Consider the following 57,671-nt stretch of genomic DNA (forward strand, 5'->3'; position numbering starts at 1 on the left):
CATTCGTATAGGATTTGGTAATGTAAAAGGATTCTGAGTTTTTTGATCTGGATGTAGTAACCCGCATAAATAATCACCTCAACACCATTATAGCATATATCACTAAATATTACTATATTTTAAAGCAAAAAAGTTGACAAAAAAATAAGCCTGCAATAAGGCTTTGCAGCACTTTTTGATTGATTGATGTGTCAAACGCCCGAGTATATATGTAGTATGCTGAATCTATCGTTTCGCACGGACATTCTGTCCGCGAAAATCTGATAATCTATGTTTTAACAAGTCAAAAAATTATCCAAATGCAGTGAAAAAATTGAATAGAGGCGGGTGATGCGGTTTGGTGAATTAAGATGGATACACTTGAATCTGTTGTCATATTAAAATATAATAAAAGGAGAACGGTATGAGTGAAATCGCATATCAGAATAAGGACGTTACAGCGAAAGTGATGGCCGAAACCCTGAAAGGAAAAAGCCTGGCGGCGTTCGGACTTCCGCACTTGAAGATCATGGATATTCTGCCGACGAATCTGCCTGCCATTGAGAGCAATGAATTAAGGCTGGATAATTTATTTTTGCTCAGTGATGGGTCACTGGCGATTATCGATTATGAGTCGTCATTTGACAGAGAAAATTTCGTCAAGTACTTAAATTATATTGCCCGGGTGATTAAAAGGTTTGCAGTCCGCGGAGAACTTAATCAATTAAAACGGGTGAAGATGGTGGTTATCTACACTGCAGATGTGGAATGTGCAGAAGAAATATATGATCTGGAGGGGCTGATTCTGCTGGTAGAGTCGGCGTATCTTGTGAATCGAGACAGTGATGAGATATACAGGCGGCTGAAAGGAAAAATAGAATGGGGACAGCGTCTGACTGAAGAAGAAATGATGGAACTGATGATTTTGCCTTTGACAGTAAAAGGGAGGACTGGTAAGCAGGAGGCTATTGAAAAGGCAGTGGGGCTGGCGAGAAATTTGCCGGAGAAGGAGGAGCAGTTAAAGGTTCTGGCAGGAATTTTAACGTTTACAGATAAAGTGATTGATAAAATGTATGCCAAACGGCTGAAGGAGGAGATGCAGATGACACTGGTTGGACAAATGCTTATGGATGAGGGAATTCAGAAGGGCAGAGAGGAAGGCCTCCGGGCTTTGATTCAGGATAATATTGAGACCGGGATTTCCAGAGAGCAGATCCTTGAGAAACTGCAGAAAAGGTTTCAATTGAGTGAAGCTCAGGCAGAAGAGTATTACAACCGATTTTCAGAAGAGTCATGAATGGAAGGGACTTCCATGATAGAAAGTAAATAGAAGGAAGGCGGTATTTTTGGCGTTTGTTGAACTTAAGGATGTGAGAAAAAGCTATCATATGGGCGAGATCACCATCCACGCGGTGGACGGAATCAGCTTTACCATAGAGAAGGGGGAATTCGTGGTAATCGTGGGTCCCAGTGGTGCGGGAAAGACCACAGTGTTAAATATTCTCGGAGGGATGGACACCGCCACCTCGGGGGAAATCCGGGTGGACGGCGTCAACATTGCATCATACTCGGAGAAGAAGCTGACGGGTTACCGGAGGAATGATATCGGCTTTGTATTTCAGTTTTATAATCTGCTTCAGAATCTGACAGCTCTGGAAAATGTGGAGCTGGCGCTTCAGATCTGCAAAAATCCCCTCGACGCGGAGCGGGTTCTGGTCGATGTGGGACTGGGAGAACGGCTTAATAACTTCCCGGCACAGCTTTCCGGAGGGGAGCAGCAGCGGGTGTCCATTGCCAGGGCGCTGGCGAAGAATCCCAAGCTTCTGCTCTGTGATGAGCCAACGGGGGCGCTGGATTATCAGACTGGAAAGGCTATCTTGAAGCTGCTTCAGGATACCTGCAGGGAGAAAAAGATGACGGTGATTGTCATCACCCATAATTCGGCGCTGGCGCCGATGGCTGACAGGGTAATACAGATAAAGAACGGGAAGACGGGGAGTATTGTGCTGAACGAAAGGCCGCTTTCTGTGGAAAAGATCGAGTGGTAGGGGAATATACGTGTAAGACCGGCTGGTACGGACTGCTGGAAGAGACTGCTGGAATGGACTGATGGATCGAGGGCGGATGGTATTTGAATGAAGAACGCAAAACGCAAGGACTTCATGGTGGAAATAGGGCGCAGCATGAACCGGTTTTTATCGATTCTTTTTATTGTTGCGCTCGGAGTTGCGTTTTTTGCGGGAATCCGCTCCACAAGACCAGACATGGAGCTGTCAGCCGATGCCTATTATGATGAAACGAATTTGATGGATATCCGCATAGTCGGCACCCTGGGCCTGACGGAGGATGACGTGGAGGCGGTGCGCCAGCTCCCGGAGACGGAGTACGCGGAAGGCGCCTATACCACAGATGTGCTCTGCGAAGGCGCGGACCGGGAGAAGACTGTGCGGATTTTTTCGATGAGCAGATCGATCAACCAGTTTACACTGCTGGAGGGCCGGATGCCGGAGCGGGCCGGCGAATGCATGATGGACAGGGGAAAGGCGTATCAGGGACAGTTCGCACTGGGGGACACGGTAAAAGTCTATTCCGGCACGGATGATGCGCTTTCCGACACGCTGAAATACGATACGTTTACAATCGTGGGTATCGGCATGTCTTCCCGGTACCTGTCTCTGGAACGGGGGACGACGACCATCGGAAATGGAAGTCTCGATACTTTTATGGCTGTAACACCTGATAATTTCAGCATGGAGGTATTTACCGACATTTATGTCCAGACGAAGGAGGGAAAAGCTTTTCTGTCCTATTCGGATGAGTACCAGGACTATATGGACCGCGTAACGAAAGAGATTGAGGATACGCTCTCAGAACCGCGTTCTGCCGTACGGTACCGCGAGGTGACAGACGAGGCGAACCGAAAGCTGAATGACGCCAGAAGAGAGCTGACGGAAAAGACGGCGGAGACGGACCGGAAGCTCGACGACGCGGCCCGGCAGATCGCAGACGCGCAGAAGAAGATCGACGAGGGAAAGACAGACATTTTAAAAGGCCGGGCGGATCTGGAAAAGGGGAAAAATGATTTAGAAAATGCAAAAAACGATCTGGAAGACGGAAAGCGGACGCTGGCGGAAAAGGAGCAGGAGTTAGAGGACGCCAAAGTGACACTGGCAGAGAAAGAACAGGAACTGGAAGACGGGAAAGTGACGCTGGCGGAAAAGGAACAGGAGCTGGAGGATGCCAGGAAGGAAGTTGCCGACAAGGAACAGGAGTTGGAGGACGCCCGAAGGAAATTCGACGAGGAGCTTCCGGGAGCCCGTATGGAACTGGATGATGGATGGCTGGATTATGAGATCGGGCTGGAAGAATACGAAGAGGGAAAGGAAGAGCTGGAGGAACAGCAGGAAACCCTGAAGGAGGGCTGGAAAGAGTACCGGAAGAACGCGCCGGAGGTGGAACGGAATTTAAAGAAAGCCTTAAATGGGCTTCTGTCCATGGGCATTCCCCTGGATATAACGCCTTCTGAGATCGGCCGCATCCAGGTGGAGGACTTTTTAATTGATGCATATGCGCCTTATCTGGAGATGATACCAGGCGGTGAGGGGGCGCTTCTGGTGGAAGGTGTACATACGATACAGGCCTCCTACCAGGAACTGACTTACGGTGACACGGCCGTGAAAGAAGGAAAAAAGGAGCTGGCGAAGGCGAAGAGGGAGCTGGCAAAGGGGAAAAAGAAGCTGGATCAGGGCGAGATGAAGCTGAAAAACGCCCGGCGCAAGCTGGATGAGGGAGAAGAACAGCTGGCGGATGCCCGACAGAAGATCATAGACGGCGAGCAGAAGGTGACGGATGCAAAACAGGATATTGCCGATGGCGAGGGAAAGATTGCGGATGCCCACCGGGACATTGCCGATGGAGAAGTGAAAATCGCGGATGCCCACCGGGACATAGCAGACGGAGAGGCGAAGATTCCGAAGGCGGAGAAGGATATCGCAAAGGGTGAGGCGGATATTGAGGAGGCGCAGAAGAAGCTGGATGACGGCGAGGCGGATTTGGCTGAGGCGAAGGTCAAGTATGAGGATTCCAGGCAGGAGGCGGAGGAAAAGATCGCGGATGCTGGTAAGAAGATTGACGACGCCCAGAAGGACATTGACGATATCAAGGAACCGGAGTGGTACGTGCTGGACAGAAACGCGATCCAGACGTATGTGGAGTTCGGCAGCGACGCGGAACGGATCGGGGCAATCGGGAAGGTATTCCCCTTCATCTTCTTCCTGGTGGCGGCTCTCGTCAGCCTGACCACTATGACCCGTATGGTGGAGGAACAGCGGCTGCAGATCGGAACGCTAAAAGCGCTGGGATACGGGAAATGGAGCATTGCCTCCAAGTATATCGGCTACGCCCTGGCGGCCACGCTGGCCGGAAGCATTCTGGGTGCGGCGGCGGGAGAGAAGCTGCTTCCCTACGTCATTATGACGGCGTATTTTATCCTGTATGAGAATCTTCCGGTTATGCTGACTCCGTTTAACCTTTATTATGCGTTTCTGGCCTCCGGTCTGGCTCTGGCGTGTACGGTTCTGGCAACCGTATTTTCCAGTTACAAGGAACTGCTGTCGTCGCCGGCGTCGCTGATGCGGCCGGTACCGCCGAAGCAGGGAAAACGGGTGCTGCTGGAATACGTGACACCGCTGTGGAAACGGCTTAAGTTCATACAAAAGGCCACAGTGCGCAATTTGTTCCGCTATAAAAAACGGTGCCTGATGACAATCTTCGGTACCGGCGGATGCATGGCGCTGCTCCTGGTGGGGTTTGGTTTAAATGACTCCATTTCCACACTGGGCGAGAAGCAGTATAACGATATCTGGACGTACGATGTGCTGGTACAGACAGACAACGAGGCGGATGAAGCGGAGCAGAAGGCGCTCCGGTCCTTTGTCTCCCAGGGAGATGTAGACGCGTGGCTCCGGGTGGAGGAAACCATCCTCGATGTCTCGGCAGGCGATGTCACGAAGGAAGCCTATTTATTTGTTCCGGAGGACTTGGAGGAGGTGGACCGGTTCGTCCACCTGCGCAGCAGGGAGAGCCGGGAGGCGTATGTTCTGGATGACGACCACGTGCTGATTACGGAGAAAATGGCGGGGCTGTTGAATGTAAAGGAAGGCGATACCATTTATCTGAAGGAGGATGAGGGGGTGCTTTATCCTGTGGTGGTAGGAGGAATTACAGAAAATTATCTTCATCATTACGTGTATATGACACCGGCTCTGTATGAAAAGGTCTATGGAAAGGCGCCTGAGTATAACACCATGTTTCTCGATATAAAGGATTTGAATGAGGAGACGCAGAACCGGCTGGGGACGGAGCTTCTGTCTTTCGATTCCGTGATGATGGTGACCTTTATCGGCACGATGCGAGGGCAGATCAGCGATATGCTGGACAGTCTGAATGTGGTAATCTGGGTACTCATTATATCGGCGGGGCTTCTGGCCTTTGTAGTGCTCTATAACCTGAATAATATCAATATCAACGAGCGCCAGCGGGAACTTGCGACAATGAAGGTGCTGGGATTTTACAATCCGGAGCTGGCGGCCTACGTATACCGGGAAAATATTATGCTTACCATACTCGGGAGCATGGTTGGCATCGTGATGGGATATTTCCTGCACCGCTACGTGATGACCACGGTGGAGGTGGATATGCTGATGTTTGGGAGGCAGATCAGACCTATAAGCTACGCTTATAGTGTTTTGATGACTTATGCGTTTTCCGCGTTCGTAAATCTCGTCATGTATTATAAGCTGAAGGGAATTGATATGGTGGAATCGCTCAAGAGTGTGGAATAATCACGTTTTTTGTGTTATACTAAGGGCACTTAATAAAAAACAGACCGGAACACCCCGGCAGGATGCGTCCGGCCCGAGGTGTTCCGGTCTGCGAAAGAACAAAAACAGAGGAGAAGCATTATGAAAAATACGGCATTAGTGATTATGGCGGCAGGCATCGGAAGCCGGTTCGGCGGCGGAATCAAGCAGTTGGAGCCGGTAGGACCCAGTGGTGAGATTATCATGGACTATTCGATTCATGACGCGCTGGAAGCCGGATTTAACAAGATCGTGTTCATCATCCGGAAGGACCTGGAGGAGGACTTTAAGGAGATCATAGGGAGACGGATCGAGAAGATTGCCCCTGTAGAGTACGCGTATCAGGAACTTACCGATCTTCCGGCTGGATATGAGAAGCCCGCAGACAGGACGAAACCATGGGGAACGGGCCAGGCGATTCTGTGCGCGAAGCAGGTGATCCATGAGCCGTTTATCGTCATCAATGCGGACGATTATTATGGAAAAGAGGGATTTAAGAAGATCCACGAGTACATGGTGAATCAGATGGATACGGAATCAGAGGTATTCGATATCTGCATGGGCGGATTTATCCTGGGAAACACATTGAGTGAGAACGGCGGAGTTACCCGCGGAGTATGCCAGGTGGACGATAACGGCGTGCTGATCGACGTAACCGAGACGTATGAGCTTCAGAAGGACGGGGATGTGGCGAGAGGCCGTGACGACGACGGCAATCCGGTGGAAGTGCCGATCGGCCAGCATGTGTCCATGAACATGTGGGGACTCGCCCCGGCATTTTTAGAGGAACTGGAGCGCGGATTCCCTGTGTTTTTAGACGGCCTGAAGGAGGGCGACATCAAGACGGAATATCTGCTTCCGAGGATTATCGACCGTCTTGTACGTGCGGGACGTGCCCGTGTGACTGTTCTGGAGACACCGGATAAGTGGTTTGGAGTTACTTACCGGGAAGACAAGCCAACGGTAGCGGCGGCGATTCAGGAACTGGTAGCAGACGGCGTTTATCCGGAGAAGCTGTTTGCTCGTTAGGTATGGGGATTCTTTTTTGGGGGGAGTTACGCCGAAAAATCGGGGAGCGGTCAGGGGCGGGGGAACCATGTTTGTTTCGTGTCCGTCTTGCTTCCTACTCGCCATAAGAAAGTCCGAGCCTGGCGTACACACCAAAGGAAGGTGTGTTCGCCAGGCTCGGACTTTCTTATGACTCGTATCCAGATGCCGGCACACTGAAACAAACATGGTTCCCCCGCCCCTGACCGCTCCCCGATTTTTCGGCTGTGTACTGGCTTCGCTGCAGAAAAGAATATATCTAAACTCGCTGTTTGGGAGATTGGCGATTACTGTATGGTGGCTCTGTAAGTGAAGGCGGCGATGGGATTAACGATTCAGTTCCGTATTGTTCAGAATACTTCCCAGCAGCTTTCGGTCGGATTCTGTGGTGATGATTTCCGAGATTTTCTTCTTGTTGAACTTCTTTAAGATGCTGTGTACCTGGGACTTCACCGTGCTCATCTCCACGCAGCGCATCTCGCAGATCTGGCGTTTGTTATAGCCAGTGGAGAGCAGATATAAGGTATCCAGCTCCTTTGGCGTCAGGGTGGAGAGGATGTTGAGCATGAAGAGAAAGCTGCTTTCATAAGTCTTGACCCGGCGGAATTCGCTGCGTATTTTGTCTGCGATCTCCGGGCGGATGGGGGACTGGCCTCTGTAGGCGGACGTGACCGCGTTTACGATCTCCTCGTTTGAGGCATTTTTTAAGACGTAGTCGCAGGCGCCTAAACGGAAGGCGGAAAAGACCAGCTCATCCTCCTCGTAAACCGTTAGGATAATGATCTTGATATCCGGCATCTCAGCCAGGATTTCTCCTGTGGCGCGGATTCCTGCGTCTTTGGCTTCCATCTCGATGTCCATGAGAATGACGTCGGGATTTAGTTTTCTGGCGGCTTTGCACGCCTCCTCTCCCGTTCCCACGTCGGCCACGACCTCGATCGCGGGACACTTCTTTAAGACTGCCGCATACCGTTTGCGGATGGGGGCCACATCTTCTGCAATAAGTACTTTTATCTTTTCTTCCATGAATGAAACCTCTTTTCCTGTTTGAGACGGATATGTCCGCAGATTGTCAGTGAATTTCAGACGCGCTCCGGTGTGATGTTCGGAAGCAGGACCTCCACGGTAGTGCCGGCGCCCAGGGTGCTGTTTACGACGATCTTTCCCTCGTGTGCGTGAATGACCTTATAGGTCAGAGTCAGTCCGATTCCCCAGTGTTTGGAATAGGGATGGGAGGAGTAGAAGGGAAGAAAGATGCTTTCTAAATTCTCCTTCGATATGCCCTTTCCCGTGTCCCTGATATCAATCGCAATCCATTGTCTGGAGCTGCCGAGCGTAACGGCCAGCTCCTTTTTTTCGTTTGGTGTGTCCTCCATGGCATCGATGGAGTTCTTGATGATGTTGTGAAGCGCCTGTTCCATGTAGACCGGATCCACCATGGCCAGAATCGGCTGGGGCGGAAGGTTCAGCTGGACATTTATGGACTCCAGCTCATGGGAAAAGATGGCGAGCGTCTCCCGGATCAGAGTCTGGAGGGAGTACTGCTTTAAGCTCAGCTCGCTGGTCTTGGTGCTCCGATGAATTTCGTCGATCCTTCCATAGAGCGTTTGACAGCGCTTCAGGATGCTGTCCGTCGTCTCCTTTACCTCATTCCCATCCTCTGCGTTTAAGGCCAGCGTCTCCACCTCGGACTGGATAGCCAGAATCTCATTTTTAATGTAGTGGCAGAAGATCTTCGATGTCGTCTCGGAGGAGCTGATTTCCTTGGAGATACTTAGCTCCTTGAGACTGGCCTGTCCGGAAAGCCGGGTCAGCATGTAGGCGCAGTAGGTGATGACGGCCGCGGCCGGAACCAGAATATAGGGCAGCGCCCGGTAAATGAAGGCATTGCTTCCGAGCTGCAGGGAACGGTAGGAATAAGTTCCTGCGATTCTGGAAACCTTTAAATAAAAGTCCGGTGAGGAAGAGATAAAGTAAATGTATACAAACGCCAGGGTGGCGTAGCTGATGGCCAGAAACAGGTGGTTATAGCGGAACAGCTTTAGCTTCGGTGCTTTGATAAACGCAGCCAGGAGCCCCAGAAAGCACAGGAGAATGACCGCAGTATTGATGGTGTGGGTGACCGCATATATTCTGTCCTCTAAATAAAGGTACTGCTGCACCGTCAGACGGGCCGGGTATAAGAAGTAGTAGGCCTTTAAATTCGTATAGGGATCATAGAGAATGAACTGCAGGAGGCAGTAGACCCATACGGCCCGTTTAACCGCCTTTTGAACCCGTAGGGAAAAGGGCTCGTAAAAATGGAAGACGAGATAAACGCTGATGATTAAGATACTTAAGCTGGAGGCATTCATGATCCGTATGATGTTGCTTTTTCCAATATCGATGAAAAACAGCCATCTCCACAGGAAGTCGGGAAGGTAAAAATAATCCTTAATGAGATTATAATAGTAGGTATCCTTTGAAACGTAGAGAATGATGCTGCAGAGCGCTGCGAAGTACGGCAGAATCAGAATCATGAGAAAATCATGATTTCCTTTCAGCCTCTGAACCAGTGTAAACAGGATCAGAATGAACAGTAATAACAGCAGATAGAACATAGTTTACCCCTCCCTTCCATGGCTAAATAGTAACACAAATCATTCCCGGTGAAAAGGAGGATAAAATTTCAACCTGTCCGGGGGTGAGAATACGTGATATCGTAAGGGTATCAGAAAACAGGAGGGGATTTGAAATGAAGTTAAGAAAATTGAGCGCGGTACTACTGGCAGCGGCACTGGCAGCGGGAACACTGGCCGGATGCAGCGGGGGAAAAGAAGCGGCCACAGAGGCGGCTTCCGGTGAGAAAGTGAATTTAAAGTTCTATATCTGGAGCGATGGCGAAAACTACACGAAAGAGATTGTAGACAACTACAACAAGAGCCAGGACAGTGTCAATGTGGAAGTGATCAGCATGCCGAACGAGACGTACGATGACAAGCTGAAGGTCATGCTGTCCGCGGGAAGCGACGCGGATTTAGTCAATGTCCGTTCTTTGGACCAGGTTATGCAGTTTAAGGAAGCGGGCGCCATGATGGATATCACGGATCTGGTGAAGAACAGTGACCTGGATATCAGCAAGTTTGGTTCCATGTGGGATACCTGCTATCCGGATGGTGTGATCACCGCACTTCCCATGAGATCCAGCTGCTGGATGCTGTTCTACAACGCAGATATTATGAAAGAAGCCGGCATTGACATGTCGAAGCAGATGACGTGGTCCCAGTATGGGGATATCGCAAAACAGCTGACAAGCGGAGACGGTACGAAGTACGGCGGCTGCTGGGTGGACTGGAATATCTACCAGTGTATCGGAACCCAGAAGAGCGTTTACTTAAATGACGACGATATCTCTGCGGTAAAAGACGGACTGGCTACCCTGGGCAGATTTTTCCTGGAAGATAAGTCTCACGTGCCGTTAGCAGAGGTAAAGGCCAACGACAGCCAGTATTTATCCGATTTTGAAAACGGCAGAGTGGCCATGCTTCCCAATGGCGAGTGGCTGATCAACATGCTGATGACAGACGAAAAAGACGGCAAGACGGATGTCAACTGGGAAGTTGCACCGCTTCCGATTCCGGAGGGCGCGGACCCCGGCGCAACCTGGGGTGCATTCCAGTTCGCTGCGATTCCGAAGGATGCCAAACACCCGCAGGAGAGCTATGATTTCTTAAAATATTTATGCGGTGAGGGCGGTTCCGAGGTCCTTCCGAAATACGGCATGCTTCCGGCGTACGGCGGCGATGCGGCCAAGGATGCATTTGACGAGGTGGTCGGCAAGGAAAGCGTATCTTCTGTAGCTTTTAATTCCAAGAAGATTCCGGAGGCGCCTTCTTATGAGAAATACAACGATTTAAAGGTTGCATTTGCAGAGAATGCGGAATTGTATCTGTACGGGGAAAAGACGCTGGAAGAGACCATGGATAAATTTGAGCAGCAGAGACAGGACATCATGAGTAAATAATCTGTTGGGGAAGCAATCGCAGATCTGATTGTTTCCCCATATGTGTTCATACGACACGCTCTAGAGAGGATATGGATATGGAAAAGAATAATAAGATTAGGAAATACATAAAAGGATATCTCTTCATCCTTCCGAATTTCATCGGCTTTTTCGTCTTTATGGCACTCCCCATCATCATGGGGCTGGTGATTTCCTTTACGGATTACAACGGATTCAGCCAGTTTAATTTTGTGGGGCTGAAAAACTATATCGACATGTTCCACGATGAATATTTCACGGTATCGCTGAAGAACAATCTGGTCTACACTCTGGTGACGGTGCCGGGAACCATCGTGTTCGCGCTGCTTTTGGCCGTGGGTGTCAATAAGGGGATTAAGGGAAGCAGTCTCTTTAAGACCATGTTCTTCCTCCCCAACATCAGCTCTATGGTTGCGGTCGGTATAGTCTGGGCCATGATCTTCAACCCGACCCAGGGACCCTTAAACCAGGTGCTGATGGCCCTCGGCGTGGCAAATCCGCCGCAGTGGCTGTCCGCGACGAAGACGGCGCTGGGCTCTGTCATGGTGGTGGCCATCTGGAAACAGGCGGGGTACTACATGATCATCATATTGGCCGGTCTGCAGTCCATACCGAGCCAGCTCTATGAGGCAGCCTCCATCGACGGTGCAAACAGCGTGGAAAAGTTCTTCAAAATCACACTGCCCATGCTGTCCCCGACCATGTTTATGGTCACCATTTTAAGCATCATCAACTCCTTCCAGGTATTCGATCTGGTCAATATCATGACGCAGGGAGGACCGGGGCGCTCCACCAATGTTCTGGTTTACCGCATCTATCAGGAGGGCTTCCAGAAGCTGCAGTTCGGATATGCGTCCGCAATGGCATATTTCCTGTTCATCATCATCATGGTTATAACCCTGATTCAGTTCCGAGGACAGAAGAAATGGGTTAATTACATGTAAACCGGGGAGGGAAAAGAAATGATGACAAAATCGTATAAAACAAAGACGAAGGTATCAAACGGCATTCTGTTTGCGGTCATGCTGCTGTTGGGAATCTGCATGATTATCCCGTTTGTATGGACCCTGTCGTCTTCCTTTAAAAATAACAATGAAATTTTCGCGTACCCCATCAAATGGATTCCGGAGGTATTCCGGTGGTCCAATTACGCGGAGGTATGCGAGCGCATTCCGTTTGTTACATACTATTTAAATACTTTAAAACTGGCAGTGATCGTCACCGTCGGCCAGGTGATCACCTGTTCCCTGGCAGCCTACTCCTTTAGCAAGATGCAGTATCCTGGCCGGGATAAGATATTCCTGTGCTATCTGGCAACGCTGATGGTTCCATGGCACGCAATCATGATACCGCAGTTCTTAATCATCAAGACCCTGGGACTGAACGACTCTCACTGGTCCCTGATCCTGATCAATATATTCAGCGCGTTCGGTGTGTTTTTACTCCGTCAGTTCATGATGGGGATTCCGGAGGAGCTGTCTGAGGCGGCCAGAATCGACGGGGCCGGAGAGCTGAAGATCTATTCTCAGATCGTATTTCCCATGTGTAAGCCGGGGCTGGCGACGCTGGTCGTGTTTACATTTAACTTTATGTGGAACGACTATATGGCTCCGATGATTTACCTGACATCCGATAAGCTGAGAACCATTCAGATCGGTCTGGCCTCCTTCCGTACCCAGTACGGCTCGGAGTACGGCCTGATTATGGCAGGCACGGTGTGCGCCCTGATTCCGATGCTGCTAATCTTCATTGTGGGGCAGAAATATCTGGTGGAAGGAATCGCATTCTCCGGTTTGAAGGGGTAAAACGTATGGCATTTTCTGATAAGGTATCGAAGATTTTATATGGCGGAGATTACAATCCGGAGCAGTGGACGCCGGATATATGGGAACAGGACATGGAACTCCTTAAGCAGGCCGGAATCGATGTGGTGACGTTGAATGTCTTCAACTGGGCGTCACTCCAGCCATCAGAGGAGACGTATGACTTCGCGGAGCTGGATGCGGCGGTGAAGCGGGTGACGGAACAGGGGATGGCCATCTGTATGGCCACCTCCACCGGGGCTCATCCGGCGTGGATGGCCAAACGGTATCCCGAGGTCCTGAGAACGGATTTTGAAGGCCGCAGGCGGAAATTCGGAGGCCGTCATAATTCCTGTCCCAACAGCCCTGTATTTAAGCAGTATGCAAAGCGGCTGGCCGGGAAGCTGGCGGAGCGCTACCGGGAACAGAAGAATATCGTGCTCTGGCATGTGAGCAATGAATATGAAGGCGCGTGCTACTGTGAAAACTGCGAGAAGGCGTTCCGTGTCTGGCTGAAACAGCGTTATGGAACCATTGAAAATCTGAACCGGCTGTGGAACACGAGATTCTGGGGGCATACCTTCTATGACTGGGATGAGATCGTGGCCCCCAGCATGGTGAGTGAACATTTCGAGGAAGCCAGAAGCATGTATCAGGCCATAACACTGGACTACAAACGGTTTAATTCGGACAGCATGCTGGCCAATTACCGGGCGGAGGCTGAAGCCATCCGGGCACAGATCCCGGACGCCTGCATTACCACAAACTTCATGGGCGCGTATAAGCCGCTGGATTATAAGAAATGGGCGGCCAGCCTGGATGTCGTTTCCTGGGACAACTATCCGGCGGAGGGGGCCGATCCTGCCGCTATTGCCATGAACCATGATCTGATGCGCGGGCTTAAACATGGCCAGCCCTTCCTACTGATGGAACAGACGCCCAGCACCTGTAACTGGCTGAACGACAACCGCCTGAAACGCCCCGGCGTCATGCGGCTCCTCAGCTATCAGGCCGTAGCCCATGGGGCGGATACGGTGATGTTTTTCCAGATGAGGCGTTCCAGAGCGGGATGTGAGAAGTTTCATGGGGCCGTCATCGACCACGCAGGCCATGGAAATACCCGTGTGTTTAAGGAGTGTCAGGCTCTTGGAATGGAACTGAAGGCACTGGGCAAAGAGGTGGTCGGAGCCCGTGTTCCGGCAAAGGCGGCGCTGATCTTTGACTGGGATACGTGGTGGGCGCTGGAGTGCTCGGCAGGTCCCAGCGTGAGGCTTGAATATCTGGAGGAGCTTCAGAATTACTATCGGGCTCTTTCAAAGCTTCACATTCCGGTGGATATAATCGGAATGGAGGACGGCTTTTGTGGATATGAACTGATTGCTGCTCCGCTTCTGTATATGGTGAAGGACGGCGTCTCCGAGCGGCTGGAGGAATTCGTGAGGGCCGGAGGGACCGCGGTTTTTTCTTATTTAAGCGGATATGTGGATGAGAATGACCGGATTACTCTGGGCGGTTATCCGGGAAAACTCAGGGAACTCACCGGAATCTGGGTGGAAGAGACCGACTCCCTGCCGGAAACGGAGCAGAATTCCTTCTGCTATGAAGGGAAAACCTATTCGGCCGGACTGCTGTGCGATATTATGCACACGGAAGGGGCGGAGGTGCTTGCCCGTTACCAGGAGGACTTTTATGCGGGCACGCCCGTTATCACCAGAAACCGGTACGGAGACGGTCTGTCATATTACGTTGGAACACGGTCCGGAGAGGACTTCTATCTCAGGTTTTTCACGAATGTGTGTAAGGAAAAGGGGCTGCGGACAGCCTCCCATGATACGGTGGAAACAGCGGCCGCCTTATCGGAAAAGGGAATCGAGATGACGGTGCGGAAAAAAGACGGCGTGGAATACCTGTTTCTATTGAACCATTCCGGGAAGAAACAGGAACTGGCGGTCTCTGTCGGCGGAAAGGATCTGCTGAGCGGGAGGGAGATCTGCCGTGGCGAGATGTTTGCGGTTGATGCGGCGGGGGTTATGCTGGTGAAAGTATTTGTATAATACAGGTGAGGACAGGAAAATGGAGCAGAGACAGCTGATAGATTTGTTAAATGATATGAGCCTGGAGGAGAAAGCAGGACAGCTCTTTCAGGTAACCGGCGACTGGTTTGACGGCACGGAAGCGTTGGAGCAGACAGGGCCGGAGGCGGAGGAGACTGCCAGGATCAGGAGAAGATACGGCCATCTGGCTGGTTCTGTGCTGGGGGTCTATGGAGCAGCCAATATAAAAAGAATTCAAAGTGCGTATATGGAACGACAGCCGCACCATATTCCCCTGCTTTTTATGCTGGATATCATCAATGGGTATAAGACCATCTATCCGATTCCGTTGGCACAGGGCGCCATGTTCGATCCGGAATTTGCCGGCGACTGTGCGGCCATGGCGGCGAAAGAGGGGGCGGCGGGAGGGCTCCATGTGACATTTTCTCCTATGGTGGATCTGGTGCGCGACGCCAGATGGGGGCGCGTGATGGAATCCACGGGGGAGGACGTGTATCTAAACAGTCTGTACGCGAAGGCAATGGTGGAAGGCTATCAGAGGCCGCAGGGAGGAACGGATTCTCTGGCCTCCTGCGTCAAGCATTTCGCAGGATACGGCGCGCCGGAAGGCGGGCGGGAATATCAGACGATGGAGCTCTCCGAGGAGACATTTCATGAATTCTATCTGCCGGCTTATGAGAGCGCCGTAAAGGCCGGAAGCAGAATGGTTATGACCGCATTTCAGACGGTGAACGGGATACCCGCAACCGTAAACAGAGAACTGCTCCGGGGAATTCTGCGCGGTGAAATGGGATTTGACGGCGTGCTGATCTCGGATTACGCGGCGATCGGAGAGACGGTGATTCACGGTGTCTCCGAAGACAGGGCGGATGCCGCGCGCCGCGCGCTGGAAGCGGGAGTTGATATCGATATGATGTCCGGCGTATATCCGGAGTATCTGGCCGGACTGGTGAAGAACGGAACGCTGGATGAGATGCTCCTCGACGAGAGTGTCCTGAGAGTTCTGGAGCTTAAAAACTGGCTGGGACTGTTTGAGGATCCCTTCCACGGAGCCGACGAGGCGAGGGAAGCCCGCACGTCTCTCTGTGAAGAACACCGGAAGCTGGCGTATGAAGCGGCGGTGAAATCCTTCGTACTGCTTAAAAATGAGGATGCCGTCCTGCCGCTTTCCCCGAAGCAAAAGATCGCATTTATCGGTCCCTACACCGATTCTCAGGATATGCTGGGCAGCTGGTCCTTTACGGGAGGCGCCGAAACCGGGGCGGTAAAGACCATACGAGCGGCTGCGGAAGAAGCGCTGGCTGGCTGGTCCGTGACATACCATACCGGCTGTCCCGTGCTGGCTCCGGGGACGGTGCTGGAGGGCTTTGAACGGTATAAGCCCTGCGGCGCGCCGCAGGAAGAGACAGACCGCTGGAGGGAGGAGGCTCGAAAGGCCGCAGAGGAAGCCGATGTGGTGGTCATGCCCCTCGGCGAACACTGCTTTCAGTCAGGGGAAGCCGCAAGCCGGGCATTTATTGAGATTCCAGAGATCCAGCAGGACTTATTCCGCGCGGTTTCCGAAGTAAATCCCAATGTGGTGGCTGTGGTATTCAGCGGCCGTCCTCTCGATCTGCGCGTTATTTCTGAGCGGGCCAGAGCCGTGCTTTCTGTGTGGATGCCAGGTATGGAAGGCGGCCGGGCAATTATCGATGTGCTGACCGGAACGAGAGCGCCTTCGGGAAAGCTTCCCATGAGCTTTCCTTACTGTGTGGGGCAGGTACCGGTCCATTATGACAGCCTGATGACGGGACGGCCTTACCGAAAAGGGAAGCAGGAACGGTACGTCTCCAGGTATCAGGACATACCCGCCGATCCGCTGTATTTCTTTGGCTATGGTCTGACCTATACGAGCATGGAGCTTTCTGAGGTCCGTCTGAGTAAACACGAGCTGACGCCGGGGGAAGAGATCGAGGCGTCTGTGACCATAAAAAATACAGGGAAACGGGAAGGAACCGAGACGGTTCAGCTCTATCTCCGCGATGTAACCGGCAACACAGCGAGGCCGGTGAAGCAGCTGAAGGGCTTGAAACGCATCACACTGCAGCCGGGGGAGGAGGCAAAAGTGGCTTTCTCCATCGGGGAAGACCAGCTGAAATTCTTTCAGAAACCAGGATTATGGGACAGCGAGGCGGGAGCATTTCTCGTCTTCATAGGAACGGACAGCAGGACGGAGCATTCGGCGCTGTTCTGGCTGAAAAAACAGGAAGCATCAGAAAATACTTGAGAGACAGGAGGCACCGGAAAAACATGAGAACCGTATTGATCCTTATGGATACATTAAACAGAAGATTTTTGAAATCCTATGATGAGAATGCGGAGGGGATTACGCCGTGCATGGATGCATTTGCAAAGGAGGCAGTCCGGTTTGATAATCATTTTATTGCCTCCGCCCCCTGCATGCCGGCCAGGCGGGATATTTTCACCGGCCGTATGAATTTTCTGGAACGCGGGTGGGGAGGAATGGAGCCCTTCGACCGGACGCTTCAGGGAGAACTGCGGAAACATGGGGTCTATACCCACATTACCACGGACCACGCCCATTACTTTGAACTGGGTGGGGAAAACTACTGTTCCCTGTTCGATACGTGGGACTACCACCGCGGCCAGGAGAATGATCCCTGGATTTCGAGGGTGAATCCCCCATTTGGAGAGCCGCAGGCCTACGGCCGCAAATCGGTCCAGCATCTGTTAAACCGGCAGGAATATGCGCGCGGGGAGGAGACGTATCCGACTCCGGCCACCTTCCTGTCCGCCTGCCGCTGGGCCAAGGAGAACCGGGGAGCGGATAATTTCTTTCTGATGGTTGAGGCGTTCGACCCTCATGAACCGTTCGATGCACCGGACGCCTACCATGAACTGTATGAGGATGATTACAGCGGAAAGGAGTTCAACTGGCCGGGGTATGCCCCTGTCACAGAACCGGAGGAGGCCGTATGCCATCTGCGGAAATGCTATCTGGCGACCATGACCATGGCGGACCGGTGGCTGGGCCGTTTCCTCGATGCCCTGAAGGAAAATGGGCTGTATGAGGATACCCTGGTGATCCTGACCACGGATCACGGTCATATGCTGGGAGAACACGGATTTACCGGAAAAAATTATATGCACGCGTATAATGAGATGGCTCACATCCCCCTCTTCGTAAAAATGCCTCAAGGAGAATGTGCCGGAGAGCATAGAAAACAGCTGACTCAGAACATCGATCTGATGCCGACAATATTGACGCACCACGCTGTTCCGGTTCCGGAAACCGTAAAGGGAAGGGATTTGTCAGAGATGATTCTGCGGCACACACCTTCCAGGGAAGCGGTAATCTATGGCTGGTTCGGCCGTGCGGTCAATGTATACGACGGCCGCTATACGTACTTCCGGGCGCCTGCAAGGCCGGACAATAAGCCGTGTTACCAGTACTGTGCCGTACCGACGACGCTGTGCCGGTTCTTCGGTGAAGAGTACGCGACGGAAATGGAGATGGGGCGTTTTCTTCCCCATACGAGATACCCGGTTTACCGTATACCGGTTCACAATGAAACGGACTGCATGGGAGATTTAAGCTTTATAAGAGACTCCTGCCTCTGCGATCTTGAGCAGGACTACGCCCAGGAGCATCCCATAGAGGACGAAGAGCTGGAGGCGGCCATGTGCAGGAAGCTGGCCGCGGAAATGAAAGAGGCCCAGGCGCCGTTGGAACAGTATGAGCGCCTCGGGCTGTCGGAAAGGGGGATTTGAGGAAATGGACAGAAAGCCCAACATCATCTTTTTCTTTTCTGACCAGCAGCGCTGGGATACGGCCGGATGCTACGGCCAGCGTATGCCGGTGACCCCGAATCTGGACAGGATGGCAGAGGCGGGCGTGTGCTTTGAAAATGCCTTTACCTGTCAGCCAGTATGCGGCCCTGCACGGGCCTGTCTCCAGACCGGGAGGTATGCCACGGAACTGGGCTGTTACAGGAATAACATCGCCCTGCCTCATGGGGAAATGACTTTGGCCCACTACTTAAAAGAAGCCGGATACCGGTCCGGATACGTAGGAAAATGGCATCTCGCCTCCACCGGCGGTGATTCTAATGAACCGCTGGAGCCCGGTGTGGAATACGTCTGCCGGGGAGTTCCAAAGGAGCGGCGGGGCGGCTATGACGATTACTGGGTCGCCTCGGATGTGCTGGAGGCCACCTCACACGGTTACGGCGGCTTTCTATTTGATGCGGAGAACCGGCGGGTGGAGTTTGAGGGATACCGGACTGACGGGGTAACCGGTTTTGCCCTGGATTATATGAGGACATGGGATAAGAACCAGCCGTATTTCCTGTTCCTCTCCCATATTGAACCCCACCATCAGAATGACCACCGGCGCTTTGAGGGGCCGGAAGGCTCGAAGGAGCGGTTCGCAGGATTTAATGCGCCAAAAGACCTGGCGTTTGCGCCCGGAGACTGGGGAAGTGACTGGCAGACCCAGTATCCCGATTACCTGGGGTGCTGCAGCCGGCTGGACTACAATCTTGGGAGAGTTCTGGCGTGTGTGAAGGAAATGGGGCTTGAGGATGATACGGTTATTATTTATGCCAGCGACCATGGATCCCATTTCAAGACGAGGACCGTGGAATATAAGCGCTCCTGCCATGATGGCAGCATTCATATTCCGCTGGTGATATATGGAAAAGACGCCTCCGGCACCGCTTTTCTGGGCGGAAAGAGAGAAGGGGGGCTAGTCAGCCTCATCGATCTGCCGTCTACGATTCTGACCATGGCGGGAGTGACAGTACCGGAAGGCATGAAGGGCCGTCCGATTCAGGAGCTGTTGGACGAGAAGAAGCGGGAGAAGTGGCGGAATGAAGTGTTTCTGCAGATCAGCGAGAGCCAGGTGGGACGGTGCATCCGGACGGAACGCTGGAAATACAGCGTCCGCGCGTACGACAGGAAGCCATGGCTCGATGCGGGAGCGGACACGTACCGGGAAGAGTATCTATACGATCTGGAACAGGATCCTGCTGAACTCGTCAATCTGGTCTGCTCGCCGGAGCACGAGGCCGTGCGGGCGGAAATGAGAACCAGGCTGATTCGGAGAATGGCGGAGGCCGGAGAGAGGGAACCGGTGATTCTGCCGTCATTCGGCCACACCACCATCTCTCTGGGGGCGCTGGCAGTGCTGGAGGACCTCGTCTGCCATCCATTTACCTCTGAAATGATGAAAGAACTGCTTCCGGAAGGACTGGTGGAGAGCGAAAACTGGGAACGAGTCAGGAAAATGCGTGTGAAGGAGGCGGCAGAAACCGTTTTAACGCCTGGCGGACAGGAATTTACAGACCGGCTGCTGGAAGAAATGGAGAAGCTGGAATTTGGATGGAGACAGGAAACAGGTGAGTAAAAACCGAGGAGGAACCATGGAATTTGTAAGAGTAAAGGGAAATGAATTTATTTATCAGGGACAGAGCATACGGTTCGCCGGGCTGGGCATCGGGAGCTGGCTGAATCTGGAACACTTTATGCTTGGAATCCCGACGCCGGAAAAACAAATGAAGGAAGCATTTACAGAGGTGTTCGGACCGGCCCGGTCGGCCCGGTTCTTTGATGATTTCGTCTGCTCCTTCTGCACGGAGGAGGACTTTAAGCTTTTGAAGGATACCGGCATCAACCTGATCCGTGTGCCGTTTAACTACAGACTGTTTCTGGATGATCAGAATATGGAGCTGCGGAAGGAAGAGGGATTCCGCTATTTTGACCGTCTGCTGGGCTTCTGCCGTAAGTATGAGATCTATCTTCTTCCGGATCTGCACAGCGTTCCGGGCGGGCAGAATCCGGACTGGCATTCTGATAATCAGACGGGAACGCCTGCGTTCTGGCATTACGATGTATTTCAGCAGCAGATCATATCCCTGTGGCGGGATATTGCCGCCCGTTACAGGGATGAGCCGTATCTGCTGGGATACGACCTTTTAAACGAGCCGTTTCTCATGCCGGCGGCGGACGGAAAGCTTCAGCAGTTTTATGAGAGGGTGACGGCGGCGGTCCGTGAGGTGGATGAGAACCATATTATTTTCCTGGAGGGGGATTCCTTTGCCATGGATTTCTCCTGTTTAAAGGAAATCAGAGATGAGCAGACGGCACTGACCTTCCATTTCTATCCCACCGTTTGGGAGGCAGACTTATGTGATCCGGGTTATCCGCGGGGCGAAAGGCAAAAGGTGTTTGAACAGCGTTTCCGCACCATGCTTGATGGCCTGCTGCCCTTTAACCGTCCGCTGCTCTGCGGCGAGGCCGGGTACGACATTGCGGGTCACAGCCTGGAGCATGTGATGGAGATGGTGGAGGACACGCTGGGCTTATTCTGCCGGTATGGCGTATCCTGGACCTTATGGTGCTATAAGGATGCGCAGTTTATGGGGCTGGTATATCCGGGGGATGACTCTGAATGGATGAGCTTTGCAGGGGAAATGCGGACAAAATGGACCCATTACAGGGAAATGGAGATGGGGAAGTCTCTGGTGGAGACCATGTGCGCTCTTTTTCCGGGAGAGGTCGATGAGGCGCTGAAATACAGGCTCCAGTTCCGCCAGCGCGCGCTTCTGTATACGCTTCAGAAGGAACAGCTATTAAAACCGCAGCTTCGGGCCTGGGGCTGGGAGAAAATCCGTCATATGCCGGAATCTTTTCTGTTTGAAAACTGCGGTTATTATAAAGCGTATCAGGAGCTTTTGGCTGTTTACGCCAACGCGCTTAAGGAGAGCGGGAGGGGGAACGGGGATGACGGACCTTCGGTCCGCCGCATACATGCCCTTTAATTTCTGCGAAGGTATTTATCGCTGGCGGATTCTGTATTTGCGGGCGAAGTCTATGGGGCAGTAGGACAGCTTTGCCTGCCTCAGACCGGGATCACCAAGATCATCCTCGCGGTTTATCAGGACGGCGTCAGGAAATTCGTGGATGAGAAACTGCTGGTTGATAAACTGGTACAGCCCTTTTATCTCAGGATTGGCCTTCTCAATGTGTATGACAGCCATCTGCTCCAGGGGATTGCAGCTGCCAATGGTAAATGCCTCCAGGGTACCGTCTATATAGACTCCGGCCATCGTGATATCGAGGAGAGAGCAGCAGCGCAGAATCTCATGGATGCCCAGAATCTCATGCTCCAGCTGGCCTTCCATGCGCTCTTCCCTGGCGACACCCCAGCGTGCGAGAAAACTCTTGATCTCGGCGCCTTCCGCACAGGTCAGCCTGCGGTATTCGAAGCGTCCCTCCCAGGTCCTGACGAAGGAGTTGACCAGATTTTTCTTCTTGTGCAGCTTTCGGCCGGCGAGAGAACGAAGGGCATCGCCGGAATATAAGTAGTCACGTGCATCCTCCAGCTCTTCGACATCGAATTCGTCCTCCGGCAGGTTCAGGAGGCGGACAGCGGCCTCGTCGGCCAGGAAGATATTTAGCTTTAATCCCAGGGTTTGATTAAAATAGTCCTTCAGCACATCGAAGGAATGGGACAGGCCGGCCGCTTTACAGATGGGAAGGGCCGCGTATTCCTTTCCGTCCGCGGCAATACGAAGGAAGATCGTATTATCATCTCCGACCGCGTAACGTACCTGATAGTAATCTTTCCAGAGGAAAAGGCCTAAGAATACGCTGTCGCAGGTCTTGTTTTCTCTGAAGGTAAAAAGGGGTGCCAGCGTCTTCAGCGCGCTGGAGTCCAGATCTTTAAATTGCAGTTCCATATATTTCCTCACTTTATCGTTCAATGTTCTTGCTATTCTCCTATCATTTCCAGATAAGGCATTTGCCATTCTGTAATTATGTGGACAGCCTGATTTTCCAAAAGGCCATTATATGACAAAAGTGGGATGAAATCCACTGCTTTTTTATGGCAGATCATTCAGAACGGCAGATTGGCCTTTCTTTAGAGACGTTCAGCCTTCGCTCCCAGATGAAGCAGCCGGGAGCGGAGGCTGAACTGTTACGGGGGAAAATACCGGTAAACAGAGCAGCAACAGGAAAAAAATGTTTTTCCCATCACATCCCGATAAAATGCGCATAAGATGGTTATGTATAGAAAGAAGCAGGGAGTGATAACCGCTGTGCAGGATAATTTAGAGCATACTTATGGGAATAACTTCCAGGTGCTGGAGCCGTATATGCTGTACGGAGACAGAAGCGCTATGGAGAATCTGCCGAAGATGCAGAGGGAACATATGTTACAGGATTTAGAGTATCTGCAGGGAATGTATCCGGGACATATGAAGCGGATTCAGGAATACGTGATGGCAGCCTGCGATCGTCTGGATTATAAAAACAGTCCGCTGTATGATGAATTTCCGGACCGCCTGATGGTGAATCAGGTGTGCGATTCCGTATGCCGCCAGATTCTGGAGGACGGAATTATAAACGGAGCAGAGCTTGGACTGCAGAATACATCGGAACAGCCGGGAGAAGAGACTGCGGAAACGGTAGAAGAGGTGGAAGAAGTAGAAGTGTACGAGGTAAACAGCGTGAACACCCAGGATGCGGATTGGAGAATGCAGCAGGTAGTACCGCAGACTCCGACGACATGGGGCCCGCCGTCAGGCCAGCGCCCACCGTCAGGTCAGCGCCCGCCGCAGGGCCCGCCGCCATGGGGCCCGCCACCCGGTCCGCAGCCACCACGTCCACCGCAGCCGCCACGTCCGCCGCAGCCACCACGTCCGCCGCAGCCACCGCGTCCACCGCAGCCGCCGCGTCCGCCGCAGCCGCCGCAGCCACCACGTCCGCCGCAGCCACCGCGTCCGCCGCAGCCACCACGTCCGCCGCAGCCGCCACGCCCGCCGCAGCCGCAGCCACCGTGGGGGCCGCCGCCATGGGGACCGCCGCCACGTCCGCAGCCGCAACCACCGCGCCCGCCTCAGAATCCGGGAAATAACTGGCTGAATGATATTGTAAAGATTCTGCTTTTGAATGAGATGCATCGCAGACGGTGCCGTACAGGGTTCTGTTTTTAAAGCTTCGCTTTTCTGAAAGAATCACCTCCTGGACTGACCTTGGATAACGGATCAGGGATTACGGCAGCAGGATATGGGATAAGGCCCGGGATTTCCTTTTATTACAGGATATCCCGGGCCTTATTCCGTGTTACGTCTGCGAGGCTGGTCGTAGATCTGCTGGGTCGCCGTTGCCGCTGTCATTGTCGCTGTCATCGCCGTTGTAACGTCTCTGGCGGAAAGCAATGTTCAAACATGCTCTAAGTGTGAAACAGGTGCGGAAAGGTGAGCTGCCTTCCCTTCCATATATTTTCTTTCCCCTTCAGCAAAAAGAGCGTGTCCTCCTCTTCTTCCGTGGGAACGCAGGTGTCCCTGGATACTGGCGAAAAGCCCAGATCTGCAAATTCAGTGTCTTCTTTTGCTGCCGCGGAGAGAATGGCCTCCAGTTCCTGATAGGGATCGCAGAAGATATCGTAACACGTCATAACCGTATCCTCATACTCCGCTATTATAACCGCACCAAATTTTTTCAAATAAAATATACAGTTTTTCATAAAACTGATAGAATAAAACATTAGAAGCTCAAAATTGTTTACGACTGTCATCTGTGAAAAAGGATTGGATTTCAAATAGCAGGAACGAAGCAGTTCCCTGTCGGCACTGCATTCCATATTCAGCCTTCTCATGCCGCCGGGATTGGGAATCACCCGCCGGCGGAACTGATACGTGGATTCCCTGATAAAGCCAAATCTGGGATAGAAGTCCAGAACGGAGTCATTGGCAAAGAGAAACATGGCATCGCACCGGTCCCACCAGTCTTTTAAAATCTCACTGATCAGAATACGCGCCAGCCCTCTGCCCCGGTATTCCGGATCCGTCATGACAGTCCCCAGCTGCACATACCTCCGCATTTCCCCATTCCACAGGATATCCATGGGGTTGACGGATACATTTGATATCACTTTCGTCCCATCACGCAGCGCATAAGGGACATTTTTGTCAGTCCAGAACCCCTGGCGGTACCATTCTTCAAACGTAAATCCGAATGTTTTCGCCGTCAGTTCATTGTAGGATGCCCGAACTGCGTCGTTTCCCCTTACAGACTTGTCCAGTATATAACGGTCAGTCATCATCCCATCCTTTCCGCACAGTGCAGCACAATGGCACATGCGCCGGATTAACTCGTTGTTATCAACCGCGCTTCAGAAAACAGAGTCAGTTTTTTGCTGCGGCTTTCAGACTTATAGTATAGAATCCGGATCATGTGATGTCAAATATTTTATGTATATGGACTGTAAAATGGCCAGCCGCTGCAGATTTCACCATCTTCCCAATCTTTTTCTTAATTCCTCCCTGATTTGTGGAACAATGTTCCTTTTTTTCATCTCCGCAATTATTTTTTCGAATTCACCTTTTGGAGCAGGCGGTATCACCGTGTCACAATACCTGTCCACACATTCAAATTCCTGCAGCAGCTCCCTTTCCTCTTTTGGTGTGAGTTCCCCCGTGTTTTTTCTTATCATGCCGTATCAATCCTTTCTATATCACTAATATATTACATAAACGGACAAAATATGACTGGATTAAAACAGTAAATGAATATTGCTCCGTATATAGAGCAATTATAGAACCTGGATAAGATAGAATCAATTGAAAATGTTCGTTATAAGGAGCAAAACAGGATGGAGCAGAAGATTAAACAGGATATTGTAATCGGTTATAATATCAGAAAATTACGGAAACGGGCGGGACTTACGCAGGAACAAACTGTGGCGCGGCTGCAGTTGATGGAGTGCAACATAACAAGGGGAAATTATGCGAAAATCGAAGTCGGCCTGGCGAATATCCGGGCCACGGAAATGATGGCGTTAAAACGGATATTCGGAGCTGACTACAGCGAGTTCTTTGTACCGATTCCGGATCAAAGAAAATCCTGATATTTTCGGAGAATGCCGGCTTTATCCCCCTTCCCGGCTGCAGGTTAATAAAGTTTTAAGTTGTAGTTTTGTTGGATATTGTATAGAATAAAAGGGAAACATAGGGAAAATAGAGGAAGTCTGACATGAAACGATTAGGGAAAAAGATAGGAATACTATTTATTATATTTATAGCGGCGATCGCAATCTACTTTGTGTGGAATCAGAAAAGAACGGAAAAACCTGACTCCATTGTTTATACTGCTATGGATGAGGCGGCTCTTCCGGTGGTCTCGGCCACCATGTTCGGGAGAGACGTTAATTTTCTGCACGGTTATACGCAGGATATGAAGCAGGCGGTGGCGAGAGATTCGCTTACCGTCCTTCCGTCTGACCGCGCGTTAAATATCCGGATCGCGGACTTTGGCGGCAGCATACGCGGCATCAGTTATGAGGTGAGAAGTCTGAATCTGGAGCGCCTCGTGGAACGCACGAGCCTGACTGAATGGGATACGGCGGATGGGAAGACGACGGCTGTGCTTCCTATTCAGAATCTTCTGTCCAAGGACAGGGAGTATTTGCTGATCCTCTCTCTGGACACGGCGGAACAGGGCGAGGTCCGCTATTACACCCGTATTCTGTGGACGGACAATGAGAATGTCAGGGATATGATAGACTTTGCCGTAAACTTCACCACGAAGACCTTTGACTACGATCAGGCGAGAGAGCTGACGACGTATCTGGAGACAAATGCGACGGAGGACAACAGCTCTCTGGGTCACGTGACCATACGTTCCAGCTTTTCCCAGCTTACCTGGGCCGGCTTGGACGTAAAGCCTGTCGGGGATATCCGTGTGACTCTGAAGGATTTAGACGGAATTATGTGTACTGTCCGCCTGGATTACCAGATAACGAGGACTGCGGAAAACGGAATCAACGAGCTTTACGAGGTGGAAGATGATTTCACCATGAAGTGGGACAGCAAGCGCATTTATCTGATGGATTTTGAGCGAAATACCAACCAGATTTTTTCCGGACAGCGCGATCTGTTTTCCGGCAAGCGTATTATGCTGGGGATCATGAATGACAGTGAAGTCCGGACGGAAGCGAGTCCGGATGGACGCCATATCGCATATGTGGTCAACAGAGACTTGTGGTCCTATGACCAGTCCTCCGAGAAGGCGGTCAAGATATTCTCCTTCCGCAGCGGTGACGAAGATGAGATCCGCAACGGCTACGACCAGCACGATATCAGGATTCTGTCCATCGGCGATAACGGCGATGTGAATTTTATCGTTTACGGATATATGAACCGGGGGATTCACGAGGGGGCCATGGGAATCGCCATGTACCAGTACAGCAGTGACGAGAACGCCATTAAAGAGAAATTTTTTACGCCTGTGACCCAGTCCTTTGAGATGCTGAAGGATGACATCGATAAGCTGGCCCATCTGGGAAGCAACGGTATGCTGTATATGATGGCGGACCACGCTGTCTACGGCATCGATTTAAACAGCAACGAATATATGGTTCTGGCAGATTCCCTGACGGATGGAAGCTTCGCGGTGAGCAGAAGCGAACGGCGTTTCGCATGGCAGGAGGGCAGTGATCCCTACGGCTCCAGGGTGATCCATCTGATGGACTTAGACACGGGAAGCAAGAAGGAGATTACCGGGGAAGACGGCAGTCTCTGCCGGCCTCTGGGCTTTGTCGGCGATGATTTCATCTATGGCCTGGCGAGGGAAGGCGATATGTGGATTGAAAACGGACGTGTAAAGGATGCCCCCATGTACCGCCTGGAGATCATGGACGATACGGGAGCGATCGTCAACCAGTACGAGTATCCCGATACGTATATTGCCGATGTGGAGGTGGAGGAGAACCGGATTCGTCTGACGAAGATCGCGGGGACTGGAGAGCAGTCCTATACGAAATTAAAAGATGATATTATTGTCTGCAATGAGGAGCTGAAGGAAGATCCGTTAAAGGGGATCGGCTGGTACGCATCTGAAGACCGGAGAAAGCTGTATTTTGTGCAGCTCGATAAGGAGGCCGCGTCTCATGACGTGAAGGTTTCCGTACCGAAGAAGATGGCATATGAGTCCGCCGAGGTGGTGGAGTTAAAGTCAAATGCAGGGCCATCAGAAAGTCTGTTTTACGCCTATGGCGCCGGCCATTATCTGGGAAGCAGCAGGAGCTTTACGGAGGCGCTGAATCTGGCATACGATAAGATGGGCGTGGTGACGGACAAAAACCAGGAGATCGTCTGGAACCGTGTAAACCGTTCGCCTGCCCGCAGCATCAAGGATCCGGAGAACAAGGGAGCCCTGCTGATCCGCCATATGGACGAATTCAGCGGAAGCATGCATTACGATGACGGAATCCTGATGCTGGATGCCCGCGGCTGTATCTTAAATCAGGTTCTGTACTTTATCAGCAAGGGCTGTCCGGTGGCCGTCTATACGGAAAACGGCGGTTACGAGCTGATCAGCGGATACGATCAGTATAATGTAACCATTTATAACCCAACGACAAAGGAAGCCCGTAAAATGGGCTTAAACGACGCCTCTCAGTATTTTTCAAATGTCGGAAATGACTTCGTCTGCGGCGTTTTTACGGAATAAGAAAGTGCGTTCTCTTTACAAATCCGCAGGATATGTTATAATCATTAAAGACACAAAAGAAAAACTTAATAAATTTGTAATAGATTAGATCATAATCAGAGGTGTGGAATGGAACAATATATTATGAAAGGCGGCAATCCGCTGGCTGGAGAAGTAACCATCGGCGGAGCCAAGAATGCTGCCCTGGGTATTCTTGCTGCTTCCATCATGACGGACGAAGACGTTGTTATCGAGAATCTTCCTGACGTCAGGGATATCAATGTATTACTGGAAGCCATCGAGGAAATCGGAGCTGATGTTGAGCGTATTGACAGACATACCGTCCGTATTAATGGGAAGTACATCCACGAAGTTTCCGTGGATGACGAATATATCCGTAAAATCAGAGCCTCTTATTATTTTATCGGGGCTATGCTGGGCAAGTATAAGAGCGCTCAGGTACCGCTTCCGGGCGGCTGCAACATCGGCAGCAGGCCGATTGACCAGCATTTAAAGGGCTTTCGCGCGTTAGGTGCGGAAGTGAAGATCGAGCGCGGCGCGGTGATTGCGCATGCCATCGATTTAGTTGCCAGCCATATTTATCTGGACGTGGTCTCTGTGGGTGCGACCATTAATATCATGATGGCGGCAACCCTTGCAGAAGGACAGACCATATTGGAGAATGTGGCGAAGGAACCCCATGTGGTTGACGTGGCGAACTTCTTAAACAGTATGGGAGCCAACATCAAGGGAGCCGGTACGGATACCATCCGTATCAAGGGTGTAAGAAAGCTTCACGGCACGGAGTATTCCATTATTCCAGACCAGATCGAGGCGGGCACCTTTATGTGCGCTGCGGCGATTACCCGCGGTGACGTTACCGTAAAGAATGTGATACCGAAGCATTTGGAGGCTATTTCAGCCAAGCTTCTTGAGATGGGCTGTGAAGTGGTGGAGTTTGACGACGCGGTGCGCGTGGTAGGCAAGACACTTCAGAGACATACCGATATCAAGACACTGCCGTATCCGGGATTTCCGACCGATATGCAGCCGCAGATGACGGTGACACTTGCACTTGCTGAAGGAGCCAGTGTTGTAACCGAAAGTATTTTTGAAAATCGTTTCCGCTACGTAGATGAGCTGTCCCGTATGGGCGGCAACGTAAAGGTAGAAGGCAACGTAGCCGTTATCGATGGCGTCAAGAAGCTTACCGGAGCATCTGTGAACGCGCCTGACCTGCGTGCGGGAGCGGCGCTTGTGATCGCAGGACTCGCGGCGGATGGCTATACGATTGTGGAAGAGATCGGATATATACAGCGTGGTTACGAGTGCTTTGAAGAGAAGCTTCAGGGGCTCGGCGCGATGATTGAAAAAGTGGATTCCGAAAAAGACGCGAAGAAATTCAAATTGAAGGTCGGATAAGTGAGTTAGAACAGCAGTAAGGGGAAAAGGGAGGAGCGCTGTGTTGAAAACAGGTCATTTGATTTTCAATACGGCCGCTCTTGTTATGAATCGATATAATAATCGTGCAGAAACAGGATTGCAAAATTTGGATAATCGTGCTATACTGTGCAAGGTAAGGGGCATTAGCGCAGCTGGGAGCGCGTTCGCTTCGCATGTGAAAGGTCGTGGGTTCGAATCCCATATGCTCCACGGTAAGGGTCTGGTAGATACCAGGCCTTTTTCTTTTATGCGTGATCGGAAAGCCTATACTTGCCTGCTTATGCAGAAAGCTGTCCGAGGAAATGATTTTGTACGCCTTGCAAAAAAAGAGAGTGTCACATCAGCCGGTATCGTTGATGTGACACTCTTTTTGTCTACTCCACTCTGTCGAGCAGGGCCAGTGCGCCCTGATAGTCGGCCTGTTTCTCCAGCAGTCCCCGGAAGAGTACGGCTGCTTTCTCCTTTTCACCCAGTCCCAGAGCTCCGAGCGCCCGCAGATAATTGCAGTACTGTGTGCTGCGCAGCTGGATATCATCCTGGAAAACCTCAATTTCAGGAAGGGATACGGCAAAAAAGTCATAGGCTGCCTGATCAAATAAATGTTTTTCTCCATAAAAGATCAGCTGATGGAATGCTTTTCTGGCAGCTTCGGGCCGTCCCAGTTCCAGATTTGCCAGACCCTGATAGAAAATAAAGTCCGAAGGCTGATCGTTATAGTATAGTACGCTTCCCGGTTCTGAAGGACCCGAGGCGGCCAGGAGAAAATACTCAGTGGCTTTTTCTTCTTCTTTCATTTGACGGTAAGCGATTCCCATGTAATAGTGTGCTTCATTGTCAGGCACATTGGGCAGCTTTCCCTCACCCAGGTTTTCCGGATAGGAGAGCGTCGCTGTCAAACAGGTCAGGGCATCGTGAGGGCGTCCTGCCTCCAGCTCCCGGTGAGCCAGCCGGATCAGCGCATAACGGTACTGGGCGCTTGCCTTGCCTTCTCCGCCTTCCCATGGATGGAAACGGTGGGTGCAAAGCGCATCCAGGGCAGCCTCCCATTTCCCGGTACAGTTCAGCAGGGTTATATAGCGCAGATACAGATCGTCGCGGTCACGGACCAGATCAGGCCGGGACTCCAGCCGTTCCAGTCTCTCTGTATTAGACTGGTTCAGTCTGGCCGCCAGCTGATCGTATTCCAACAGAAAACGCGGATAATCAGGATCAATGGCGCAGGCCGTTTTCATCTCCTTTTCAGCCCTGGTTCCATCCTGCAGTTTGTTATAGCAGGCAATGGCCAGATTCCGGTGGGCTAAGGCTAAAGAGTCTTTCTGTTCCACGGCTTTCTCCCAGTGGGCGATCGCGGATTCATACTGTTTCTTATCGTATAACAGGTTTCCAAGGTAGTAGTGAGCCATGGGCGCCTCAGGCAGTAACCCGACCGCTGTTTCCAGAATACGTATTTCCTCCACACGATTGGGGAAACAGTAGTCCGGCGAGGTCGTTTCCGCCTGGGTGAAGCAGGATATGGCTTTATCCGGATCGTTCAGTCTGGTATGGATATAGCCCTGATAGTACTGACACATGGGATTGCTGTCTTTGCAGGCATTGAGAACACAGAGCGCATCCTCATAGAAGCCGGCATTTACATAGTCCAGAGAGACCTCCAGGTAATTGTGGGATTCTCCGCGCATCTTTTCTTTCCAGTAGTCAAAGCGGCCGTCGTATACAGCCTGTTCATAAAGACAGCTCATATAAAGCGGATCAATCTCAAGACTTTCCTTTAACAGGGCGGAGGGATCCAGTCCGAGCTTGCGAAGGAGAGCCGCTTTTAAGGATCGGGCCTTCATATTATGCCAGTTTCTGAGCATGGACTTAGAGGCGAAATCCAGTGCATCCTCGTACACGCCCTTCTCCGAGGCCAGACAGGCCAGCCAGTAAAAGGCGGAGCTTTGTGTTTCTGCGCTCCAGGTGGCCTTATAGAAGGCATCGTAAGCCTCTTCCTTCTGTCCGTCGGCCATCAGGGCCAGACCCAGGTTAAACCAGCACTCTCCCGAATAGGGATTCGGATTCTTCCACGTCTGCTTTTTAATGGCAGCCCGGAAATAAGGGATGCTGTCTTTGATACGTCCTCTCTTATAGAGCAGAAGACCGTAGCTGTTGTTCAGACGGATATCCGTGGAATCCCTTTTCAGCCCCTCCAGATAATAATCCGCAGGTTCAAAGGTGGCGTGACGGTACTGTTCCAAATGAGTCCCGGCCAGATACAGCTCTTCCGTGGACTTCATTTCCTCCGGGGATTTCATCGGTTCCGCCGGCTCTGGTATCGGCTCGGGCTGTTTCTCATAGACGGTGTATTCCACTAATACTTTATTCCCACAGGAAACCGTCACGGTGCAGCCGCTCAGCCTGTCCGGCGCGGGGAAGGAAGCTGCGTAGCTAGTTTCCGGGCTTAAGTCTGCGGTGCTCTCATAAAGAAGGGCTTGGGGATTTTTCTGTGTAACCTGGATTTTTGCCTGTTCATATACGCCGGTCGCGTAAACTTTTAGAACGGCAGTCCCATCCGTGCCTTCAGACAGGCTTACGGCGGCCTCTCTGGTGGCGTTTCCTACCCGTCCCACCCCTTTATATGGCATGAAATACTGTACAAAAGTCTTTTCCTCGTGAGGCTTCAGCCATGTAAAATCAGGCTGGTTGTCGGTGAAGACGCCGGTCATCAGCTCAATATAGGGTCCGTCGGTTTCTGTTAAATTCCTGTCCCAGGTACGGCCGAAGTCGCCGTTTCCCCAGGTCCACTGTTTTTTGCCTGGAGAGACATGGTGATCCGCGACATGAAGCAGTCCCGCTTCCAGATTCTCGTCGTAATTTCCGATAAAATCATAATCGGAGTGAGCGGCCATGTAGGATGTCGGAACCTTTACATTCTTATAGCGGGAGATGTCCACACCTGCGGAATAGTCACATTTGTAATACTCACCTGTGGCGATGGGAAATGTGGAAACAGCCCGTTTTCCATGGTCCATGACTGCATGTACATCCGGAGGAAAGACGGAAAATGTATCATCATTAACCGGAACTGCGGGATTTGCCCACCACAAAAAGGTCTGGGGAAGATCCGTATGATTATAAAGCTGGCCTTTGATTTCAATATAGGCTTTTCCCGGATAAAGGGAGATAGCGGCCATCCCTTTTGTGCCATACATCTTGTCCGTCTCACCGACATATATGGTGCAGGAACCGTCGTCATTGGAGGTAAATGTATAATCGACTGGTGAGTAGGTGGATGGCCTGTGATGCTGGGGCCAGTTAAATTCGATTCCGCCGGAGATCCATGGTCCGGTGAGCCCGACGAGGGCGGGTTTGATCACATGATTGTAATAGACAAAATCGTACCCGTTCGTCTTATCATAGGCCCTTTGAATCCTGCCGCCCAGTTCAGGAAGCACACAGACCTTTAGATATTCGTTTTCCAGATATACGGCACGATAGGATACATCCTTTTTATCGTCCAATACCTTTTCAGTGACAGGAAGGGGATATACCTTGCCCGTGCTTCCCTGATAAGCTCTTTTTTCAATAAATAAAGGACTTTTTTCCGGAGGAGCCATCGAATAGGTAGGGATGATACAATCCTCCTCCCAGATTCTTACATGTTTTGCCATAATAAATCCCTCTTTCTACTTTAATTATAACGCTATTTTATCATGGCAAAAATAGAAATAGAAATGCCTTATCATGAATAAAGATGGACAATATTCCGCAAATATGATATTCTCGATTCATGGATAATTTTATGGGATGGAAAAGAGACGGGTTTAAGGGAGAGCGGATGTTTGTGCTTCCTACGGAATCCTTCCGGGATTATGTGGAGCATCCTCAGGTAAGAAGAATGTATCTGACCGATGTGGGATTTTTCCCCTGTGCGGCGCACCATTACCGGGAGAGAAGAGATGGAATTGAAGAATTTATCTTCATTTACTGCATGGAGGGCAGTGGTACCATTGAAGTAGCGGGCGGCAAATATGTGCTCCATGAAAATGAGGCGTTCTGTATTCCGCAGTTTACGGGACACCGTTACTATGCGTGTGAGGAAGATCCATGGAGTATATTGTGGGTGCATTTTAAGGGAGAGGACGTCCAGTATTTCCCCCTGATGGAGTATCGTGTGGTAAAACTGAACTCTCAGAATGCCACGAACCGCATGCTGTTTCTGTTTGAACTGCTGTTCCGGGTTCTGGAGGCGAACTATACTCTGGGTAATTTCATCTATATTTCACAGGTCCTGTCCCTGATTCTGGCGGAGACCTACGACCGGGAAAAGCACAATTCGACCCAGGAACAGAACCGGCACGTGACCAATGTGATTCGGTATATGTACAAGCATTTGAATGAAAATCTTACGCTTAAGATGATTGTGGATGAATTTGAGCTGTCCAGGAGTTACCTGAATTCTATTTTTCAGAAATATACCCGCCATGCGCCTCTGGACTTCTTTATACATCTGAAGATGAAAAAGGCGTGTGCCATGTTGCGCACCACCGACATGTACATCTATGAAGTGGCTCAGAATCTGGGGTACTCAGACCAGTATTATTTTTCCCGTGTATTTAAAAATGTGGTGGGGATGTCGCCGAAGGAATATAAAAACAGCGACTATTTTCATTATAAAGAATGACGGGACTGGAGGGAGGAATGCTGCGTGAAAGTAAACGAAAACCGGATCGCGCCGGAATCTGAATATTTTGTTTATTCTCCCAGTGCGGTGGCACGAAATACATTTTTCTATCCAATATGCACCGGACACTTTATTTATGAACCCCATTACGAGCTGCGCAGGACCTCCTATGACAGCTATTTGCTGATGTACGTACAAAAAGGGCAGTTTATACTGGAATATGAGGGGAAAAAGCAGACGGCCGGTATGGGCAGTTTTGTCCTCCTGGACTGTTACCGCCCTCATGCCTATTACTCAGACACGGGATGGGAGAGCATCTGGTGTCATTTTGACGGGCAAATGGCCAGGGCGTATTACGATCTGACGGTGTCTTATCTGGGCAATATTTTTACGCTTGTCGATGATTATCCTGTGCTGAATAAGATGACGGCCATTTATCAGACCTTTGCACAGGGAAGGCCCATACGTGAGGCGCTGTTGTCCAAGCAGCTGACCGACATCTGGACCGCTCTTCTTATGGATCAGGCGGAGCGTCCCGGATCCAGGAAGGTTGGGAGAGTCTCCGTGTGGGACGGGGATTCTATTGGAATGGAAAATGTAATTTCTTATATCAATGAGCATTTTACCGGAAAAATTACGATTCAGACGCTGGCCGAACAGGCGATGCTCAGCCAGTACCACTTTATCCGCATGTTTAAGAGCTATACCAGTTTTACGCCTCACGAATACATCGTAAATATCAGAATCAGCGCGGCAAAGTATATGCTGAAGAACACCGGCCTTTCGGTAAAGGACATAGGTCTGGACGCGGGTTTTCCCAGTGAGAGCGCGTTCTGCACGGCTTTTAAGAAGAAAATGGGGATTACACCTACGGAGTACCGCAACAGTATGGCATAGGGAATAACCGCATTTTTTTGAAACAAATTCCGCAACATTAGGAAATACTTCTGCTTTTGTTTATAGTATAGTAAAAACAGTTGCAGCAGTTACAGAAAAAGGCTTAAGTATTTCAGCAGAAGGAGCGGGACATGTATTATTCATTAGAGGGGAATTGGAAAGCGGTTTTAAGTGACGGAACAGAGGGGGATATCAGACTGCCGGGAACGTTGGATGAAAACAGGCTGGGGCATAAGGATCTGGGTCTGAATCAGTGGCATTCTGACGCAGAGAATGGCGGCGAAGGGTTTAATCCCGATGCGCCCATTGCCACGCGTTTTACCAGAAAGTATACGTATGAAGGAGAGGCGCTTTTTTCCCGCAGAATATCCTTTAAACAGGAGGAGGGGGAACGGGTCTTTCTGGAGGCGGAGCGATCACGCTGCCTGAAATTGCTGGTGGATGGCAATGAGGTGCCTCATTTTATTCCGGCATCCATCAATACGCCTCAGGTGTTTGAGGTGACGGGAATGCTGGGTGAGGATACAGAGCTGACCCTTGTTTCGGATAACAGCTATCCCGGACTGCCCCATGATGCCATTGTATTTTCCTCGGCGGCCACGGATGAGACACAGACCAACTGGAACGGAGTTCTGGGATACGTGAGGCTTCGCACGGAAAAAGAGGTCTTTTTATCGTCGCTGCGGGTATACCCTGTGCAGCAGACCCTTACGGTGGCAGCCGATCTGTCTGTGAGCGGGATGGGGCTGAGGGCTGCCGGTATGGAGGGCGGCACTGGTATGTCGGAGGCGGACGGTGCATGGCATGGTACTCTGACGATTCGGTCGGAAGCTCTGGCGGAGACGTGTATTACCATTCCCGTCACGTTATCGGAGGGTATGAATGAGTTCAGAATAGAGGGACTTCCTCTTGCTGAACATGTAAAATGCTGGGATGAATATGAAGGCAACTTGTATGAACTGTCGGCACTGCTGACCGGAGATGAAGAAAAAAGGGTGACCTTTGGAGTGCGGGATTTCGGGGATAATGGAAAGGGAAGACTCGCTCTGAATGGGAGAACCATTTTCCTGCGAAGCGAGGCAAACTGCGCGGAATTCCCGGAAACCGGCTATACGCCTATGACGGAAAAAGAATGGACAGACATTCTGAATACTTACAAGGCTTATGGAATTAACTGCGTCCGTTTCCACTCTCACTGCCCATCGGAAGCGGCGTTTGCGGCGGCTGACCGGCTCGGTATGATGATGCAGCCGGAACTGTCCCACTGGAATCCCAATGACGCCTTTGAGTCCGGGGAGAGCTTTTCCTATTACCAGCAGGAGCTTGCCTTGACGATCCGATGGCTGGCCAATCATCCCTCTTTTGTTATGCTTACCTTTGGCAATGAGCTGTGTACCGGCGAGACGGGGCGTGAGCGGATGAGCCGTATGCTGGAGCAGGCGCGCGCTCTGGACAGCACGCGGCTGTACGCGAACGGATCCAACGTACATTATGGAAGAATTGGCTGTGATCCGGACAGCGACTTTTATACGTCCCAGTCTTATTTTGAAGCGCCTCTGCGCGGAACCTTTGCAGGAGAAGCAGAGCCGCAGAAGAAGACCGGGCGTATCCGCGGGTATATTAATAATCAGTACCCCAATACCAGAACTAATTATGACGCTTCGATGGAGAAACTGCGGCAGACATTCCAAAAGCCTGTGTTCAGCTTTGAGGTGGGACAGTTTGAGGTCCTTCCGGATTTTGAGGAGCTGACCTCTTTCCAGGGAATTTCTGATCCGGCAAATTTCCGTATAATCCAGGAAAAAGCGGACATGCTGGGGCTTTCCCCTGTGTGGAAACGGTATGTGGAGGCATCGGGGGAGCTTTCCCGCATTGGATACCGGGAGGAGATAGAAGCAGCCATGCGCACGAAAGAGCTGTCCGGGATTTCACTCCTGGGGCTTCAGGATTTCCCGGGACAGGGGACGGCGCTTGTAGGCATGATGAATTCCCATATGCAGCCCAAGCCATATCCCTTCGCCAGACCAGAGCTGTTCCAGTCCTTCTTCAGAGACCAGCTTCCTCTGGTACAGATGGAAAAGTATACGTACTGCGCGGATGAAGTGCTGAAGGCGGACATTCTGGCGGCGAATTTCGGCAAAAAGGATGTCTGTGAAAGACCTGTGTATGAGTTAAAAGGAAGCGGAATCTCAGTAGAAGGGACGCTGCCCGAAGCTGACTGCCGGATGGGAGAGCTGAGCCATGCCGGGACATTGGAAATTCCGCTGAATATGGTTAAAAAAGCAGCCCGCCTCGATTTGACCGTAAGAATTGGAGAGATGAGCAATACATATCCGGTATGGGTTTATCCTGCCGAAAATCCAGTGTGTCCTGAATCCGTCTATGAGACAGGGCGTCTGGACAGCAGGGCGAAAGAAGTTCTGGAGGCAGGCGGGCGTGTGTACCTGACACCGCCTTCCAGAGAAGAGAATCTGCCCCACTCCATTCGGGCTCAGTTTACTACAGACTTCTGGTCTGTCGGTAATTTCGCTGCTCAGGAGGGCGGCATGGGGCAGCTCATTGATGAGAAACACCCTATATTTGAGGAATTTCCTACGGAATTTCATACAAACTGGCAGTGGTGGCCGATGGCCGGCCAGCGGGCGGTCATTCTGCCTCAGCCGATGAAGGCGATTATCACGGAGATGGACAGCTATGCCTATATGCGTCCCATGATCCAGCTGATGGAATGCCGCTGCGGGAACGGAAAACTGATGCTTTCCTCTCTGGGACTGCAGGAGCTGCAGCAGTACCCCGAAGCGAGGGCGCTTCTGTCTGCCATTTACCGTTATATGGACTCAGAAAGATTTGATCCTGAACAGAGTATGGAGGCGGAGATCATTGAGGAACTGGTAAGATAAATATAGTACGCGGTATTTAGAGGAAAAGGGCTGTCTCCCGGATTATGGGAGATGGCCCTTCTCTGAGTGTGGCGACTCGTGAAAAGAGGGGGACCGCGATCGTTTATAATACTAAAATAGTAAGAAAAAATATCTTATAAATGAGCAGAATGACGAATAAATGACACTTTCAAAAAACGGAGCAGTGTAAAATAATCCATCAAAAGGAAATATACATCATTTCTGTTGTGCATAAATGATGATATACTTGTTTTATTCAAAGCAGGCAGGAACCTTCAAGGGTTCAGCAAAAAATTAAGAAATGGTAACTGTTGACAAGTTTTACAAGCCGCTGCACTAAGCGTCCAAAGGACGCCCGAAGAGTGACAGTGGCATGTATCGCACGTAAGAGACCAGAATACAGCCTCTAAGTGCTCGTAACGAGGAGAAGGAAAGGAGTAATTGTTATGAAGAAAAGAATGTTTGCTATTTTGCTTACAGCGGCCATGGTGATGACGTCTCTCAGCGGCTGCAAAAGCTCTGACAGTGGTGACGGTAAAAAAACGACGGCTGCGGAAGAAAGTACATTATCTGATACCAGGGGCGGAGACGGAGAGGAAGTGACTCTGACCATCTGGGACTGGGACGAAGCCCATCTGACTCATATGACGGAGTGGTATCATGAGCGCCATCCAAATGTAAATTTTGATACGCTGGTAGTCTCGACGGACGATTACTTCCAGAAGCTGCAGAGCGCTCTGGCCAGCGGAAGCGGCGCCCCCGACATCATATTGAGTGAGATCGGTTACAGAGGCAAAGTGTTCGATTTAGGTATTCTGGATGACCTCTATAAAGAACCGTATAATGTAAAAGCGGATGAGATGTTTGACTTTGTTACCCAGCTGGGAGCAGGGCCAAACGGTGAACTGTACGGCGTGGAACAGCAGATCTGTCCGAGCGGTTTTGCATACCGCAGGGATCTGGCCAAAGAATATTTGGGAACGGATGATCCGGACGAAATAAGCGCCATGATTTCCGACTGGGACAAGGTATTTGAAGTTGGTGAGCAGATCAGGGAAAAGAGCGGCGGCAAGGTAACGATATTCCCTGGAATGACAATATTTCTGAATGGTATTTTAGTGAACCAGAATGTAAGCAATTATATCGATGGAGATACGGTTGACCTTACAGGACGGTATCAATCCGTTCTGGAAACGGCAGCCCGGTTTAACCAGGCGGGACTTCTGGGAAAACAGGAGGATAATACACCGGCATACAATAACAGCTATTCATCGGGAGAGATTATGTTCTACCCCTGCGCTCCATGGAGTGTAAAATGGGGAATTGCCAGCAACGATCCCAATGGTTCCGGCAACTGGGGACTGACCAAGGCTCCGGGAAATGGATATACATACGGCGGTACATCGGTAAGTATTTATTCAGGAAGTAAAAATAAAGAAGCTGCATGGGAGTATATCCAGGAAGTCTACTGTACGGGAGACGGTGTGAAGGAAGCATACGAGCAATATGGCTTCATGACAGGCTTCAAGGCGCCGTATGAAGATGAGAATTCCTATTTCTTCTCAGAAAAAGGACAGTATGATGAGTTCTTCGGCGGCCAGAAGCTGGCTGATTACTTTATCAATACAATCGCCGTTACGACTCAGGGCCAGGTTCAGACCAGGCATGAGGCAAATGTGAAGACCGCTCTGAGAAGTGTGGCTGCCCAGATGACTGCCAATTCATCCATGACAGCGGATCAGGCTCTGGAAATACTGAAAACAGAGACCCAGACACTGATTCCGGGCGCGACCTTAAAATAGAACGATTAAGGGAAAGCTGCCGGGAATGGCAGCTTTCCTGATTATCACGGCGGCTCATGCCAGTATACTGGTAATCGTTCAAACAGGAGCAAAACGTAAAATGCACAGATTGGAGCCAATCATGAATAAAAAGAAAAAAAGTGCCCTGCATAAAGCGGGTAAATGGCCTTATCTATTTTGCCTTCCCTTTCTGTCTGCCTATTTTCTGTTTAGCATGTTTCCCATGCTGTATTCTTTGAAAATCAGCTTTTATGACTGGAATGGTTTTGGGACAAAGACCTTTGTGGGAATAAAGAATTACCTGGATCTGTTTACCAAAGACCCTCTGTTTCTCAAATCTCTTGGAAATACAATTATTTTAATGGCGTTTTCCACTCCCATTACCGTGCTGCTTGGCTTAGGCGTTGCCTATCTTCTCTTTGATATTGGGCGGGGCAAGAGAATCTATCAAACCGTAAATTTTTTCCCGTATATTACAACGCCTGTGGCAATCGGCTTCATCTTTTCTTACTTATTCGACTGGCAGTCGGGATACGTAAATAAACTGTTGATCTGGCTGGGGGCTTTAAACGAACCGTTTTTCTGGCTTGGAAGTGAGATCGCTTCTAAAGTAATTATAGTAATCATGATTGTGTGGCGGTATCTGGGATACTACATGACCATTTATCTGGCGGCGATGACGTCCATTTCGTCAGAGGTATACGAGGCCGCAGCTGTTGATGGAGCCAGTAATTTTAAGATATTTACAAAGATTACCGTGCCCATGCTGCGCAATACGACCAGATTCTTAATTATCACATCTCTGATCGGCGGCCTGCAGATGTTCGAGGAACCTAAGCTTTTATTCAGCGGATGGGCTTCTCTGGGGAACGGGCAGACCGGAGGCCCCGGCCACACGGCTCTTACTACCGTATGGAAATTCTTTAATGACGCATTCAGTCAGGATTCCAGACTGGGTTACGGTTCCGCCATGGCCTACACACTGTTTGTCATAATCATGCTGTTTTCTGTGGTTGGCTTCAGACTCAGCAGGGGAAAGGATGGGAAAGGTGAATAATAAAGCAAGAAGACGTATAGGTTCCGTTGTAAAACAGCTCCTTCTGATTTTTATGACACTGATCATGTTTTTCCCGCTCTACATCGTATTTATCATGGGTACCTATTACAGTGAAGATATATTTAAGGCAATGCCGATTCTGCCGAGCAGCTATCTGCTGAATAATCTTCGCATGGTCATCTCGAAGGGGTATTTTCAGGCGTATTTAAACTCTATCATCGTTTCTGTCTGTTCGGTAGCGATCAGTGTGCTCATTTCCACAATGATTGGCTTCGCCCTTGCAAAGTACAATTTCAAAGGGAAAAAAATCATCTTTGGGTTTGTCATGGCTATTATGATGATACCCGGACAGATTTCACTGATCGGCTACATGCTGGAAATGAGAACGCTGCGGCTTTCCAGTACGCTGCTTCCGCTGATCTTCGCATGGGCGGCTCATCCGCTGGGCGTGTTTCTCATGACTCAGTTTATCAGTGACGGGGTACCGGATGAACTCCTGGAATCGGGACGGCTGGACGGCTGTTCGGAGCCGGGCATCTTTTTCAGGCTCGTTGTTCCCTGTGTAAAGCCGGGGATTCTTACACTCTCCACACTGGTATTTCTATGGTCCTGGAACAATTACGTGCTGCCGGTTATCATGATTAACAAACAGGAACTCTTCACGATTCCGCTGATGGTAAATAACCTGTCCAATTCCTTCAGAAGCGACTATGGCGCCATCATGTGCGCACTGGCGCTGTCTGTTCTGCCCATGATCGTGATCTTCAGCCTCTGTTCCAAAACATTTATCAAAGGAATAGCGGCAGGCGCGGTAAAAGGGTAGGTGCGTCCAGAACATTATAATATAAGGAGCAAAAATTATGGCATTGGAAAGAATAAGCTTGAAAAACTGGAAATTCAATCTGGGAGAGGAAATGATCTGTCCGGAACAGGCGGCAGAAGTGTCGGTTCCTCATACGTGGAATGTGGAGGAAGGGACAGAGGATTACTGGGGAACCGGGTGGTATCGTTATACCTTTATCCCGGAGGAAGACTGGAAGAATAAGAGAGTACAGATTCTGTTTCACGCGGTCTATCATGACGCCTGTGTCTGGCTGAACGGCGAGGAAGTGGTCTGCCACCAGAACTCCGGTTATACTCCGTTTGCGGCAGAACTTACGGATTATCTGAAGTTCGGGGAGGAGAATCTGCTTTCGGTGAAGGCGGACAATCGTTTCTCTCCTGACATGCTCCCTTATGATAGGAGCTTCGACTGGGCGAATGACGGAGGTCTGATCCGGCCTGTGGAACTGCTGGTTACGGGCGGAAGTTTCCTGACCAGTCCCCAGGTGACGGCCAGGCCTGTGATTACGGTAAGTGACTGCCGCCAGGACGGAGGCAGCGCCGTATTTGGCTTAAAGGCCGGAATCAATGGAAGAATGTCTGAGCAGCATACTCTGGAATGGGAGCTGTACGAGGGCTGCGATGGTGCAGAGACCCTGATGACCGGAGGCTGCGAGGTATGCAGGGGAAGCGAGGCAGAGATTTCCGGGAGACTTCTGGATTCTATAAGATTCTGGCATTTCGACAGTCCCAGCCTCTATACGCTGAAGCTGGTGCTGAAGGCGGAGGACGCTGTTACAGACCGGCAGTCCATTGTCTTCGGTTTCCGGGACATTCATGTGAGAGGCAGTCAGATTATACTGAATGGAGAGCCGGTCCGTCTCACCGGTACAGAGTGGATGCCGGGCTCAGACCCCGCATGCGGAATGGCAGAACCCAAAGAAGCGCTTGAAAAAATGCTGCTCTGCCTGAAGGAATCCAACAGTATACTCACCCGCTTTCACTGGCAGCAGGATGATTGGGTGTATGACTGGTGTGACCGGCATGGTATGCTGGTGCAGGAGGAGGTTCCCTTCTGGGGGGCAACCCCTTCCATAGCAGGGGAGCAGCAGTGGAAAATATTTAAAGAACAGCTTCAGGAAATGGTAAGTGCTCACCGGAATCATCCCTCTGTTTTTGCGTGGGGTGTCGGAAATGAGCTGGATGGCCAGGCGGAGGAAACGATTCAGTACATCAAGGATGCAGTGGCTTATACCCACCGTATGGATCCGGACAGGCCGGCAAATTACGTCTCTAACTCAATTTTCAAAGCTCCCGCGCTGGACGGAACCGCACACGGGGATATCATGATGGTCAATGATTACATCGGAACCTGGCACGGAGATCTGGACCAGTATGGGGAATGGGACCGTATTGTTGCCGCCAATCCGGATAAACCGGTCATACCGTCTGAGTTCGGCCTGTGCGAACCTGCCTTTTCGGGAGGAGACAAACGAAGAGAAGAGATTTTTCTGGAAAAACTGAGCTGCTATAGGAGTTATCCGAACATTGCAGGAACCATTTATTTCTGCCTGAATGACTACCGGACCCAGATGGGGGAAGACGGTGAAGGAAAATGGAAGAAGCGGGTTCATGGTTCCGCCGGGCTTAAGGGAGAGGCGAAGCCTTCCTATTACGCCGTGCAAAGAGAGTATGCTCCGGTAGAGGTATCCGTCCAGGAGGGTGGGATTACTCTGATATGCAGGGATACTCTTCCATGCTATGAGGTAAAAGGATACCGGATGAGAATCGGGACACAGGTGTTTGATATTCCGGATCTGAAACCGGGGGACCGGTGGTGCATGCCTGTGGAAGGGATCGGGGCAGAAGAAAGAATTGAAATATTCCGGCCAAATGGCGAACGGGTTAAGTAGGGGTAAATGGTGAAAGAGGCCATCATATCATCAGATGGCCTCTTTTGTTGTTCTCCGCTACCCGCACCACATCCGGCCCGCCAACGATGATCTTCTCACAGAAATCCGGAAACAGACCGGTCTCGACGACGCCGGTCAGCGATTTTAACTGTGCTGCTTTTTCCCTGTAATCCATGGACGGATCACCGGACAGGTCCAAAATATAGTTCCAGTTGTCGGTCAGAAATGGGATATTGCCGTTTGCGCGCCGCCGCCCCCTTTGACGGACCAGAAGCTACTGTCCACGCCGTCTACACCGTCGATGGCCAGATCGGCGGCTGGTGCAGTGTCGGCTGAGAGTAGAGGTATCCGAAACTGGCTGGCCAGAAGCCGTGTCTTCTCTGAGGTCGGCAGGGCGTGAATGACGAGTCCTTCGCTGACCAGACGGGCAATTTCCTGTATCAGATAATATACAGTCGTGCCGGTTCCCAGGCTGATGACCATACCATCCCGCAGTTCACCCGCGGCCATGACGGCCGCGGCTTTTTTCTGTTCTTCTTTTGTGAATGGTACCATGGATTCCTCCTTATTCCAGCCAATGGTGGCCAAAGGTGTTTAAGAGCGTTTCCGCCTCCCTGGGGCCACGGGTTCCGGGGAGATAGGGATGCAGCGGCAGATTCCGGGAGGCCGCAAGCTGTTTTAACTGTTCAATGTAGTTCCAGCTGATCTCGATCTGATCCCACTGGGAAAACCAGGAACGTTCGCCTTCGATACAGGCGGTGAGGAGCCGTTCGTAGGCCTCCGGTGTATTGACCTGATTTTCTAAAATACAGTTCTGACAGAAGTCCATGCTGGCGGTAATCACCTCTTCCGAATCGCCCGGCCGTTTGATGTTGAACCGGAGATAGATGCCTTCCGTCGGCTGAATCTTGATCAGAAGAATATCGGGCTCTGTTTCGGGATCGGGGCGGCGGAAAATGACTGCCACCTCAGTTTCACGAAGCCCGGTCTTCTTGCCGGTGCGGATATAGAAGGGCGTCCCGTTCCAGCGGTCATTGTCGATAAAGAGCCGCATACAGGCGTAGGTTTCCGTACCGGAATCCGGGGATACCAGAGGTTCGCTTCGGTAGCCGTCGTACTGTCCCAGGATGAGGGACTGCTCCAGATCTTCCGGCGCCACCGGCTTAAGTGCCCTTAAGACCTCCAGCTGCCGCGCGTGCATCTCCTCGCTTGTGAATGCGCCGGGGCGTTCCATTGCCAGAATGGAAAGTATTTGAAACAGATGGTTCTGCACCATGTCCTTGAGGGCTCCGCTGGCATCGTAATAGCCCCCGCGGGTTTCCACTCCCACGTCCTCCAGAGCGGAAATTTCCACCGCCTCGATCATTTTCCCGTTCCAGGCATTTGCAAAGACCGGGTTGGAAAAACGGATTGTCTGTATGTTCCGTATCATTTCTTTGCCGAGATAATGGTCGATGCGGTAGATGTTTTCCGGACCAAAGCACGATTCCAGCTGCCGGTTTAACTCTTTTGCCGAGGACAACGTTTCTCCGAACGGCTTTTCAATAATGATTTTTCCTTCTTTTAAATTTGAAATCGTCTTCAGTCCAGCTGCAATGACGGAAAAAAAGCGGGGGGCGACGGCAAAATAGAAGATATGGGACGCCGCCTGCACTGCCTCATACGCTTGCCCCAGTCCTTCATAGGCTGTCCCGTCGGAAAAATCCATCCGGTAATATTCCAGATGCCCGGAGAAGTCTTCAAAAGACTCCTCCGAATAGGGAAGACGGGAAAATTTGCGGATCCAGTCCCGGGCCAGGGCGGTATAGGAGGCGGTATCGTAATCGCGGCGGCCGATCAGAAGGATCTTGCTGCGGGCGGGCAGTTTTCTGGTCCGGCTCATGGTATACAGAGCCGGAAGCAGCTTGCGGAAGGTCAAATCGCCGGTCCCGCCGAAGATTGTAATGCAGATGTCATACTTCATGGCCGGCCCTCCATTCGTGATGGAATATGCCTTTCCTGTCAGTGCGCTCAAAAGTATGTGCGCCGAAGAAGTCGCGCTGCGCCTGAATCAAATTGGCTCCGGCCGCCTTCGCGCGGAAGCTGTCTAAATACGAAACTGCGTTAAAGAATGCCGGAACAGGCAGGCCCGAGGAGACGGCCAGGCCTGTGGTCTTCCTTAAATTCTCCTGGTACCGGTTGATGCGGGATAAGAAGAAATCGTCAAAGATCAGACTCTCCAGCTCCGGATCCTTTAAAAAGGCTTTGGTAATGTCGTTTAAAAACTCGGCCTGAATAATGCAGCCGGCGCGAAAGATGGAGGCGATGCTGCCGAGGTCTAAATTCCAGCCAAAACGGTGGGAAGCATCCTGCATCAGCGAAAACCCCTGTGCGTAGGCGATAATTTTACCCGTATAGAGCGCCTCGCGGACCATTTCTGCAAAAGCCTGCTTGTCTTCGACGGCCGTGACTGCCGGGGCATGGATCAGGGAAGATGCCTTTTGGCGCCGCTCCAGATGGTTTGACATGACGCGGGCATTGCAGGCAGCGGTGATCATGGAGATATCGACGCCCTGTTTCAGGGATTCGATGCTGGCCCAGCGGCCCGTTCCCTTCTGTCCCGCACTGTCGAGAATATGATCGATGATATCCCCGTCAGCCATGTCGTCGGCTTCGAGGAAAATGTCGGAAGTGATTCCGATGAGATAACTGTGCAGTTCCCCCTCGTTCCAGGTGCGGTAGATGTCCGCCAGCTCCCTGTTGGTGTAGCCGCCGGCGTACTTGAGCAGGAGGCAGGATTCGGCGATTAGCTGCATGTCGGCGTATTCGATGCCGTTATGAACCATTTTTACGTAATGTCCGGCGCCCTCGGGGCCGATATAGGCGCAGCAGGGTTCATTTTTTGCCTTAGCGGCAATGGTTTCGAGGATCTGATGAACCGATTCATAGGCTTCACGGGAGCCGCCGGGCATGATGGAAGGGCCGAACCGCGCGCCTTCCTCCCCTCCGGATATACCGACGCCGAGGTAGCGCAGCCCCTTTTCTTTCAGCAGCGCCGCGCGGCGGTTCGTGTCTCCAAAATAGGAATTGCCGCCGTCCATGATAAAATCACCTTCCTCCAGAAGCGGAATCAGCTGGTCGATCACGGCATCCACGGGCGCGCCGGCCTGAATCATCAGCATGATTTTTCTGGGCCTTCTAAGGGCGGAAACCAGTTCCGGCAGACTGAAAAAGGGGATCAGATTATGATGCGGATGTTCTTCCATGACCTTCTGCGTGACTTCAGGACTGCGGTTATAGCCTGCAACCAGGTAGCCGTGATCAGCCATGTTCAGGGCGAGGCTGCGCCCCATGACGGACAGGCCGATCAGGCCAATGTCCAAAAGCTCGGGAGTGGGGTCTGTCTTATTAAAATTTTCTTTCATAGGTTGTACGTTCCTTTCTTTAAAAGCTGTCAAAAATGGGTGATCGATTCGTTTAGACCGCCAGAACCCCGGCCTCAGGAGCCAGGACCACGGATACGGCCTCGGGAGCCGGGACTCTGGAACACAGTTCGGTAAGCGTGCCGGTGTCTGGATCCAGCCGGAAGCTTACCAGGCCGCCCTCATAGCGGTTGACTGCCAGCAGATATTTACTGTCACCGGTGATTATGAAATCTCTGGGATAGCCGCCGCCGCTTTCTGTCTGCTGAATCTTTTCCGCTTCGAAGCCATGCAGCCGGTAAACGGTTATAAGGTCCGCGTACCGGGTTGACAGATAGAGAAAGCGTTCATCGGGAGAGAGGCGGATGGCCGCGGATATGGCGGCCGGAGACCAGACTCTGCCCTCCGGAAGAAGGCTTTGTACGCTCTTTAAAGTGAATTGCGGGCCGTTTCCGGCCTCGTACAGGAACAATTCATTGGAGAGTTCGCTGACAAGGAAAAAACGTTTGTGAGCCTGGTCAAAGACGCCGTGTCTTGGACCGGTGCCCTTCGGAAAGGTGATGGAACCGGCTTCGGCAAAGTCTCGGTCCATATCGAACAGCAGGATCCGGTCACGAAGAAGGCAGGGAACCATCATAATGCGGCCGTGAAACAGGATCTGGTGGCAGCCCGCTTTATATCCGGCCTCTAAGCGTTTGTAAAGGGTAATGCCGTGAGGTTCTTTCTGATAAATGAGAATGCTGCCCTCATGGTAATTAGCCGTATAGATAAATGTGTCATCCTGAATGACGTAACAGGCGCTTCCTGTCTCCTCGAATAATTCGCCTGTCAGCCGCGGGCGCTTTCCTGCGGTATCAAGAAGGCAGACACCAGCTTTCCCGTCTTTTACGATAGGTGAAGCAAGCTGCCCGTGATATAGGGACAGGTATTTGGAATCGGGGGCTGTATAATACAATTCCGGTCCGGTTATGATACCCGTATCAGAATCAAACTGAAAACGGTAAATACCGTCACTTTGCGCAGAGAAGTATGTTCCGAGATAACCATTTTGTACTTGCAAACTTTTGCCTCCTGACTTATAATAAGATGTGTAATAAAAATAGTTACAGTTTCTGGCTGTTATTATAATGATTACAGTTAAGAATGTCAATGGTTTTCCTATAATTTCTATAGGAAAGGAGGAGATTAATACGATATCACTTATTTTGGAGTATTTTGGCAGTCATATGGGAGACTATCTTACCGTGCTCCGGGAGCACGTGGTGATCAGTCTCATGGCGCTGGCCATATCTGTGCTTCTGGGAATATCCATAGGATATGTCTGTGTCTGCACTCCAAAGCTGGAAAAATGGCTGGTTGGGACATTTCAGACCCTGCGTATCGTTCCCAGCCTGGCGATCCTGATTCTGCTGATTCCATTGCTGGGAACAGGAGTGAAACCGGCTCTGGTAGCGCTGGTATTGCTGGCGGTTCCGCCCATACTGCTCAATACAGTTACAGGGTTGACGGAAGTGCCGGATTTTATGCTGGAAACGGCGAGAGGATTGGGAATGACAGAAAAGCAGGTGATGTTCCGCGTGAAGTTTCCGATGGCATTTCCCCTCATCATGACCGGTGTGAAGACCGCCATGATCGAGATCGTGGCCAGTGCCGCCCTTGCGGCTAAGATCGGAGCGGGCGGGCTCGGCGGCCTGATATTTACCGGCCTGGGCTTAAACCGCCTGGATCTGCTTCTGGTGGGAGGCATCTCCGTGGCCCTGCTGTCCCTTGCATCGGGAGCGATTCTGGATGGGATCGAAAAAATGCTGACGCCGTATCTTCGGACGGCGCCGCGCAGAAGGAATATAAGAGAGAGAAAGAGAGGAATCATATGAAAACACAGAATAGAATCAAGAAAATAGCTGCCCTGGCTCTTGCCGGCGTGATGGCGGCAGGACTGACCGCGTGCGGGGGATCCGCTTCCGGAGGGGAGGCCATCCGGGTAGGCTCCAAAGATTTCACCGAGAGCCTGGTGGTCTCGGAAATCTATGCGCTGGCCCTGGAGAATGCCGGTTATAAGGTGGAAAGAAAACAGGATATCGCGGGATCGGTCGTTCATACATCCCTGATTAATAATGAGATTGATCTGTATCCGGAGTATACGGGAACCGGTCTGCTTTCAATTTTACAGATGGACATGATAACGGATCCGGAGGAAGTATACCGGACGGTTAAGGATGAATATGAGAAGCGTTTCAGCGTGACATGGCTGGATTATTCGAAGGCGAACGACGGACAGGGACTGGTGATCCGGACGGATGTGGCAAAACAGCTGGGGATCAGCACCATTTCTGATTTACAGGAGCATGCTCCGGAACTGCGCTTCGCCTCTCAGGGGGAATTTGACGCGAGAGAGGATGGCCTCCCGGCGCTGGAAAATAAGTACGGCGCTTTTGACTGGAAATCCAGCCGTGTATACGACGGCGGCTTGAAGTATGAGGTGCTTTTAAATGGAGAAGCCGATGTGGCGCCTGCCTATACGACGGAAGGGCAGCTGGCAGAGAAGGACAAGTTTATACTTCTGGAAGACGACAAACAGGTGTGGCCGCCGTATAATCTGGCTCCGGTGGTCCGTGACGACACGCTCGCAAAGAATCCCGAGATTGCGGATATCTTAAATAAGATCAGCGCATCTCTGGACACGGATACGGTTACCGCGCTGAATGCAGAGGTTGATGTGGACAAACGGGAGTATGAGGAAGTCGCCCAGGAATATTACGATACGATTAAATAAGGAGAGGAGGGACTCATGTCTCAGACTGCCATTGAATTTCAGAATGTAACGAAACAATTTGACAACGCCGCTCTTCCTTCGGTGGATCAGGTCAGCCTGACCATCGAAGAGGGCGAGTTTATAACGATTCTCGGATCATCTGGAAGCGGAAAAACCACTCTTCTGAAGATGGTAAACCGCTTATATGAGCCAACAGGTGGAAAGATATTTCTGTTTGGTGAGGACATATCCACGGTGGATGTGGTAAAGGTGCGCAGACGGATCGGTTACGTCATACAGCAGATCGGTCTTTTTCCCCACATGACCATAGCGGATAACATCTCCGTGGTTCCCAAACTGCTTAACTGGGATAAGAAACAGACCGATGAGCGGGTGGATGAGCTCCTTAACCTGGTGGGACTCCTGCCGTTGGAGTTCAAACACCGGTATCCATCCCAGCTGTCCGGCGGCCAGCAGCAGCGTGTGGGGCTGGCCCGGGCGCTGGCGGTGAACCCGAAGATTATGCTTTTGGATGAGCCGTTCGGAGCGATCGACGCGATCACGCGCATGAAGCTGCAGGATGAGCTTCTTCGAATCCACGGAGGGCTTAAGAGGACCTTCCTGTTCGTGACTCACGATATCAACGAGGCGTTCAAGCTGGGAAGCCGCGTGATTGTGATGGATGAGGGAACGGTCAGGCAGTTCGATACTCCCGCCCGTATCGTGAAGAATCCGGCGGATGACTTTGTGGCCTCCCTGATCCAATCGGCCAGGGAGCAGGAAGAATTCTGGAGGATGACCATTGATTGAATATGCGTTAAAATATCCCGAGAAACTGTATGGGGCGCTGGGGCAGCATCTGGTACTGGTCGGCGTCACGCTGGTGCTTTCTCTGGTGCTGGCGGCCGTGCTGACCGTCTGTGCCATGTATTATAAGACCGTGTCAAATGCCCTGGTCCATCTGTTTTCCGTAGTCTATTCGATCCCGAGTCTGGCCATGTTCGCCATGCTGATTCCCGTGACAGGGCTGGGAACGAAAACGGCTTTGATTGTACTTACTCTTTATAACCAGTACCTGCTCCTGCGCAATTTCACGGCAGGTTTAAATGGTGTCGATTCCGCCATCATCGAGGCGGCCGCGGGAATGGGGATGACGACCATGCAGATCCTGTTAAAGATCCGTCTGCCTCTGGCAAAACGGTCCATCTTTACAGGAATCCGCCTCGCCATTGTCTCGACTACCGGAATCGCCACGATCGCGGCTACCATCAACGCAGGCGGCCTGGGCACAATCCTTTTTGACGGTCTCCGGACGCTGAATGTGGTGAAAATACTTTGGGGAACCGTGTTGTCCGCAGGTCTGGCTATCGCGTTAAATGCAGGGCTGGAGCGGATTGAGAGGAGACTTTAGACGGCGGGGCGAGGTCAGCTGTTCACGCCGTCCTCCGGTTGGCTCCGGCTCCCGAACAAACTGTATTCCGACAGGCGTCGTATGGAGGTGGCGTACTCGGAAGGCGTCATCCCCGTCAGCTTCTTAAACTGTCTGGAAAAGTAGTGTACCGAGGTATAGCCGAGCCGGTCCGATATCTCGGTAAAATTTAAATGATTGTCGCGGATCAGCTGTTTGGCCGTTTCGATCTTCATGGAAGAGAAATAGTCGATCACTCCGCACCCGTGCGCCTCCCGGAAAATCTTCTGGAGCTGGGAACGCCCTGTCAGCGTATCGTGGCAGATGGTATCGATGGAGAGACACTCTCCGATGTGTTCCTCCATGTAGCGCACGATCCGGCTGTAGGCGTCGCTCTTAATGCGGACCTCCGGCTGCCGCCGGGGCCCGAACTGTCCCGGATTTTCAAAATATCTGCGGTAGAGATGAATGATCAGTTCTTCCAGATAGTTGGCGATCATCTGCTCCGCCCCGAATGCCAGAGGGGAGGACTGCCGTACCAGTTCTTCCTGATAAGGGTCGTCCATCCGGCCGGAAAATGCGTTGCGGGCTTCTATAATAATTCTTGCCAGCAGCTCCCGCTCCGTCTCTGAAACGGTGAGCATTTTCCCCTCAAATGCCTTCATGCAGGGAGAATGACACTCAAATCCAATAACCACCAGGTTCGGCGCCACTTCTCCGTTAGTAATGATGTTATGGAATTCCCCCGGTTTGTGGAAGATAATATTTCCACGTTTCAGCGGGACTCGTTTCTCTCCAGCCATTACGTCAATCACGCCCTTGTCCACACAGACAAATTCCCAAAAATCATGACTCTCACCCGGAAATGAGAAATTACTCATATATTCGAAATAGTGTATGGAAATGACTTTGCGTACAACGGCGCTGGTCCGGAGCACCGTACTCTTGTATTCCATAAACGCCTCCTTTCAGACGTACGTACCATTCACAGCCCGCGCCACCCCCTGTTTCCCGCCCTGCCCCGGCTGTACCTGTGTGAAATGTGAAACGACTCCGTTTCGTGTTTACAGTATATCATATTCTGTGGTAAAATAGTAAAATGTGTACGATAATGCAAATAAAATGGCAGATAGTGCAAATATATTTTCCTGTGTATTCACTATACTGGAGTTAGTAAAACGTGTTCGGCAATCAAGTCACTACGGACTGCCGGGGCGAGTTGAAAATAAGGAGGTAGTTGCGATGACTAAGAAACCAGTTCTGGTAATTATGGCAGCAGGGATGGGGAGCCGTTACGGCGGTCTTAAGCAGATTGACCCGGTAGACCCATACGGTAACAAGATCATTGACTTTTCTATTTACGATGCGGTGGAAGCCGGGTTCGAGAAGGTGGTATTCATTATTAAAAAGGCCATCGAAAAAGAGTTTAAGGAGCAGATCGGAGACCGCATGGCGAAATACGTGCAGGTGGAATACGTGTTCCAGGAGCTCGATAAGCTGCCGGAGGGCTACAGCGTACCGGAAGGCCGTGTGAAGCCATGGGGAACGGCTCATGCGATTCTGTGCTGCAAGGATGCGGTAGACGGACCGTTTGCAGTGATCAATGCCGATGATTACTATGGCAAGAGCGCATTTAAATCCATTTATGACCAGCTGGTTGAATATTCAGACAACGAAAAGTATCAGTACACCATGGTGGGCTACAAGCTTTATAACACTTTGACGGAGAACGGACATGTGGCGCGCGGTGTCTGCACCACGGACGAGAGCAGCCATCTGGTGGATATCCACGAGAGAACCAGAATCGAAAAGCACGGCGACATCGCGGAGTTTACAGAGGATGACGGTGCGACCTGGACGGAACTTCCGGAGGAGACCATCGTTTCCATGAATATGTGGGGCTTTACGGCCAGTGTTTTAAAGGAGATCGATGCCAGATTTGCCGCCTTCTTAGATCGTGAACTGCCAAAGAATCCGATTAAATGCGAATATTTCCTGCCATTTGTGGTAGATGAACTGTTAAAAGAGGGGAAAGCCGACGTGACGGTGCTGAAGAGCATTGACCGCTGGTATGGAGTTACTTATAAAGAGGACAAGGAAACGGTTGTGAACGCCATAAAGGGGCTCAAGGAAGCCGGATTCTATCCAGAAAAATTATGGGAGGAAGCGTGATGGGAGACGCACAGTGTGGTAAAATCAGAGAGGCCATCGACCTTTTAAGCTTTGAAGGGGAACCGATTTCCTGGGAACGTTACGGAAGCGGTCACATCAATGACACGTTTCGGCTGGTATGCAGAGACGGTGAGAAGGAGCATTTATACATACTCCAGAGAATCAACCATGAAATCTTTACCGATCCGGTGTCTCTGATGAGAAACATCGCCGGCGTCACTTCCTTCCTGCGTGAGAAAATCATCGCACAGGGCGGTGATCCGTACCGTGAGACATTAAACATCGTAAAATCCAGAGACGGCAAAGATTACGTGACAGACAGCGACGGAAATTACTGGAGAGGTTACTTATTTATCTCTGGCGCCACCTGCTTTGACAAGGTGCGCAATCCAGACGACTTCTATCAGAGCGGTAAGGCGTTCGGCCATTTCCAGCGTCAGCTGGCCGAATATCCGGCAGAAGAGCTGACGGAGACGATTGTAAACTTCCATAACACACCGGTCCGTCTGGAGACATTTAAGAAGGCGGTGGAAGAGGATGTGTGCGGACGCGCTCATCTGGTGGAAGAGGAGATCAAGTTTGTCATGGACCGCGCCGATGAGGCCGGAGCTGCCATGAACATGCTGAAGGAAGGAACGCTTCCGCTCCGCGTAACCCACAACGATACGAAGTTAAACAATATCATGATTGACGATGTTACGGGTGAGGCCCTGTGCATCATCGATCTGGATACCATTATGCCGGGACTGTCCATTTTCGATTTCGGCGACTCCATCCGTTTCGGCGCCAATACAGCCGATGAGGATGAGCCGGATGTCAGCCTTGTTTCGCTGTCCCTTCCGCTGTATGAAATCTATACAAAGGGATTCCTGGAGGGATGCCAGGGCAGCTTAACCCAGGCGGAGCGCGATATGCTCCCTATGGGTGCAAAACTCATGACCTTTGAATGTGGTGTGCGTTTCCTGACTGATTTCCTGCAGGGTGACACGTATTTCCGTATCAGCCGTGAGAATCATAACCTGGACAGAACCAGAACCCAGTTCGCTCTCGTTGCCGACATGGAGAAGAAGTGGGCCGATATGGAAGCGATCGTGTGTAAATATTAAGGATATCAGGAGGAAAATAAATGAGAATTTTAGTGACCGGAGGCGCCGGATATATCGGAAGCCATACATGTGTGGAGCTGTTGAATCAGGGACAGGAAGTCGTTGTTGTCGATAATTTATGCAACTCTTCAGAGGAATCCTTAAACCGGGTAAAACAGATTACAGGAAAAGACGTGACCTTCTATAAGGCAGATTTACTGGATAAGGCTGCTATGGAGGAGATCTTCAGCAAAGAGACAATCGATGCGGTGATCCATTTCGCCGGCTTAAAGGCAGTAGGCGAATCCGTGGCAAAGCCGCTGGAATATTACCATAACAATATTACCGGCACGCTCGTTCTGTGTGACGTGATGAGAAACCATGGCGTGAAGAAGATCATTTTCAGCTCCTCTGCCACCGTATACGGAGACCCGGCGTTCGTTCCAATCACCGAGGACTGCCCGAAGGGAAAGATTACCAATCCATACGGCCAGACGAAGAGTATGCTGGAGCAGATTCTGACTGATTTACATACCGCGGATCCGGAATGGAGCGTGATTTTACTCCGCTACTTCAATCCGGTGGGAGCTCATAAGAGCGGTCTGATCGGAGAAGATCCGGCAGGTATTCCGAACAATTTAACTCCATACATCACCCAGGTTGCCGTAGGCAAACTGAAGGAAGTGGGCGTATTCGGCAATGACTACGATACACCGGATGGAACGGGTGTCCGTGACTATATTCACGTCGTGGATCTGGCCATCGGCCACGTAAAGGCAGTCGATAAACTGGCTCAGTCCGAGCCGGACGTACGTATCTACAATCTGGGAACCGGCAAGGGCTTCAGCGTGCTTCAGATGATCGAGGCATTCTCCAAAGCCTGCGGAAAACAGATTCCATATGCAATCAAACCAAGAAGACCTGGTGATATCGCCGAGTGCTACGCGGATGCTGCACTTGCTAAGAAGGAACTGGGCTGGGAAGCAGAAAGAGGAATTGACGAGATGTGCGAGGATTCCTGGAGATGGCAGTCCAATAATCCGAACGGATACAGATAAGATTGATCCCGGGAAGAAGAGATTCTTCCCGGGATATTTATTCCCGCGAGCAACGAGTCAGGTGGGCGCGCTTGCGGGTGATCGTGACGGATTTTTCAGGCTGTTATACCACGCCTCGACTTCTCCCGGCGTTTTGCTGTTGATAAAAACGGTGTATTCCGGCAGATGAATGGCCAGTATAGGCTGGACATTCCTGTAAATATAGAGCCGGCACTCACCAGTCTGATTCCCGTAGAATTTGCCGAGAAGATAGTCGTTAGTGGCTGCGCCATTGGTCCGGCGGAGCGGTTCTTCCGGAAGGCTGTCGAGGAGCTCTGCCTCCAGAATATCGTCTCTGGAAAAGGAGATATCATACATCCCTGCGGTTACCTCCACGTTGGCGCCGCGGAGGGAAAGCTGCGGCTGCACAAAATCCATCCGCACAAAGACGGCGCAGATCCAGACGAGGAGAAGGACGGTCCCCGCCGTTATGGTGCCGGTTATGGCTTTTGCAGCCGGTTTGGCCATGTTCATGCTGAAGTTGGCGCTGCACATCCGGTCCTGAACGAAGAAACGTTTATCGTCAGGATTGCTGTACCAGCCATTTTTCCAGTACAGGTCATCGTCTACCAGGAGCGGTGAGCGGTCGGCGGACAGGATATCATTCCGTTTATTTTCCAGCCACAGGATGGCGGCGGTAATCAGCACGATTACGGTGATCTGAATGGCCAGGAAGAGGAAGAATTCCAGTGTAGTTGTCGAACCGCGTACGGCCAGTGGAATCAGCAGAATGGCCATGGAGAGAAGCAGGAGGTAATTGGAAGCGATCCACATCCCGGACCAGACACGCTTCGTTAAACGGTTGACTGCCAGATTGATCTTACTGTCATTGCTGTATACCACGTTTTCCCGGTGACTGTACCAGACGTGTACGGACCAGAACATCGCTTCCGTGAGAAGAACCGCGCCCGGTAAAAGAAAGCGCAGATAGCTGTCTCCGAAATATTCCCGGAGATGAGGAAGGAAAAACAGCGCCAGGATGCTGGCCAGAATTACCGGTAAGTGCCACCAGTGGGAAAACGGCAGCTTTTCAGACACGGAGGAGACTGAGGTATCCACGATCACCGTCCGGACGGGCTCGCCTACAATCCATTTCTTTGATACTTTCAGGTCATACATGCGGCGGTGGGCAAAAAACAGGAGCCCCATGGACACGATGCAGAATTCCAGGAGCCAGAGTGTCCAAACGATCATAAAGATGGAAAGATGTCCCAGGGAGAGAAGCGCGGCTCCCGTTCCTGCCACCAGATTGATGATGTAAAAATTCCGGTTTGCTTTCCTGTAATGAGCGGTCAATGCAGCGGTGCCTTCATCCAGAACCGCCGATTCCGGGACATGGACACCGAATATCATGCCTTCCCGGTAGCGGTGTTTTCCACCGTAAACTGCGGCAAAGATTCCCACGATGCTCCAATCTGTGATTAAGAAAATGACTAATAGCGCAATATCCATGTCTGTCCTCCGTTGTTTCTGTCAGTGCCCTTATGAATGTGTCTTTATGAGCGTATCCTTATGAATGTGTCCTTATGAGTGTATCTTTATGATGGCTCGATCGCCGGTTCCATATGCGCAAAAATTTCTTCGCAGATCGTCAGAAATTCCTTCTTATCCATTCCCTTTAAGCAGGCTTCGGCTCCGATCAACTCCAGCTCTTCCTTTAGTTTTTCGCGGTACTGTAAAGTCGTGTCCTTCATCGGACGCACGGTCGCGCCGTTTCTCCGGTCTATCTCGATAAAACCTTCCGCACGGAGAATCTGATAAGTCTTGTTTACCGTCATAGTGTTGACGCCCGCATCGAGGGCCAGCTGACGTACCGTAGGAAGCTTTTCACCGACTTTCAGTTCCCCTTTTCCGATTCCGGTAACAATCTGGTTCCGCAGCTGGACGTAGATAGGGACAGTGCTGGCCGTGTTCAGACGAATAATCATGGAATTACCTCCTTTCTGAAATAAGTATTATTTGTATTATATATAGTAATACAAATAATACTTATTGTCAATA

General features: G+C 51.1%; 44 protein-coding genes and 1 tRNA gene. 30 read left to right on the forward strand and 15 right to left on the reverse strand.

Annotated features, from left to right (window positions below; translation table 11 throughout):
• The first annotated feature begins 403 nt into the window (after positions 1–403).
• From DFR60_RS03260 to DFR60_RS03275, 4 genes are all read left to right on the forward strand, one after another.
• Complete coding sequence (locus DFR60_RS03260; protein WP_110321628.1) at positions 404–1,276, forward strand: hypothetical protein; 873 nt, start codon at positions 404–406, stop codon at positions 1,274–1,276.
• 91 nt (positions 1,277–1,367) lie between these two features.
• Positions 1,368–2,027, forward strand: coding sequence for an ABC transporter ATP-binding protein (locus DFR60_RS03265; RefSeq protein WP_110322049.1), 660 nt, complete (start codon positions 1,368–1,370; stop codon positions 2,025–2,027).
• A gap of 87 nt (positions 2,028–2,114) precedes the next feature.
• On the forward strand, positions 2,115–5,822 hold the full coding sequence (locus DFR60_RS03270; protein ID WP_110321629.1) for an FtsX-like permease family protein: 3,708 nt from the start codon (positions 2,115–2,117) through the stop codon (positions 5,820–5,822).
• Between the two features lie 120 nt (positions 5,823–5,942).
• Positions 5,943–6,869, forward strand: a complete 927-nt coding sequence (locus tag DFR60_RS03275; RefSeq protein ID WP_110321630.1) for a nucleotidyltransferase family protein — start codon at positions 5,943–5,945, stop codon at positions 6,867–6,869.
• A gap of 345 nt (positions 6,870–7,214) precedes the next feature.
• Here the strand turns inward: DFR60_RS03275 and DFR60_RS03280 are convergent, their stop codons facing one another.
• Positions 7,215–7,913 (reverse strand): response regulator transcription factor, encoded by a 699-nt coding sequence (locus DFR60_RS03280; RefSeq protein WP_110321631.1) that lies wholly within the window; start codon positions 7,911–7,913, stop codon positions 7,215–7,217.
• A 56-nt stretch (positions 7,914–7,969) separates the two neighbouring features.
• The gene (locus DFR60_RS03285; RefSeq protein WP_110321632.1) at positions 7,970–9,487 is read right to left on the reverse strand and encodes a sensor histidine kinase; all 1,518 of its coding nucleotides are present in this window, start codon (positions 9,485–9,487) and stop codon (positions 7,970–7,972) included.
• Between the two features lie 134 nt (positions 9,488–9,621).
• Here DFR60_RS03285 and DFR60_RS03290 point away from each other — a divergent pair, with 134 nt between their 5' ends.
• From DFR60_RS03290 to DFR60_RS03325, 8 genes are all read left to right on the forward strand, one after another.
• Entirely contained in the window at positions 9,622–10,890 is a 1,269-nt protein-coding gene (locus DFR60_RS03290) for an ABC transporter substrate-binding protein (RefSeq protein WP_110321633.1), read from the forward strand.
• A 77-nt stretch (positions 10,891–10,967) separates the two neighbouring features.
• Positions 10,968–11,852: a carbohydrate ABC transporter permease gene (locus DFR60_RS03295; RefSeq protein WP_002605062.1), complete on the forward strand. Its 885-nt coding sequence runs from the start codon at positions 10,968–10,970 to the stop codon at positions 11,850–11,852.
• Positions 11,853–11,870: 18 nt separating this feature from the next.
• Positions 11,871–12,713 (forward strand): carbohydrate ABC transporter permease, encoded by an 843-nt coding sequence (locus DFR60_RS03300; protein ID WP_110321634.1) that lies wholly within the window; start codon positions 11,871–11,873, stop codon positions 12,711–12,713.
• Positions 12,714–12,718: 5 nt separating this feature from the next.
• Positions 12,719–14,764 carry a beta-galactosidase gene (locus tag DFR60_RS03305; protein WP_110321635.1) on the forward strand — a complete coding sequence of 682 codons (2,046 nt, stop codon included), beginning with the start codon at positions 12,719–12,721 and terminating at the stop codon, positions 14,762–14,764.
• A 19-nt stretch (positions 14,765–14,783) separates the two neighbouring features.
• Complete coding sequence (locus DFR60_RS03310) at positions 14,784–17,030, forward strand: glycoside hydrolase family 3 N-terminal domain-containing protein (RefSeq protein WP_110321636.1); 2,247 nt, start codon at positions 14,784–14,786, stop codon at positions 17,028–17,030.
• Positions 17,031–17,053: 23 nt separating this feature from the next.
• Positions 17,054–18,535 (forward strand): sulfatase, encoded by a 1,482-nt coding sequence (locus DFR60_RS03315; RefSeq protein WP_110321637.1) that lies wholly within the window; start codon positions 17,054–17,056, stop codon positions 18,533–18,535.
• A gap of 4 nt (positions 18,536–18,539) precedes the next feature.
• The gene (locus tag DFR60_RS03320; protein WP_110321638.1) at positions 18,540–20,171 is read left to right on the forward strand and encodes a sulfatase family protein; all 1,632 of its coding nucleotides are present in this window, start codon (positions 18,540–18,542) and stop codon (positions 20,169–20,171) included.
• Between the two features lie 16 nt (positions 20,172–20,187).
• On the forward strand, positions 20,188–21,585 hold the full coding sequence (locus DFR60_RS03325) for a glycoside hydrolase family 5 protein (RefSeq protein WP_110321639.1): 1,398 nt from the start codon (positions 20,188–20,190) through the stop codon (positions 21,583–21,585).
• A gap of 15 nt (positions 21,586–21,600) precedes the next feature.
• Here DFR60_RS03325 and DFR60_RS03330 read toward each other — a convergent pair whose 3' ends face one another.
• From DFR60_RS03330 to DFR60_RS03345, 4 genes are all read right to left on the reverse strand, one after another.
• A complete protein-coding gene (locus DFR60_RS03330; RefSeq protein ID WP_110322050.1) occupies positions 21,601–22,506 on the reverse strand; it encodes a DUF2156 domain-containing protein in 906 nt (301 codons plus the stop codon).
• A 661-nt stretch (positions 22,507–23,167) separates the two neighbouring features.
• Positions 23,168–23,788 carry a hypothetical protein gene (locus tag DFR60_RS31215; RefSeq protein ID WP_207659494.1) on the reverse strand — a complete coding sequence of 207 codons (621 nt, stop codon included), beginning with the start codon at positions 23,786–23,788 and terminating at the stop codon, positions 23,168–23,170.
• A 214-nt stretch (positions 23,789–24,002) separates the two neighbouring features.
• Complete coding sequence (locus DFR60_RS03340; RefSeq protein ID WP_167437501.1) at positions 24,003–24,875, reverse strand: GNAT family N-acetyltransferase; 873 nt, start codon at positions 24,873–24,875, stop codon at positions 24,003–24,005.
• Positions 24,876–25,061: 186 nt separating this feature from the next.
• On the reverse strand, positions 25,062–25,265 hold the full coding sequence (locus DFR60_RS03345) for an N-acetyl-gamma-glutamyl-phosphate reductase (protein WP_110321641.1): 204 nt from the start codon (positions 25,263–25,265) through the stop codon (positions 25,062–25,064).
• 159 nt (positions 25,266–25,424) lie between these two features.
• On the opposite strand from DFR60_RS03345, the gene DFR60_RS03350 reads away from it, so the two are divergent.
• The 4 genes from DFR60_RS03350 (at position 25,425) to DFR60_RS03365 (ending at position 29,914) form a co-directional block, all read left to right on the forward strand.
• Entirely contained in the window at positions 25,425–25,679 is a 255-nt protein-coding gene (locus tag DFR60_RS03350; RefSeq protein WP_002605050.1) for a helix-turn-helix domain-containing protein, read from the forward strand.
• Between the two features lie 125 nt (positions 25,680–25,804).
• On the forward strand, positions 25,805–28,282 hold the full coding sequence (locus DFR60_RS03355) for a hypothetical protein (RefSeq protein WP_110321642.1): 2,478 nt from the start codon (positions 25,805–25,807) through the stop codon (positions 28,280–28,282).
• Between the two features lie 108 nt (positions 28,283–28,390).
• Positions 28,391–29,683 (forward strand): UDP-N-acetylglucosamine 1-carboxyvinyltransferase, encoded by a 1,293-nt coding sequence (murA, locus tag DFR60_RS03360; RefSeq protein WP_110321643.1) that lies wholly within the window; start codon positions 28,391–28,393, stop codon positions 29,681–29,683.
• A gap of 158 nt (positions 29,684–29,841) precedes the next feature.
• Positions 29,842–29,914, forward strand: a tRNA-Ala gene (locus tag DFR60_RS03365).
• A gap of 164 nt (positions 29,915–30,078) precedes the next feature.
• Here DFR60_RS03365 and DFR60_RS03370 read toward each other — a convergent pair.
• Positions 30,079–33,351, reverse strand: coding sequence for a tetratricopeptide repeat protein (locus DFR60_RS03370; protein WP_110321644.1), 3,273 nt, complete (start codon positions 33,349–33,351; stop codon positions 30,079–30,081).
• A 131-nt stretch (positions 33,352–33,482) separates the two neighbouring features.
• Here DFR60_RS03370 and DFR60_RS03375 point away from each other — a divergent pair, with 131 nt between their 5' ends.
• The 7 genes from DFR60_RS03375 (at position 33,483) to DFR60_RS03405 (ending at position 43,755) form a co-directional block, all read left to right on the forward strand.
• The gene (locus tag DFR60_RS03375; RefSeq protein WP_243004968.1) at positions 33,483–34,364 is read left to right on the forward strand and encodes an AraC family transcriptional regulator; all 882 of its coding nucleotides are present in this window, start codon (positions 33,483–33,485) and stop codon (positions 34,362–34,364) included.
• Between the two features lie 24 nt (positions 34,365–34,388).
• Complete coding sequence (locus DFR60_RS03380; RefSeq protein WP_110321645.1) at positions 34,389–35,261, forward strand: AraC family transcriptional regulator; 873 nt, start codon at positions 34,389–34,391, stop codon at positions 35,259–35,261.
• Between the two features lie 131 nt (positions 35,262–35,392).
• Positions 35,393–38,161 (forward strand): DUF8487 domain-containing protein, encoded by a 2,769-nt coding sequence (locus tag DFR60_RS03385; protein ID WP_110321646.1) that lies wholly within the window; start codon positions 35,393–35,395, stop codon positions 38,159–38,161.
• Positions 38,162–38,607: 446 nt separating this feature from the next.
• A complete protein-coding gene (locus DFR60_RS03390; protein WP_110321647.1) occupies positions 38,608–39,963 on the forward strand; it encodes an ABC transporter substrate-binding protein in 1,356 nt (451 codons plus the stop codon).
• Between the two features lie 121 nt (positions 39,964–40,084).
• Entirely contained in the window at positions 40,085–41,020 is a 936-nt protein-coding gene (locus tag DFR60_RS03395; RefSeq protein ID WP_110322053.1) for a carbohydrate ABC transporter permease, read from the forward strand.
• Positions 41,004–41,843, forward strand: coding sequence for a carbohydrate ABC transporter permease (locus tag DFR60_RS03400; protein ID WP_002605040.1), 840 nt, complete (start codon positions 41,004–41,006; stop codon positions 41,841–41,843). The genes DFR60_RS03395 and DFR60_RS03400 overlap by 17 nt, the downstream gene beginning before the upstream one ends.
• A gap of 37 nt (positions 41,844–41,880) precedes the next feature.
• Positions 41,881–43,755 carry a glycoside hydrolase family 2 protein gene (locus DFR60_RS03405; protein WP_110321648.1) on the forward strand — a complete coding sequence of 625 codons (1,875 nt, stop codon included), beginning with the start codon at positions 41,881–41,883 and terminating at the stop codon, positions 43,753–43,755.
• Between the two features lie 22 nt (positions 43,756–43,777).
• Here the strand turns inward: DFR60_RS03405 and DFR60_RS30775 are convergent, their stop codons facing one another.
• Genes DFR60_RS30775 through DFR60_RS03425 form a run of 5 tightly spaced genes read right to left on the reverse strand, consistent with a single transcriptional unit; the run spans position 43,778 to position 48,216 of the window.
• Entirely contained in the window at positions 43,778–43,954 is a 177-nt protein-coding gene (locus tag DFR60_RS30775) for a ribose-5-phosphate isomerase A (protein ID WP_243004969.1), read from the reverse strand.
• Between the two features lie 20 nt (positions 43,955–43,974).
• Positions 43,975–44,310 carry a ribose-5-phosphate isomerase A gene (locus tag DFR60_RS30780; protein ID WP_243004970.1) on the reverse strand — a complete coding sequence of 112 codons (336 nt, stop codon included), beginning with the start codon at positions 44,308–44,310 and terminating at the stop codon, positions 43,975–43,977.
• Between the two features lie 10 nt (positions 44,311–44,320).
• Positions 44,321–45,718, reverse strand: a complete 1,398-nt coding sequence (zwf, locus tag DFR60_RS03415; protein ID WP_110321649.1) for a glucose-6-phosphate dehydrogenase — start codon at positions 45,716–45,718, stop codon at positions 44,321–44,323.
• On the reverse strand, positions 45,708–47,159 hold the full coding sequence (gene gnd / locus DFR60_RS03420) for an NADP-dependent phosphogluconate dehydrogenase (protein ID WP_110321650.1): 1,452 nt from the start codon (positions 47,157–47,159) through the stop codon (positions 45,708–45,710). Before gnd ends, zwf begins: the two co-directional genes overlap by 11 nt.
• Positions 47,160–47,211: 52 nt before the next feature.
• Positions 47,212–48,216 (reverse strand): lactonase family protein, encoded by a 1,005-nt coding sequence (locus tag DFR60_RS03425; protein ID WP_110321651.1) that lies wholly within the window; start codon positions 48,214–48,216, stop codon positions 47,212–47,214.
• Between the two features lie 166 nt (positions 48,217–48,382).
• Here DFR60_RS03425 and DFR60_RS03430 point away from each other — a divergent pair, with 166 nt between their 5' ends.
• From DFR60_RS03430 to DFR60_RS03445, 4 genes are read left to right on the forward strand one after another with little or no spacing between them, the layout of a single operon-like run.
• Positions 48,383–49,030 (forward strand): ABC transporter permease, encoded by a 648-nt coding sequence (locus DFR60_RS03430; protein WP_110322054.1) that lies wholly within the window; start codon positions 48,383–48,385, stop codon positions 49,028–49,030.
• Positions 49,027–49,929 (forward strand): glycine betaine ABC transporter substrate-binding protein, encoded by a 903-nt coding sequence (locus DFR60_RS03435; RefSeq protein ID WP_110321652.1) that lies wholly within the window; start codon positions 49,027–49,029, stop codon positions 49,927–49,929. The genes DFR60_RS03430 and DFR60_RS03435 overlap by 4 nt, the downstream gene beginning before the upstream one ends.
• 15 nt (positions 49,930–49,944) lie before the next feature.
• A complete protein-coding gene (locus DFR60_RS03440) occupies positions 49,945–50,718 on the forward strand; it encodes an ABC transporter ATP-binding protein (protein WP_110321653.1) in 774 nt (257 codons plus the stop codon).
• On the forward strand, positions 50,711–51,319 hold the full coding sequence (locus DFR60_RS03445) for an ABC transporter permease (RefSeq protein ID WP_002605032.1): 609 nt from the start codon (positions 50,711–50,713) through the stop codon (positions 51,317–51,319). The genes DFR60_RS03440 and DFR60_RS03445 overlap by 8 nt, the downstream gene beginning before the upstream one ends.
• Positions 51,320–51,333: 14 nt before the next feature.
• Here the strand turns inward: DFR60_RS03445 and DFR60_RS03450 are convergent, their stop codons facing one another.
• On the reverse strand, positions 51,334–52,272 hold the full coding sequence (locus DFR60_RS03450) for an AraC family transcriptional regulator (protein ID WP_110321654.1): 939 nt from the start codon (positions 52,270–52,272) through the stop codon (positions 51,334–51,336).
• A gap of 286 nt (positions 52,273–52,558) precedes the next feature.
• Between DFR60_RS03450 and DFR60_RS03455 the strand changes: the two genes are divergently transcribed.
• The 3 genes from DFR60_RS03455 to galE are packed head-to-tail and all read left to right on the forward strand — an operon-like array spanning position 52,559 to position 55,631.
• Entirely contained in the window at positions 52,559–53,488 is a 930-nt protein-coding gene (locus DFR60_RS03455; RefSeq protein ID WP_055653181.1) for a nucleotidyltransferase family protein, read from the forward strand.
• The gene (locus DFR60_RS03460; RefSeq protein WP_002605029.1) at positions 53,488–54,594 is read left to right on the forward strand and encodes a phosphotransferase enzyme family protein; all 1,107 of its coding nucleotides are present in this window, start codon (positions 53,488–53,490) and stop codon (positions 54,592–54,594) included. Before DFR60_RS03455 ends, DFR60_RS03460 begins: the two co-directional genes overlap by 1 nt.
• 20 nt (positions 54,595–54,614) lie before the next feature.
• Positions 54,615–55,631 (forward strand): UDP-glucose 4-epimerase GalE, encoded by a 1,017-nt coding sequence (galE, locus tag DFR60_RS03465; protein ID WP_055653183.1) that lies wholly within the window; start codon positions 54,615–54,617, stop codon positions 55,629–55,631.
• Between the two features lie 57 nt (positions 55,632–55,688).
• Here the strand turns inward: galE and DFR60_RS03470 are convergent, their stop codons facing one another.
• Positions 55,689–57,122 (reverse strand): hypothetical protein, encoded by a 1,434-nt coding sequence (locus DFR60_RS03470; protein ID WP_110321655.1) that lies wholly within the window; start codon positions 57,120–57,122, stop codon positions 55,689–55,691.
• 86 nt (positions 57,123–57,208) lie between these two features.
• Positions 57,209–57,598 carry a GntR family transcriptional regulator gene (locus tag DFR60_RS03475; protein ID WP_110321656.1) on the reverse strand — a complete coding sequence of 130 codons (390 nt, stop codon included), beginning with the start codon at positions 57,596–57,598 and terminating at the stop codon, positions 57,209–57,211.
• Positions 57,599–57,671: the final 73 nt, after the last annotated feature.

The sequence above is a fragment of the Hungatella effluvii genome, assembly GCF_003201875.1.
GTDB lineage: Bacteria > Bacillota > Clostridia > Lachnospirales > Lachnospiraceae > Hungatella > Hungatella effluvii.

Coding starts and splice junctions, on each gene's coding strand:
- DFR60_RS03260 (WP_110321628.1), top strand. CDS start 404: ATGAGTGAAATCGCATATCAGAATAAGGACGTTACAGCGAAAGTGATG.
- DFR60_RS03265 (WP_110322049.1), top strand. CDS start 1,368: ATGGGCGAGATCACCATCCACGCGGTGGACGGAATCAGCTTTACCATA.
- DFR60_RS03270 (WP_110321629.1), top strand. CDS start 2,115: ATGAAGAACGCAAAACGCAAGGACTTCATGGTGGAAATAGGGCGCAGC.
- DFR60_RS03275 (WP_110321630.1), top strand. CDS start 5,943: ATGAAAAATACGGCATTAGTGATTATGGCGGCAGGCATCGGAAGCCGG.
- DFR60_RS03280 (WP_110321631.1), bottom strand. CDS start 7,913: ATGGAAGAAAAGATAAAAGTACTTATTGCAGAAGATGTGGCCCCCATC.
- DFR60_RS03285 (WP_110321632.1), bottom strand. CDS start 9,487: ATGTTCTATCTGCTGTTATTACTGTTCATTCTGATCCTGTTTACACTG.
- DFR60_RS03290 (WP_110321633.1), top strand. CDS start 9,622: ATGAAGTTAAGAAAATTGAGCGCGGTACTACTGGCAGCGGCACTGGCA.
- DFR60_RS03295 (WP_002605062.1), top strand. CDS start 10,968: ATGGAAAAGAATAATAAGATTAGGAAATACATAAAAGGATATCTCTTC.
- DFR60_RS03300 (WP_110321634.1), top strand. CDS start 11,871: ATGATGACAAAATCGTATAAAACAAAGACGAAGGTATCAAACGGCATT.
- DFR60_RS03305 (WP_110321635.1), top strand. CDS start 12,719: ATGGCATTTTCTGATAAGGTATCGAAGATTTTATATGGCGGAGATTAC.
- DFR60_RS03310 (WP_110321636.1), top strand. CDS start 14,784: ATGGAGCAGAGACAGCTGATAGATTTGTTAAATGATATGAGCCTGGAG.
- DFR60_RS03315 (WP_110321637.1), top strand. CDS start 17,054: ATGAGAACCGTATTGATCCTTATGGATACATTAAACAGAAGATTTTTG.
- DFR60_RS03320 (WP_110321638.1), top strand. CDS start 18,540: ATGGACAGAAAGCCCAACATCATCTTTTTCTTTTCTGACCAGCAGCGC.
- DFR60_RS03325 (WP_110321639.1), top strand. CDS start 20,188: ATGGAATTTGTAAGAGTAAAGGGAAATGAATTTATTTATCAGGGACAG.
- DFR60_RS03330 (WP_110322050.1), bottom strand. CDS start 22,506: ATGGAACTGCAATTTAAAGATCTGGACTCCAGCGCGCTGAAGACGCTG.
- DFR60_RS03340 (WP_167437501.1), bottom strand. CDS start 24,875: ATGATGACTGACCGTTATATACTGGACAAGTCTGTAAGGGGAAACGAC.
- DFR60_RS03345 (WP_110321641.1), bottom strand. CDS start 25,265: ATGATAAGAAAAAACACGGGGGAACTCACACCAAAAGAGGAAAGGGAG.
- DFR60_RS03350 (WP_002605050.1), top strand. CDS start 25,425: ATGGAGCAGAAGATTAAACAGGATATTGTAATCGGTTATAATATCAGA.
- DFR60_RS03355 (WP_110321642.1), top strand. CDS start 25,805: ATGAAACGATTAGGGAAAAAGATAGGAATACTATTTATTATATTTATA.
- murA (WP_110321643.1), top strand. CDS start 28,391: ATGGAACAATATATTATGAAAGGCGGCAATCCGCTGGCTGGAGAAGTA.
- DFR60_RS03370 (WP_110321644.1), bottom strand. CDS start 33,351: ATGGCAAAACATGTAAGAATCTGGGAGGAGGATTGTATCATCCCTACC.
- DFR60_RS03375 (WP_243004968.1), top strand. CDS start 33,483: ATGGGATGGAAAAGAGACGGGTTTAAGGGAGAGCGGATGTTTGTGCTT.
- DFR60_RS03385 (WP_110321646.1), top strand. CDS start 35,393: ATGTATTATTCATTAGAGGGGAATTGGAAAGCGGTTTTAAGTGACGGA.
- DFR60_RS03390 (WP_110321647.1), top strand. CDS start 38,608: ATGAAGAAAAGAATGTTTGCTATTTTGCTTACAGCGGCCATGGTGATG.
- DFR60_RS03395 (WP_110322053.1), top strand. CDS start 40,085: ATGAATAAAAAGAAAAAAAGTGCCCTGCATAAAGCGGGTAAATGGCCT.
- DFR60_RS03400 (WP_002605040.1), top strand. CDS start 41,004: ATGGGAAAGGTGAATAATAAAGCAAGAAGACGTATAGGTTCCGTTGTA.
- DFR60_RS03405 (WP_110321648.1), top strand. CDS start 41,881: ATGGCATTGGAAAGAATAAGCTTGAAAAACTGGAAATTCAATCTGGGA.
- DFR60_RS30780 (WP_243004970.1), bottom strand. CDS start 44,310: ATGGTACCATTCACAAAAGAAGAACAGAAAAAAGCCGCGGCCGTCATG.
- zwf (WP_110321649.1), bottom strand. CDS start 45,718: ATGAAGTATGACATCTGCATTACAATCTTCGGCGGGACCGGCGATTTG.
- gnd (WP_110321650.1), bottom strand. CDS start 47,159: ATGAAAGAAAATTTTAATAAGACAGACCCCACTCCCGAGCTTTTGGAC.
- DFR60_RS03430 (WP_110322054.1), top strand. CDS start 48,383: ATGGGAGACTATCTTACCGTGCTCCGGGAGCACGTGGTGATCAGTCTC.
- DFR60_RS03435 (WP_110321652.1), top strand. CDS start 49,027: ATGAAAACACAGAATAGAATCAAGAAAATAGCTGCCCTGGCTCTTGCC.
- DFR60_RS03440 (WP_110321653.1), top strand. CDS start 49,945: ATGTCTCAGACTGCCATTGAATTTCAGAATGTAACGAAACAATTTGAC.
- DFR60_RS03450 (WP_110321654.1), bottom strand. CDS start 52,272: ATGGAATACAAGAGTACGGTGCTCCGGACCAGCGCCGTTGTACGCAAA.
- DFR60_RS03455 (WP_055653181.1), top strand. CDS start 52,559: ATGACTAAGAAACCAGTTCTGGTAATTATGGCAGCAGGGATGGGGAGC.
- DFR60_RS03460 (WP_002605029.1), top strand. CDS start 53,488: ATGGGAGACGCACAGTGTGGTAAAATCAGAGAGGCCATCGACCTTTTA.
- galE (WP_055653183.1), top strand. CDS start 54,615: ATGAGAATTTTAGTGACCGGAGGCGCCGGATATATCGGAAGCCATACA.
- DFR60_RS03470 (WP_110321655.1), bottom strand. CDS start 57,122: ATGGATATTGCGCTATTAGTCATTTTCTTAATCACAGATTGGAGCATC.
- DFR60_RS03475 (WP_110321656.1), bottom strand. CDS start 57,598: ATGATTATTCGTCTGAACACGGCCAGCACTGTCCCTATCTACGTCCAG.